Origin of the sequence: Tateyamaria sp. (genome assembly GCF_039940735.1) — a bacterium.
GTDB lineage: Bacteria > Pseudomonadota > Alphaproteobacteria > Rhodobacterales > Rhodobacteraceae > Tateyamaria.
The window spans coordinates 172,647-222,281 of the sequence record NZ_JBDVGB010000048.1 but is presented as its reverse complement, the minus strand read 5'-3'; the positions used below and the strand labels follow the sequence as shown (position 1 = coordinate 222,281).

Sequence of the window (49,635 nt, the reverse complement as noted above, 5' to 3'; positions counted from 1 at the left end):
TGATGAGCACTCTAAGCAAAACGCTCCTGTAGGGCATGTTCATCCGACGCTTACGGATTAAGCGCAACGTCACAAGCACGTTGCTTGTTGCTTTAGCCGATTATTGAGATTTTTTGATTATCGTCAGAGAGATACGGGAATTAAAGACCTTATTAGGTTTGGCAGTGACCTACTCTCCCACGCCTTAAGACGCAGTACCATCGGCGCAACAGCACTTAACTGCCGGGTTCGGGATGGGACCGGGTGTTTTGCTTGCGCTATGACCACCAAACCAAAAAAGATCTTTAATTTCCTCAACATGTTGTCCAAGTCGCGTACGACTTTCGTTTAAGCAGTGTATGCTTTTGATTTATCGTTCATCGCAAAACGTATGCAGTCTTGCTTTTACTGGATCAAATCAAGCCTATCGGGCAATTAGTACCAGTCAACTGAATGCATTACTGCACTTACATCTCTGGCCTATCGACGTGGTGGTCTACCACGGCCCTCAGGGATACCTTGTTTTGAGGGGGGCTTCCCGCTTAGATGCCTTCAGCGGTTATCCTGTCCGAACATAGCTACCCAGCACTGCCGTTGGCACGACAACTGGTCCACCAGTGGTTCGTTCACCCCGGTCCTCTCGTACTAGGGGCAACTCCTCTCAAGTATCCTACACCCACGGAAGATAGGGACCGAACTGTCTCACGACGTTCTAAACCCAGCTCACGTACCTCTTTAAACGGCGAACAGCCGTACCCTTGGGACCTGCTCCAGCCCCAGGATGTGATGAGCCGACATCGAGGTGCCAAACACTGCCGTCGATATGAGCTCTTGGGCAGTATCAGCCTGTTATCCCCGGCGTACCTTTTATCCGTTGAGCGATGGCCCTCCCACTTGGGACCACCGGATCACTATGGCCGTCTTTCGACTCTGCTCGACTTGTCAGTCTCGCAGTCAGGCTGGCTTCTGCCATTGCACTCAACGAGCGATTTCCGACCGCTCTGAGCCAACCTTCGCGCGCCTCCGTTACGATTTAGGAGGCGACCGCCCCAGTCAAACTACCCGCCACACAGGGTCCCGGATCCGGATAACGGACCGCGGTTAGACATCAAGCAAAGCAAGGGTGGTATCTCAAGGGAGGCTCCACAAAAACTAGCGTTTCTGCTTCAAAGCCCACCACCTATCCTGCACATGCTTGGCCTGATGCCAGTGTGAAGCTGTAGTAAAGGTGCACGGGGTCTTTCCGTCTAACCGCGGGTAACCGGCATCTTGACCGGTAATTCAATTTCGCTGAGTCTATGTTGGAGACAGCGGGGAAGTCGTTACGCCATTCGTGCAGGTCGGAACTTACCCGACAAGGAATTTCGCTACCTTAGGACCGTTATAGTTACGGCCGCCGTTTACCTGGGCTTCAATTCAGAGCTCTCACCCCTCCTTTTAACCTTCAGGCACCGGGCAGGCGTCAGACCCTATACGTCGTCTTGCGACTTCGCAGAGCCCTGTGTTTTTAATAAACAGTCGCCACCCCCTGGTTTGTGCCCCCAGCTCCCACTTGCGTAGGAACCGGGCCTCCTTCTCGCGAACTTACGGAGGTATTTTGCCGAGTTCCTTCAACATAGTTCTCTCAAGCGCCTTGGTATACTCTACCTGTCCACCTGTGTCGGTTTAGGGTACGATCTTATAGGAGGGCTATTTCCAGGAACCTCTAAGCAGCCCATTCAATCCGATAAGGATGAACTACCCTCGAGATCCGTCACCACTCCATGGCCCAGGAATATTAACCTGGTTCCCATCGACTACGCCTTTCGGCCTCGCCTTAGGGGTCGGCTTACCCTGCTCAGATTAGCTTTAAGCAGGAACCCTTGGACTTTCGGCGAGAGTGTCTCTCACACTCTTTGTCGCTACTCATGTCATCATTCTCACTAGTGATCTCTCCACCGGATCCCTCACAGGCCGGCTTCACAGAAAGCTCCATGTCTCCAATACCACCGAAGTGGTTAAGGAGACTTGGAACTATGTCACACTACGCTCTGCTACCATGCATTAAATGCATCCTAAGCTTCGGCTCATGGCTTGAGCCCCGTTACATCTTCGCCGCAGGACAACTTATTTAGACCAGTGAGCTGTTACGCTATCTTTAAAGGATGGCTGCTTCTAAGCCAACCTCCTGGTTGTTATGGTCGTCCCACCTGCTTTCCCACTTAGCCATGAATTAGGGGCCTTAGCTGTAGGTCAGGGTTGTTTCCCTCTCCACGACGGACGTTAGCATTCGCCGTGTGTCTGCCATCTAGTACTCCCGGGTATTCGGAGTTTGGTTAGGATCAGTAAGCCGGTGAGGCCCCATTACCCATCCAGTGCTCTACCCCCCGGGGTATTCGGATGACGCTCTACCTAAATAGATTTCGCAGAGAACCAGCTATCTCCGAGTTTGATTGGCCTTTCACCCCTAGGCACAACTCATCCCGACCTTTTTCAACAGGTGTGGGTTCGGACCTCCAGTTAGTGTTACCTAACCTTCATCCTGGTCATGCCTAGATCACTCGGTTTCGGGTCTGATCCACCTAACTCATTCGCCCTATTAAGACTCGCTTTCGCTGCGCCTACACCTAACGGCTTAAGCTTGCTAGATAGACCAAGTCGATGACCCATTATACAAAAGGTACGCTGTCAGGCCTCAAGGGCCCTCCAACTGTTTGTAGGCGTTCGGTTTCAGGAGCTGTTTCACTCCCCTCGTCGGGGTGCTTTTCACCTTTCCCTCACGGTACTGGTTCACTATCGGTCAGTAAGGAGTACTTAGCCTTCGAAGGTGGTCCTCCGATCTTCGAACAGGATTTCACGTGTCCCGCCCTACTTAATACGTCTGATCATGCTTCCTATACGGGACTGTCACCCGCTATGGTCAACCTTTCCAGGTTATTCTAGTCGCAATTACAGCTCGGCTGGTCCCCGTTCGCTCGCCGCTACTAGGGGAGTATCATATTGATTTCCTTTCCTCCGGGTACTTAGATGTTTCAGTTCCCCGGGTTTGCTCTTATAAACCTATGTATTCAGTCTATAAGTACCTGGTTCAGCGACATATTGAGTGCTTGCGCAACAATATGAAACTGTCAGGTGGGTTGCCCCATTCAGAAATCCATGGATCAAAGCTTATTCTCAGCTCCCCATGGCTTATCGCAGAGTATCACGTCTTTCATCGCCTCTTACTGCCAAGGCATTCACCAAACGCCCTTCTCGCGCTTGATTTGATCCAGAAAAAGAAAGACTTGCGTCTAACACGACCGCACAGCTGGTAACTAAATGCAGTCTTCTTCTGAGATCAAAAGCATACTTTACCCGCCAGCATGTTTGTATTCATGCTGACAAAATGAACAGTCACCATTGCTTACGTTCCGTGCGGGACCGTAAACGATGCTGCTCTGGTTAGTGTACTTGACTTGGACAACTCTGTCATTTTCAGAAGGGATACGTCAGACCAAACGAGGAAGCATTTGGAAAGTCGCCTTTTGCACCCGTCTTTCGCCTTGCGACTACTAAACTCGGTACAAAACCAACTGAGGTTCATGCCACACTCGGCTGAACCAAACAGTGTTGTTTGTCACTTTAAGATTACTCTTAAAGCAACTTTGTATCTCTCTATACGATGTCAAATCAGCTTGCGCTGATTATCGTCCGATTGGACGGTTAAGCACTAAATCAGTGCTTAACGATCTAATCGTCGATGCGGTGGAATTTGTCGCTCTCATTGCTTCTCCGAAGCAATTGCCACGACTACGCTTCTTACTTTGTAAGAAGCTTGGTGGAGCCTAGGAGGATCGAACTCCTGACCTCCTGAATGCAAATCAGGCGCTCTCCCAGCTGAGCTAAGGCCCCATTGTATTCCCGAAGGAATATGGTGGGTCGAGGAGGACTTGAACCTCCGACCTCACGCTTATCAGGCGTGCGCTCTAACCACCTGAGCTACCGACCCAGCTGATCTCGCGGCGCAAGATCGGCAATTTCTATGATCCGGGTGGATCATATTACTGAAGAGATATGAGGACGGCTCGGTCCAGAAGGGTCATCCGTAAAGATGCCCTGATGTTTGAGACGCTTTGTTTGCGTCTCTGCTAAGTGTTCCATGATGATTGCGAACAATCATGGCTAGGAACATCCTTAGAAAGGAGGTGATCCAGCCGCAGGTTCCCCTACGGCTACCTTGTTACGACTTCACCCCAGTCGCTGATCCTACCGTGGTCCGCTGCCTCCAAAAGGTTAGCGCACGGCCGTCGGGTAGAACCAACTCCCATGGTGTGACGGGCGGTGTGTACAAGGCCCGGGAACGTATTCACCGCAGCATGCTGTTCTGCGATTACTAGCGATTCCGACTTCATGGGGTCGAGTTGCAGACCCCAATCCGAACTGAGACAAGTTTTGGGGATTAACCCACTGTACTTGCCATTGTAGCACGTGTGTAGCCCAACCCGTAAGGGCCATGAGGACTTGACGTCATCCACACCTTCCTCCCGCTTATCACGGGCAGTTTCTTTAGAGTGCCCAGCCGAACTGCTGGCAACTAAAGATGTGGGTTGCGCTCGTTGCCGGACTTAACCGAACATCTCACGACACGAGCTGACGACAGCCATGCAGCACCTGTCACTGTGTCCCTAAGGAACGCTCGATCTCTCGAGTTGTCACAGGATGTCAAGGGTTGGTAAGGTTCTGCGCGTTGCTTCGAATTAAACCACATGCTCCACCGCTTGTGCGGGCCCCCGTCAATTCCTTTGAGTTTTAATCTTGCGACCGTACTCCCCAGGCGGAATGCTTAATCCGTTAGGTGTGTCACCGAATAGCATGCTATCCGACGACTGGCATTCATCGTTTACGGTGTGGACTACCAGGGTATCTAATCCTGTTTGCTCCCCACACTTTCGCACCTCAGCGTCAGTATCGAGCCAGTGAGCCGCCTTCGCCACTGGTGTTCCTCCGAATATCTACGAATTTCACCTCTACACTCGGAATTCCACTCACCTCTCTCGAACTCAAGACTACCAGTATGTAAGGCAGTTCCAGGGTTGAGCCCTGGGATTTCACCCTACACTTAATAGTCCGCCTACGTGCGCTTTACGCCCAGTAATTCCGAACAACGCTAACCCCCTCCGTATTACCGCGGCTGCTGGCACGGAGTTAGCCGGGGTTTCTTTACCAGGTACTGTCATTATCATCCCTGGCGAAAGAGCTTTACGACCCTAAGGCCTTCATCACTCACGCGGCATGGCTAGATCAGGCTTGCGCCCATTGTCTAAGATTCCCCACTGCTGCCTCCCGTAGGAGTCTGGGCCGTGTCTCAGTCCCAGTGTTGCTGATCATCCTCTAAAACCAGCTATAGATCGTAGACTTGGTAGGCCATTACCCCACCAACTATCTAATCTAACGCGGGCCAATCCATCTCCGATAAATCTTTCCCCCGAAGGGCGTATAAGGTATTACTCACCGTTTCCAGTGGCTATTCCTTAGAGAAGGGTATGTTCCCACGCGTTACTAACCCGTCCGCCGCTCACCCGAAGGTGCGCTCGACTTGCATGTGTTAGGCCTGCCGCCAGCGTTCGTTCTGAGCCAGGATCAAACTCTCAAGTTGAAATGATCTTACGATCATGTCCTTGACGTTCGAACCTCTGCACATCGACCTTAACCCTGCAAAGGATTAAGATCAGTCTTCTGTTTGTTGTGCTTCAGGTTTTCATAAGAAAACAAGAAACCGTCCAAACAGTGAAGCTGACACTAGATTATCGGGTTACCCCTACTAGCGCGATATGAAGAGGTTGATCCATCGAAATGAACCAAACCGCCCACATATCTCTTCAGTTTATTCTATTTTCAAAGAGCGTAGAGACAAAAATGACTGGATGCGCCCTAACTTCTTGGCGCGCCCCGCCTCTTAAACCTCAGATTTTAGTCTTTCACCTCGTCCCCGCCCTTCCGCGTCTCCGCTTCCGTTTGGTCCGTCTGGCGTCTGGCGTTGCTTGTCTGCGTCGCCGTTGAAGGGGGTTCTAGAGTTACTCCAAAGAACCCGCAAGACCTTTTTTCAAAAAACGTACTGCCATCGGGTGCGTTGCGGAAAATTTTGTCGCCCGGTCATATTTTATTGGGAAAATCTGCATTTTTTCTCCCTTTTCGTTACCAAGCTCATAACCAGTCCCTGTGTTTTTGTGGCCGCCCTGCTGTGGTCAATGGGATTCTGAGGCGAATCGTTGGCTTTTATTGCGATCGAAGGGGCGCTGAAGCGCCTTGGATTCAAATCTGATTCCCACACCCACACAACGAAGGCGTAGCAGCCAATGCGGTTAAGCGGTCTCATTTTGATCCAACCATTTGGACGAGCGCCTCCTGTTGATCATGATGCTTCTAATTGGATCCCGTGGATCTGCGTGCTTCAAGGTTTGACCAACTGTTTCATTAGCTCGTTTAGAGACGTTAGCTGAAGCGCCTCATGACCTGCCTCTCTTTGAGTTCATCAGTTCGGATCGGCTGTTGTAAGGTTTCGGTCTTTCTTTAACCGGTCAATAAATTCTCTAAACGTCAGGCCAGAGCGGCTTTTGTTGGAGCGGTCGCGAATAATGCAGTTCGCCATGCCGTGATCTGATTGGTAGCATAACAGACTGAGCAATCTTCAATCGGTTACAGTTGCCCGTTGATCTGTGTCTTGTCCGAGATCGTTGCGTCCACTGATACTTTGAGCGTCTGATCTGGCGTCGTCAGCGCGTTACAGAATCGACCTTTAGCGTTCTTGCAGCCCGGGGCACCGCACCTGAAATCTGCGCATCCCTCCAAAAGCTGCTTTGTGGTAGAGCTATGGCCGTTTTTCACCGGCAACCGCCATGCCTAGGCCCACATCGTTCTCAGAACGTTTGAAAGTTACTTCATCTAGTATGGATAGAAAGCTCGACTTGAACCGGCTTGGCGAAGCACTCAATGCGACATCCGCACTGCTATACGCAATCTAATCGCCAAAGTTGGCTTAAAACCGTGAGTGCCCAGGCAATTTTTCTCTCACCTACGTCCACAACCTGAACTCTTCAGATCACCCGCATTTGGAAAAACCGCAGGCCGCGCATGTCATGCACCCTTCGATCATGCGCAGTTCATAGGAACCGCAACTGGAACAAGCCTTACCCCGCGACGCGCCCATTTGGGCGACTTCTGCCTTGGGATCCGACTTTAACCCCATGCCTTCGCCCGCAATAAACCCTGTCGCGATCATGTGTTGTTCAATCACGCCCCCAATGGCCGCCAAAATCGACGGAATGTACTTGCCGCCCATCCATGCACCACCGCGCGGATCAAATACCGCCTTCAGTTCTTCGACCACAAATGACACGTCCCCGCCCCGACGGAACACCGCCGAGATCATGCGTGTCAGTGCCACTGTCCACGCAAAGTGCTCCATATTTTTGGAGTTGATAAATACTTCGAACGGGCGGCGATGCCCGCCAATCACGAGGTCATTGATAGTGATATAGATGGCGTGTTCGCTGTCAGGCCATTTGACCTTATAGGTGTTGCCTTCAAGCGCCTTCGGACGGTCCAAGGGTTCGGCCATATAGATCACGTCGCCATGCGGGTGCATCGGCTCATCGTCGCCGTTCGCAACCACTTCTGCGACGGGCTTGTCCTCAGACACCGTCAAGACGGAACCGGTCACCGCATTGGGTCGATACGTTGTGCAACCCTTACAACCCTGATCCCAAGCAGCCATGTAAACATCTTTAAAGTCATCAAACCCAATGTCCTCGGGGCAATTGATGGTCTTGGAAATCGAGGAATCCACCCACTTTTGCGCCGCCGCCTGCATCTTTACGTGATCCATGGGCGCAAGCGTTTGAGCATTCACAAAATGGTCTGGTAGTGGCGCATCGCCCTTTAGTTCTCGCCACAAAGCGACTGCATAATCGACCACCTCTTCTTCGGTGCGCGAGCCGTCTTTTTGCAACACCTTACGCGTATAAGCATAGGCAAAGACGGGCTCGATCCCCGAACTGACATTACCTGCATACAGCGAAATGGTTCCCGTTGGCGCAATTGAGGTCAGAAGCGCATTGCGAATTCCGTGTTCGGAAATGGCTGCGCGCACGTCCGCGTCCATTGCCTGCATTGCGCCGCTGGCAAGATACCCATCGGCGTCGAATAAAGGGAACGCCCCTTTTTCCTTCGCCAAGTCCACCGACGCCAGATATGCGGCGCGGGCGATCGCTTTCAACCAGCTTTCCGTTTGACGCGCCGCCTCGTCGGATCCATAGCGCAACCCAACCATCAAAAGCGCATCCGCAAGGCCCGTGACACCAAGGCCAATACGCCGTTTGGCGGCCGCTTCGCGCGCCTGCGCCTCTAGCGGGAAACGCGATGCATCAACCACATTGTCCATCATGCGCACAGCCGTTGCGACAAGGCCCGACAATTGTTCGACATCCAAAGCCGCCGCATCACCAAACGGGTCCGCCACCAACCGGGCCATATTGATCGACCCCAGCAAGCAGGCGCCATAGGGTGGCAAAGGCTGCTCTCCGCACGGGTTTGTGGCCGCAATCGTCTCGCAATAGTTCAGGTTGTTGGCAGCGTTGATGCGATCGATAAAGATCACGCCCGGTTCGGCGTAATCATAGGTCGACTTCATGATGCCATCCCAAAGTGCGCGTGCCCGAACAGTCTTGTAGACCGCGCCGTCGAACTGCAATTCCCACGGGTCATCCGCCTTCACAGCTTCCATAAAGGCATCCGTGATAAGGACCGATACATTGAACATACGCAAGCGTGCGGCGTCGGACTTAGCTGTGATGAAGTCCTCGATATCCGGGTGGTCACACCGCATGGTCGCCATCATCGCGCCGCGTCGTGACCCTGCCGACATGATTGTGCGACACATCGCATCCCACACATCCATAAAGGACAATGGCCCCGACGCATCCGCTGCCACGCCTTTAACGCCTGCACCTTTGGGCCGGATGGTCGAAAAATCGTACCCGATCCCGCCACCCTGCTGCATGGTCAACGCCGCTTCCTTCAACATCTCGAAAATGCCGCCCATGCTGTCGGGGATCGTGCCCATAACAAAGCAGTTGAACAACGTGACCGAGCGCGCCGTGCCCGCACCTGCCGTTATGCGCCCCGCGGGTAGGAATTTGAAATCCTCCAACGCGCCATAAAACTGGTCTTCCCAAGCCGACGGATCATCCTCGACCGAGGCCAAATCCCGCGCGATGCGGCGCCAACTGTCTTCGACCGAAGCATCGATGGGAGTGCCATCAGCTTCTTTAAAGCGGTATTTCATATCCCAGATTTGTTCGGCAATCGGCGCAGCAAAACGTGTCATAATTAGGAGTCCCTTTGGCGGGTGCCGATTCTCTCGGCCCCCTGGCAGGTGAAATATTTACGCCAAATACCCCCCAATTTCCAGCATAAACCACTATCCCTAGGGGCGTTTTGTTAGGAAGGCACAACATACAGCCCCTGCCCTGCGCCACCACACCTTGCAGTCGCGGCCACTTAGGCTACAATATTTGGTGTGGGGAAAAGGTGAGTCTGTGGATAATTTTATCAACCTAGTCAAACTTTCGGTCGGCACTGAAACCATCGACGACCTTGAAACGTGGCAAGCAACCAAGCGCGCGCAAGCCCCCGACGGCCTGCCCCGCCATGTCACCCGCATGTGGCCCAAACGCGAGGCCGAGATCCTTGCCGGCGGGTCAATCTATTGGGTGATCAAAGGCGTGCTAACGTGTCGCCAACGTATTCTGCGGCTCGACGAAGTGATCGGTGACGATGGAATTCGGCGCTGCGCCATCGTGTCCGATCCTGAACTGGTGCGCGTGCAAAGCGCGCTTAAACGCCCCTTCCAAGGCTGGCGGTACCTTAAACCAGCCGACACCCCGCCTGACCTGCCCAAAGGACGCGAAAGCGAAGAGCCCCTGCCCGTGGAATTGAATAGGGCGTTGGCAGAAATTGGGGTGCTTTAGGGAGTTGCGAGTCGGCTTTGAGCCCGAATCAACTCTGTCTTTGCTCAGCCAGTCGGGTTTCATACTGCTGGCTAACCTCAAACCAGTCGGCCAAGTCTGCGGAAAACCGGCGATCTTTATCTAATGAACCAGCAAGAGAAAGTTGCTCTTTAAGTCTCTGAATGTCCTCCTGCCAGTTAGTGTGGTCGATCAAGATTCCAGTCGGCCACTCGTGAAAAGTGAAGTTCAAGTCATTAATCAAAGAGGTAAGGTAGGCATGCCGGTATCGAACAGAGCTTGGTTCAAGTTCAAATGCGATCCGAAAAAAGTCGGTCGCAGAACGATGGTTCATCTGTTCCGATAAAGAACGCATTGTGACAAGGTTTTGCCAGTACTTTCCTAGGAGATAGCTAGCATCAGGCTCGTCACGGCCGAATTTAGCTTTCAGGACTGGAAAGACTATACTCTCGTAAATTTCGTGACGTATCCGGTTTGTACGATTTAGAGGCAATCGGTCCAAATTGTTCTGCGTCCAAACCGTTTTTGCGTCCAAGCTGGGAACGGCATCAATTATCGCCAAGAAAATTTGCTTTGCCTCTTTTTTAGCCCCAGTGCATCAAACTTCAGAAATTTATCAAGCAAGTCAGCAGTTCGAGGGATTCTACCGTTTGTCTGGGTCATTATAAGTTTCTATTTTCGTTGCTGGCCATGTGCAACGGCAGCTTTGTCCGGCTCAGCAGGCATCCACGCCTTAAACTTGCGTTGCGACGCGGAGAATGTCTCCTTCGAGCCCATCTCGACAAAATTGGCAGGGCTGCCATACACCCAAACTATGAAGTGGCTTTCTCTCGCACTCGGTATTGTATTCTTACTTATCAGCTGGCTGATTGTTCAAGTCGCGAAAGGATACGCCTTCGCTTATGGTGGTTTTGAAGAATGGAACGCCGAATTCATCAATCAATACAACGCTTGCTGCCTAATGACCGACTTAAAATCGGTGGCTCCCTTTGCTTTAGTTGGCGTTGTTTGTATCATTTTCGCCGTTTGGAAATTTTGGGGTGAACGATCAGAACGATCACCGAACTAGATGAAGCTGCCACAGCAGTTCAGTCCGCACATCCGCCATTGGCCTCTACTTAACAGACATCACCGCATGGCCTTTTAGCCCGCGAATTCACCTTAATACACCGCGCGGTGCATAGGTTATGCACACCATGTGTACAGGTTGCGGCTTCCCACTCTCCAACTTTCAAGGCGTCAACGCCGGAACCAGAACACGAGCGAGAAGACTGCTGCGTGAACGGTCCCTCTGATCTCAGCTCAACCGCTCCAAAAGCGCGCGCAAGATCAACCGATCTGCGTCATCCAATTCGGCACCTCGGCTGCGCCACAACGTCGCTTGGGACGCCAAAATAGGACCGTCAGACAGCACCTTTAGATGGTTGGCACGCAAGGTCTCTCCGCTGCTGGTAATGTCGGCAATCGCCTCTGCCGTTTCGTTTGCCACAGTACCTTCTGTCGCGCCCTGACTGTCGATCAGTTGATAATCCGCAACACCGGCATCGCGCAGGAACTCACGCACAAGCCTATGATATTTCGTCGCAATTCGCAGCCGAAATCCGTGACGTGCCCGGAATGCAGCCGCCACCGCGTCCAGATCATCGGTTAATGCCACGTCGATCCAAGCAACAGGGACGGCCAGAATCAAATCAGCGTGGCCAAACCCCATCTCGGAAATCGGTTCAACCTGTTGTTCCCAAAGCGGAAGCTTTTCGTGAATAAGGTCCGTGCCTGTGACGCCCAGATGAATGCGCCCCGCCGCCAATTCGCGCGGGATTTCCCCTGCGGACAATAATACCAGCGAAACGCCGTCCACCCCTTCGACTTCGCCCGCATATTCCCGGTCTGACCCAGTGCGCGTCAATGTGACACCGCGCGCGGCGAACCAATCAAAAGTCTTTTCCATAAGCCGCCCCTTGGACGGCACTCCTAGCTTGACGGTCATTGTGGGCCCTCCAAAAGAGCCATCACGTCGGGACGCAACACCGCCCCCACAGCCGGAATTTCAGCCCCGGTTCCAAGGCGACGCGTCAACGCATCATAGCGCCCGCCCGTGGCAACAGGGGGTAAATCAGGCCGGGAGTCCGCATAAAACCCAAAAACAAAACCATCATAGTATTCCATCGAAGTGCGCCCATAACTCGCTTCGAATTCCAAAGCGTCCACATCCACACCGCGTGCGACCAGCGCATCGGCGCGAGCCTGGACACGCGTGACCGCCTGACGGATCGCGGGCAAATCAACGGCTAGATCGCGCAACTGCGATACGGCAAATGGCATAGTTTCACGCACCGCAAGGAGGGCATCAAGCACATCCATTTCAACCGCGCTGATCGGGGCCTCTGCCGCGTCTTGGCGCAAGGCCTCTACGCGGGCATCGATCTCGGATTGACTGCGCAGCCCTGTCAGGGGCGCGTCCGTTTGCGCATCACCGGACAACAAAGCCGCACGACTGTCGGGTGTGGCGGATCGCCCGCCAAAACGATCCAAAAGCGCGCGAAACCGGCGTGGCCGCCAAATGTGGCGACGCAAGGCTGCACGGCGCTGCTCAGACGTGTTTAACCCTTCAACAGCAGCCATCAAAATGCCAATATCCCCCGTAGCCGCGCGCAAAGACAGTGGCGCAACGGACTGAGAAATAATCGCAAACACCTCTGCATCAGCAGCTGCAGGATCATGACGGTCAAACACCTCATAGCCAACTTGCAAGTATTCACTGGGCTTATCCAGATCGTCCTCTTGGCGGCGAAACACTTCGCCCGCATAGGTATAGCGCGCAGGTTCGGCGCCGTGCGCCATGTGCATCTGCACCACAGGCACTGTGAAATCCGGGCGCAACATCTGTTCGCCCCGCATCGCGTCGCTGGTGACATAGGCGCGCGCGCGAATGTCTTCGCCATAAAGATCCAGCAGCAAGTCAGCCGATTGCAGCACCGGCGGGTCTACGACTTCTGCACCGGCGGCCACAAAAACGTCGCGGATTGCCAGTGCTCGGGTTCGAAGATCACTCATCCGTTTAGAATCTCCTGCACCTTTGCCAACATATCAGCGCGGGGCACTTCGAATTGGCTGGGGCGGCCTTTCCATTCTTCCAGTGTGGCCGTTTCAGCGATTTTTGCACCCAAGATCAAATCTTTGATCTGTACAACGTCGCGGTCAAATTCATCTGTACCGGCGATGATGGCGATGGGCGAATTGCGTTTATCTGCGTATTTCAACTGGTTGCCAAAGTTTTTTGGGTTGCCAAAATACACCTCGGCCCTGATGCCAGCGCTGCGCAGCTCCGTCACCATTGTTTGATAGTCCGCCATCCGGTCGCGATCCATGACCGTGACAACAACAGGGCCGTGGTCTTGTGACCCGATGCGCCCGGTTGCGCGCAAGGCCGCCAACAACCGATCCACTCCGATGGACACGCCTGTTGCAGGCACTTCTTGCCCGGTAAAGCGTTTGACCAGATCGTCATAACGCCCGCCCCCGGCCACCGACCCAAAGTTGCGCGGACGACCCTTTTCATCTTTGATTTCAAAGGTCAGCTCGGCCTCGTAGACAGGGCCGGTATAGTAGCCAAGCCCACGCACGACAGACGGATCAATTTCGATGCGATCCGCACCGTACCCACCTGCATCAAGCAATGCGGCGATCTCTTCGAGTTCCGCCACGCCAGCCTCGCCCACGTCTGAGCCGCTTACCAATTCCCGCAGCCGCGCGACAGTCGCAACACCTGTGTCACGTTTAGCGTCCATAAAGCCCATAACGACATCAGCCTGCGCGTCACCCAAACCAGCGCCATCGGTAAAATCGCCACTGTCGTCTTTGCGCCCTGCACCCAATAAGGCGCGCACGCCATCTGGTCCCAACCGATCCAACTTGTCGATGGCACGTAGCACGATGCCGCGCTCCGCCTCTTTGTCGTCGCCCGCAAGGCCAGCAACTTCCATCACACCGTTCAGAACCTTGCGGTTGTTGATGCGGATCACATAATCACCACGGCTGATCCCAACCGCTTCCAGCGTGTCCGACAACATCGCACAAATTTCAGCATCCGCGCCCATTGACGCAGACCCAACTGTATCCGCATCACATTGATAAAACTGGCGAAACCGCCCCGGCCCCGGTTTTTCGTTGCGCCAAACAGGCCCCATCGTATAGCGGCGATAAGGGTTGGGCAGGTCATTGCGATGCTGCGCATAAACCCGCGCCAACGGCGCCGTCATGTCATAGCGCAACGCCAACCAATCGCCGTCTTCCTCTTGCCAAGCGAACACGCCTTCGTTTGGGCGATCCACATCCGGCAGAAACTTCCCCAATGCCTCGACCGTTTCAACAGCACTGCTTTCGAGCGCGTCAAACCCGTATCGATGATAGACCTCGCCGATTGCACGCAACATCGCGTTGCGTTCTGTGACATCTGAACCGAAATAATCGGCAAAGCCCTTAGGTGTCTGTGCCTTGGGGCGTGGGGTCTTTTTGGGTTTGGCCATGGTGCCGCTCCGGATGAGGTTTGCGCGCGTCGTATCGCAGGCAGGGTAAGGGGGCAAGGTGCGCAGCGCTTGCGTCAAGGCTGCATTTGCCCCACATGGAGAACATGAACAACCGTATCGACACCCTCGAAGAACAGATCGCCCACCTCACCCGCACGGTCGAGGACCTTTCAGACATCGTAGCAAGGCAGGAACGCGAATTGGCATTGGTCACCCGCCGTGCGCAGATGCTGATGGAACGCGAAGCCGAACGCGAAACTCAAGGTGGCGGCGGAGTCGTGGTCGGGGACGAACGGCCACCGCACTACTAAAAACGTATATTTGGCCGGGCTTTAAACCGTCGCTTAAGGCGTTTTCACAGCTGTCGCCAACAGCGCCCCATCATGCAGCAACATATCCGCCCAACGCGCATTTTCTTCAAAATGTTCGTAAACGCTGACAAAAACGGTCGTTTGGCTCAACCGTTCGATACGCTGCCCGCAAGGCGCGTCGCGCCCCACTTTGCACACGCTTTTTTTGACCTTTTCATAGGCCGTGTCCGTTGTTGAATACGGATATTCCTTGGCCGGCAAACCATATCGTAGTTGTTCGTGGAACTCTGGCGCGCCAAAAAGCGCAAGCGAGGCCGTGAATTGACGTGCACAATTGTCACTAAACCCAGTGACATAAAATGTGCGCGGGGCCGTGCTGTCCGGCGCGCTGTCATAAAGCGCATAGTCCGACCCTTTGCGCGCCGCTTGGTCGATGCGTTTGCCAAGCGCCGCGTGAGTGACGCCGCAGACACGGCCAATTTCGCCAAAGGGCAACGTTGTTCCCATTGTTACGTCTCGCAACAAAAGGCCCGCCGTCGGGGCAGCTGCCGCCTGTCCGAACAATCCGCGCCGTTTCTTTGGTTCGACCAATGCGTCGGGTTCAGCAAAGTCATTTTCTGTCGCCGCACCGCTTGGTTCCGTCAAGCTATTGGATGCAGCCCCGGGTATGTCATCCGGCGAAAGACTTGCAAGCTGAACCTCAACCGATGGTGCATTTTCGCCCCCATCAGGGGTCGCGTCGAAAACAATGTCTTTGTCTTCGCCGACACCAATTGCATCGTTACTGTCGACGGTTACATCCTTATTGTCGACGCCCAATGCGACGTTCTGCGGCGCAACATCAGCCGCGTCTTGTGCTTCTGCTGCGCGGCGCAACCACCCTAAAACACCTTTCGACTTTGCTTCGGGCGCTTTGGCGCTTGCGAGAACAACAGGTGTTTCTTCTGGCACAACGATGTCGTTTTCAACCGCTACAGTAGCGTCTGATGGGCTTACAACGCCCTCAGTTTCTGTGGCGTCCGCAACAACATCCTCAGTCCGGTCCGCAACATCTTCCGTAGTGTCAGCGACATCGATCGCGACATCGCCCAAAACGCCATCTTCCAGCGCATCAGAAACCAGAACTTCCGGTATTTCTTCATCAGGGGTATCCACCTGAGGCACATTCGCTTCAGGTTCAGACGGCTTGCGAAATAACCCCGAAAGAATGCTGTCCTCGCGATCCAGTTCTTGTTGCGTCGGCAACGCAGCCGAAGCGTCGGCATCGGGCAATTTAACCCCATCAGACACGCGTTCCACCCCAGCCAACGGATCACCGCAGGCCGTCAGCATCATCAATGCCGGAATAGTCGTCCAGAATGCGCGCATGGTGTAATCGGTCCCTTCCAGACCAGACTCTTACCGCCAGATTGGCAACCCGTCCAGACAGAGCAGCACAAACACGCCTAGATGTCCTGAACCTCGACGACACCGGACAGCGATTTGATCGCCCCCTTGATCTGTGGCGTGACGGGAAACTCAGCGCCCAAATCCATCTCGACTTCGCCAGGCAGGCTATCGTCCATGAGGCACAAAGTGACAGGGCCGCGCGCGGCACTTTTGGTGGCTTGGATCGCACCTTCGAGAACCGTCGCGACCGACGCCAAAGCCCCCACTTCGTCCACAAAGATGCGCATTCCCATACTGCCCACATCCGCCACAACCGTGTCGATTGGCGCGACGGAACGGCCAAGCAATTTCAACTGATCCGCCTCCATCGTGGCTTCTGCGGTGACGATAACTTTTTCGCCCGTAATCAGATAATCTTGCGCTTTTTCAAGGCTATCCGAAAACAGCGTGACCTCAAAGGCGCCCGTGGTGTCCGACAACTGACAAAAGGCAAAGCGGTTGCCGCGTGCCGATTTGCGCACCTGCAATCCTGCGACAACACCAGCCAGTTTCGCATTCAGGGGGCCGCCTTCGGCCTTGGCTGTGACCTCGTCCAAAGTCAAAACGCCTTTGCGTTTCAGCGCGCCCATATAGTCATCCAGCGGATGGCCAGACAGGTAGAACCCAACCGCTTTGAATTCCTCGCCCAACCGTTCGGCGGGCATCCAATCATCCACAGGAAACAAACGCGGTTCGGGCAGGTCATCGCCCGCCTCCCCGAACAGCGACACCTGATTGGAATTTTTCTGGTCATGGATCGCAGCCGAATACCCGCTAAGGGCATCCAGCGCGTCAAACACCCGGCGTCGGTTTGTATCAAGTTGATCAAAGGCCCCGGCGCGGGCCAGCATTTCAAGAGGGCGCTTGCCGACACGTTTCAAATCAACGCGCCGCGCAAAGTCGAACAGGTTGACAAAGGGCTTGTCTTGCCGCCCCTCGACGACCAGTTTCATCGCCTCGACCCCAACGTTTTTAAGCGCGCCTAGGGCATAAACCAACGCCCCCTCAACCACCTTAAACGTCGCATCTGACCGGTTCACGCAAGGTGGCACCCAAGGCAATTCCAACGCTTTGCGGACTTCTTCGAAATAGATCGCCAACTTGTCCGTCAGGTGGATATCACAGTTCATCACACCGGCCATGAATTCGACCGGGTGGTTCGCTTTTAACCATGCGGTTTGATAGCTGACGACAGCATACGCCGCCGCATGGGATTTGTTGAAACCATAGTTGGCAAACTTATCAAGAAGGTTCCAAACCTCCATCGCTTTGTCTTTATCGACACCGTTTTCGCCTGCCCCTTTCAGGAACTTGGGGCGTTCAACATCCATCGCCTCTTGCAGCTTTTTACCCATCGCACGGCGCAACAAGTCAGCGCCCCCGAGGGAATAGCCCGCCATTTCTTGCGCGATCTGCATAACCTGTTCTTGGTAAACGATAATCCCTTGAGTTTCGTCAAGAATATGATCGATCGTCGGGTGCAGCAATTCGCGCTCAGACTTGCCGTTCTTGACCTCGCAGAACTTGGGAATGTTTTCCATCGGGCCGGGACGATACAGGGCCACAAGGGCGATGATGTCTTCGATACAGTCCGGCTTCATCCGCTTTAGGGCATCCATCATGCCCGAGCTTTCCACCTGAAACACCGCCACCGTCTTGGCCGAGGCATAAAGCTTGTAAGACGCATCATCGTCCAGCGGGATGCCGCCGATATCGTTGGTCATACCATCCGCAGGCGTATAGAGATCAACACCAGCCGCATCCGTATGCAAAGACCGCCCAGACCCCAAAATCTGCTCAACGGCATTCTGAATCACGGTGAGGGTTTTGAGGCCCAAAAAGTCGAATTTGACCAGCCCGGCCTGTTCGACCCATTTCATGTTGAATTGGGTCGCAGGCATATCGGAACGCGGATCTTGATACAGCGGCACAAGCGCGTCCAAAGGTCGATCGCCAATCACCACACCCGCCGCGTGGGTGGATGCATTGCGTAACAGCCCTTCGACCTGTTGGCCGTACTTCAACAGGCGTGCAACGACCTCTTCGTTGCGCGCCTCTTCGCGCAAGCGGGGCTCATCCGCGAGCGCTTTTTCGATGCTGACAGGTTTGACGCCCTCAACCGGGATCAACTTGGACAGCCGATCCACCTGCCCGTATGGCATCTGCAAAACGCGCCCAATATCGCGCACCGCGGCCTTGGACAGAAGTGCACCAAAGGTGATGATTTGCCCGACTTTGTCGCGCCCATATTTCTGCTGCACGTAGCGGATGACTTCTTCGCGCCGATCCATGCAAAAATCGATGTCGAAATCGGGCATGCTGACCCGTTCGGGGTTCAAAAACCGTTCAAACAGCAACGCATAGCGCAATGGATCAAGGTCAGTGACCGTCAGCGCATAGGCCACCAACGACCCAGCGCCCGACCCACGACCCGGCCCCACGGGGATATTTTCGTCCTTGGCCCATTTGATAAAATCGGCAACGATCAGGAAGTAGCCGGGAAAGCCCATGCCTTCGATGATATCCAGCTCAAAATCCAGCCGTTTTTGGTATTCCTCGACCGACGTCGCGTGCGGAATAACCTTAAGCCGCTCGACCAAGCCCGCGTTGGCTTGCTTGCGCAATTCTTCGACTTCGTCGTCGGCAAACTTGGGCAGGATCGGGTCACGCCGATAGGCCATAAAGGCACAGCGCTGCGCGATTTCCACAGTGTTTTCAATCGCCTCTGGCAAATCAGCAAACAGCGCGACCATTTCGGTCTGCGACTTAAAGTAATGTTGCGGCGTCAAGCGGCGGCGTGTTTCTTGCTGATCCACATAGGCGCCCTCGGCAATGCAAATCAACGCATCATGGCTTTCGTACATCGCGGTCTTTGGGAAATAGACATCGTTGGTCGCAACCAACGGCAGGTCCATCGCATAGGCCATTTCGACAAACCCACGTTCGGTCAACCGTTCGGCCTCGGGGGCGCCATCTTCTCCCGGATGTCGCTGCAATTCAACATACAAGCGGTCGCCAAATGCCTGCGCCAGCTGCGTCATCAGCGCCTCGGCCGCGGGGCGTTGACTGGTTTGTAACAGCATCCCCACAGGCCCGTTCGGCCCACCCGACAGGCAAATCAAGTCCTTGGAATGACGTTCCAGTTCCTCGACTGTGACAAAGGGCAGCTCTGATCCGTCGCGCAAATACAAGCACGAATTGAGCTTCATCAGGTTCTCGTATCCTGCCTCGGACTGCGCCAACAGCACAAGCGATGCAGGATCGCGTGGACGTTCGCCGGGACGTGTCGCAACATATTGCAGATCAACCTGACAGCCGATGATGGGCTGCACCCCAGCCCCCGCCATACTTACGGAAAATTCCAGCGCCGCAAACATGTTGTTGGTGTCGGTCAGCGCGATGGCTGGCATACCCGCACCCCGCACCACATCAGGCAGCTTTTTGAGGCGCATGGCCCCTTCAAGCAGCGAATATTCGGAATGGGTGCGCAGGTGAATGAATCGGGGTGCATCTGTCATAGCCGTCAGACTAGAACCCATCGCTCCCTATATCCAGTGGTGCTGCAAAGTTATGCACACCAAATCGAGTTAGAACCGCACCGGCGGAATTTCTCTTGCCAAAACCACCTATGCACGCGTAGCTTCAATCCCGATACGCCTGCGCCCCGCCTCTACACCGCATCGAGGTCGCGCCACGTTTGGGCAAATTATTGGTACGGCGGCAGGTCACGACAACATGCGCACGCGTTTTTTCCTAAACGGAAAACCCGTCACTGCCGACACCACCCCTACAACAACCCTGCTAGACTGGCTGCGCGAAGATCAACGCCTGACCGGAACCAAAGAGGGCTGTAACGAGGGCGACTGTGGTGCGTGTTCCGTGATCGTCACGGATGACAGCGGCGCGCGTGCTTTGAATGCTTGCATCTTGCTTATCCCCCAGCTTGAAGGACAAGCCGTGCGCACGGTCGAAGGCATCACGGCCCCAGATGGCACCCTTCATCCCGTTCAAACGGCGATGATCGATCACCACGGCAGCCAATGCGGTTTTTGCACGCCGGGTTTTATCACCACGATGGCTTGTGCACATCTGAACGGTGCCACGGATCACGACACGCAGCTGGCAGGGAACCTTTGCCGCTGTACCGGTTATGCCCCGATTATTCGCGCCGCCAAAGCGGCTGAAACCGCATCGGTTCCAACGCACATGAAAGATGACGCGCGGGCACTCAAAGCAAGCGACGCCGTCTTTTTGGATGCAAATGAAACGCCTGACGCGCAAAACGAGGCAAACGCCCCAACGTCCCTGGAAACACTTGCGACGTGGCTGGACGAAAACCCAGACGGAACCCTGATTGCCGGGGCTACGGATGTCGGTCTTTGGATCACCAAAGATCTTCGCACCCTCGGGCCGGTTGTTTTTCTCAACCGCATTCCAGCGCTGGCAGGTGTCATCGTCACTGACGCCGAAATCCGCATTGGCGCGGCAACAAGGCTGTCAGACCTGCATGATGCCATCGCCCCGCACCACCCCAGCTTTGCCGAATTGATTCGCCGCTACGGTTCGACCCAAGTGCGCAATGCGGCCACCATCGGCGGCAACATCGCCAACGGTTCACCCATCGGGGATGGGTCTCCGGCGCTTATTGCGCTTGGGGCAACTTTGCATCTGCGTTCTGTCGACGGGCCGCGCAGCCTGCCTTTGGAGGATTTCTTTGTCGCGTACGGCAAACAAGATCGTGCCCAAAACGAATTCATTGAAGCGATCACCATCCCAAGGCAAAGTGACGCGTTGCGATGCTACAAGCTGTCGAAACGGTTTGATCAAGATATTTCCGCAGTCTGCGGCTGCTTCTGGATCGAAATTTCGCAAAGCATAGTCACCCATGCACGCATCGCCTTTGGTGGGATGGCAGGAACCCCGAAACGCGCCACAAAAGCCGAAGCTGCCCTGCATGGCCAACCCTGGACCGAAGCCACAGTCGCCGCCGCGATGAGCGCATTGGCGCAGGATTTCACCCCAATGTCGGACATGCGCGCATCTGCCGGTTACCGCATGGAAGCCGCGCAAAACATGCTGCTGCGCGCATGGCTTGAGGATCAAGGGCAAAACACGGACGTGTTGAAGGTGGCCCCATGAGCGTTTCAAAACCCCTGCCCCATGACACAGCCCACCTGCACGTCACAGGGCGCGCGCGGTATGTGGATGACATGCCCACACCGACAGGCACTTTACACATCGCGTTTGGGCTTTCGGACAAAGCCAGCGGAGAAATTACCGGCATCGATCTGAATGCGGTAGAGAATGCTCCGGGTGTTGTTGCTGTTCTTACGGCGCGTGATCTGCCGTTTGCGAATGACGTCTCACCCTCGAACCACGACGAGCCACTTTTGGCGGACGGCCACGTGCACCACATGGGCCAACCCATTTTTGCCGTCATCGCAGACAGCCATCTTCAAGCGCGTTTCGCTGCGCGGCAGGGCAAGATCGACATCGCCGAAGCTACCCCAATTTTCACGATCGAAGACGCGCTGGCCGCAAATTCAAGATTTGAAGATGGCCCGCGCATTTACTCTCAAGGGGACGCGGCGGGCGCATTGGACGTGGCTGAAAATACCGCCAGCGGCAAGTTCCACATCGGGGGCCAAGAACACTTTTACCTCGAAGGCCAAGCCGCACTTGCACAGCCCGGCGAGGATGGCGACATGCACGTCATTTCCTCCACCCAACACCCGACGGAAATCCAGCACAAAGTGGCCGAAGCCATCGGCCAACCCATGCATAGCGTGCGGGTCGAAACCCGGCGCATGGGCGGCGGTTTTGGCGGAAAAGAAAGCCAAGGCAACGCGCTTGCGGTGGCCTGTGCAATCGCGGCGCGGCTGACGGGGCGACCCTGCAAGATGCGATATGACCGTGATGATGATATGATCATCACTGGAAAGCGCCACGATTTCCGCATCGATTATGATGTCGGGTTTGATGACGAGGGTCTAATCACAGCACTAGACGTGCGCCATTTCACCCGCTGCGGCTGGGCAATGGATTTGTCCCTACCCGTCGCGGATCGGGCAATGCTGCATGCGGACAACGCCTATTGGTTGCCGAATGTACGCATCGAAAGCCACCGACTGCGCACCAACATGCAATCTGCCACAGCATTTCGTGGATTTGGCGGGCCGCAAGGCATGTTGGGTATGGAACGGATCATTGACCATGTCGCGGCCGAGCTGGGGCTTGATCCGCAGGTGGTGCGCCAAAGAAATTTTTATGCCTCCGGCGGGCATATTTCTGGAACAATGAAAGCGCAGACGACGCCCTATGGCCAACCGGTTGCCGATTTTGTTCTAGATGATTTGGTCGATCGCCTGTGCGAGACCTCAGGTTACCACGCCCGCCGCACGGCGGTTGAGGTTTGGAATGCCGCCAACCCTGTTTTGAAAAAGGGCATCGCCCTCACGCCTGTGAAATTCGGGATCAGCTTTACCCTAACCCACCTTAATCAAGCTGGCGCGCTGGTACATGTTTATTCCGATGGTTCCATTCATCTGAACCACGGCGGAACCGAGATGGGGCAAGGCCTGTTCCAAAAAGTCGCGCAAGTCGCGGCCAGTCGGTTTGGTGTCACGATGGACGTGATCAAGATCACGGCCACAGACACCGCCAAAGTGCCCAACACATCCGCCACCGCCGCATCGTCTGGCAGCGATCTGAATGGTATGGCCGTCAAGATCGCATGCGATACGATTCGCGATCGATTGACCCAGCACCTTGCCACGCTTCATCATTGTTCACCCGATGCAGTCACGTTTGAAGGCAACCGCGTACAGGCCGGCACCGCCAGCTACAGTTTTGCAGAGGTCGCGGCTTTGGCTCATCAAGCGCGTATTAGCTTGTCCTCGACCGGCTTTTATAAAACCCCTGACATCGAATGGGATCGTATAAAGGGCCACGGCCGCCCGTTTTTCTATTTTGCCTATGGCGCCGCTGTGACCGAAGTCGTCATCGACACGCTCACCGGCGAAAATCGTATCCTGCGCGCGGATGTGTTGCACGATGCGGGCGCTTCGCTGAACCCTGCGCTTGATATCGGGCAGGTCGAGGGCGGTTATGTCCAAGGTGCCGGCTGGCTTACGACCGAAGAACTAGTCTGGGACAATACCGGATATTTGCGCACCCACGCGCCATCGACCTACAAAATCCCCGCCTGCGCAGACCGGCCCGACATCTTTAACGTTGCCCTATGGGATGGCGAAAACCACGCCGACACCATCTATAAATCCAAAGCCGTGGGCGAGCCTCCTTTCATGCTGGGGATATCGGCCTTTCTTGCATTGAACGACGCAGTGTCAGCCTGCGGAACCGCCTATCCTGACCTACATGCCCCCGCCACGCCCGAGGCTCTGATGGCTGCGATCCATAGGGCGCGCAATGTTTGATCGCGCGGCCCTTTTGGCAGCCTGCGCGGCGCATGGACGGGTGGCCCGCGTGGTGATCACAGCCGTGCAAGGATCCGCCCCCCGCGAAATCGGGGCATCCATGTGCGTATGGGAAACAGGCCAGTCCGGAACCATCGGCGGCGGCGCACTCGAATATGAACTGGCGCAAAATGCGCGCCGCGTGACACAGGACGCAACAAGTCGCCACGCGCTAGGGCCCGATTTGGGTCAATGCTGCGGCGGCGCGGTCGAGGTCATAACCGAAATCTATGATCTGGCACGGGTCAAGGCATTGCCCGAGCATCTGATCGCTCGCGGCCCTTCCCCGACACCGTTGACCATCGAGCGCATCCTAAAAGAATTTCGAAATCAGGGGATTACACCGCATCCTCAAAAGATCGATGGCTGGTTCATCGAACCCGTCAGCCCACCCGATCGCACCTTGTGGATTTGGGGGGCGGGCCATGTGGGGCGCGCGCTGGTGGATGTGCTGCACAAAGTACCGGGGCTTGCCTTAACATGGGTGGATACCGCACGGGACCGTTTTCCAGAATATATACCGGATGGCGTCACAGCAATTCCCACACCTGATCCAACGCGGTTGGCTCTCCATACGCCTACGGACGCCGATCACTTGATCTTGACGTATTCTCACGAGATTGACCTTGCTTTGTGCCACGCCTTAATAACCCATGGCTTTCAAAGCTGCGGCCTTATTGGGTCGGCTACCAAATGGGCGCGGTTTCGCAAAAGACTAACCGGATTAGGCCACACAAGCGACGAAGTCACACGCATCACCTGCCCGATTGGCGATCCATCCATTGGCAAACAACCACATATGATTGCGATTGGCGTCGCGCATCGGTTGCTTCAAACACAGAGCATTTTGCAAACCTCTGCAAAGGTACACGCATGACGATTCCACTTCTTTCGCTTTCAGGGCTGACCAAGGCCTATCCGGGCGTAATCGCCAATGAAGACGTGACGCTGGACATCCAAACCGGCGAAATCCACGCACTTCTTGGGGAAAACGGCGCGGGTAAATCCACGTTGGTTAAGATGATTTATGGGTTGGTCAAACCGGATGCCGGGGTGATGCAAATGCACGGAAACGCATTTGCACCCACCGACCCGCGTGCGGCGCGCAGCGCAGGTGTTGGCATGGTGTTCCAACATTTTTCCCTATTTGATGCGTTAAGCGTCGCGGAAAATATCGCTTTGGGGATGGAGGCGCCTCCGCCGATGAGCACATTGGCGGCACGGATCCAAGAAGTGTCTGAAACCTACGGTCTGCCATTATCGCCGGATCGTACGGTTGGGGATCTGTCTGCAGGCGAACGTCAACGGGTCGAAATCATTCGTTGTCTACTGCAAGATCCGAAACTGCTGATTATGGATGAACCCACCAGCGTGCTGACGCCGCAAGAGGTCGAAATTCTGTTCCAAACCTTGCGAAAGCTTAGCGCGGAAGGTACCGCTATCCTGTATATTTCGCACAAATTGGAAGAAATCCGCAGCCTTTGCGACGCTGCCACCATTTTGCGCGGCGGCAAAGTGGTGGCCAAATGTGTGCCGCGCGACACCTCAGCGCGAGATATGGCAGAGCTGATGGTCGGCACGACGCTGGCCACCCCCAAAAGTGCAGCGCACGCCACGGGCGATGTGATGTTGTCTGTGACCGCGTTGTCGGCCGCGTCGCCTTCTGCATTCGGCATGGCGCTCAAGGATGTCTCATTTCAGGTGCAAGCAGGCGAAGTGCTGGGCATCGGCGGGGTAGCGGGCAACGGCCAAGACGAATTGCTTGGGGTGTTATCCGGCGAATTGCCCTGCCGACTCGGTATGGTGTCCTTGCAGGGTCGCGATTTGGCTGGGGTTGGCCCCGAAGCGCGGCGCGGTCTTGGTGTGCTTGCCGCGCCCGAAGAACGATTGGGGCACGCTGCCGCCCCAGATATGTCATTGACCGAAAATGCCATGCTGACAGGGGCAACCCGCGAGGGCTTGTCCCGAGGTGGCATGCTCAATTGGCTCAAAGCGCGCAGTTTTGCCGAGCGCATTATCGCCGAATTTGACGTGCGCACGCCGGGGCCGAACAATGCCGCGCGATCTTTGTCAGGTGGGAACCTGCAAAAGTTCGTCATTGGGCGCGAAGTCTTGCAACGCCCTGATGTTTTGGTCGTGAACCAACCGACTTGGGGCGTCGATGCCGCCGCAGCCGCCGACATCCGCCAAGCTTTGCTTGATTTGGCCGCGGGCGGGGCCGCCTTGGTTGTAATATCTCAGGATCTAGATGAATTGATGGAAATTTCGGACCGCTTTGCGGCACTGAACGAGGGGCGGTTGAGTGAACCTAAGCCGACATCTGGTTTGGATGTCGAACAGATTGGTTTGATGCTGGGCGGGGCGCACGGCATGGAGGTTGCACATGTTTGATCGTTCGGGAGCCTCCGGCGGGAGTTTATTTGGCAAGATGAAGCAGGGGATGCGCCCATGATCCATCTTGAGAAACGTCCACAGCCGTCACAAGCGATGTCTTGGGCCACGCCACTATTGGCGGTCCTGGCGACGATGTTCTTTGGAGGCCTGTTGTTTGCCGCACTCGGCAAAGACCCGGTTGAAGCCATTTTAACCATTTTCTGGGAGCCTCTTTTTGGCGAGTTTTCCTTTTTTTACCGCCCACAATTGTTGATCAAAGGTGCACCCCTTGTTCTGATCGCCATAGGCCTTGCCTTGGGCTTTAAGGCCGGCATTTGGAACATCGGGGCCGAAGGGCAATATATCGTCGGCGCAATCTGTGGCGCGGGAGCCGGGCTGGCGTTTTACCCCACTGAAAGCGTTATCATCTTTCCCATTATGATCCTTGCGGGCGCCTTTGGCGGTTGGGCATGGGCCATGATACCGGGGATTTTAAAAGTAAAATTCGGGACAAACGAGATTTTGGTGTCTTTGATGCTGGTCTATGTGGCCGAGCAACTTTTGGCGTCTATGTCCCTTGGATTGCTCAAGAACCCGGAGGGTTTTGGTTTTCCCGGGTCACGCAACCTACAACAATATGCGTCAGCGCATAACGCCGAATTGGTTGCAAATACGGGTATGCACTGGGGGGTGGTCGCCGCATTGATCGCCGTGATCTTTGCTTATGTTTTGCTGACCCGCCACCGCCTTGGCTTTGCGATCCGCGTGACAGGTGAAGCCCCGCGTGCCGCCAAATTCGGCGGCGTGAACCCGGCACGCCTGATCCTGTTCTGTCTTGGCGCTTCGGGCTTGCTTGCCGGTCTTGCAGGCATGTTCGAAGTGGCTGGTCCTGCCGGACAAATTAGCATCGACTTCAATGTTGGTTACGGCTTTACCGCTATTATTGTTGCCTTCTTGGGCCGCCTTAATCCACTTGGCATTGTGGTCGCAGGCCTGTTGATGGCGTTGACGTATATCGGCGGAGATATCGCGCAATCGCAGCTGGGTTTGCCCGCAGCTGCCATTCAAGTGTTTCAGGGGATGCTATTGTTCTTCCTTCTCGCGCTGGATGTGCTGACAAACTACCGATTGCGATTTGGCACAGGAGAAGCCGCATGACAGCACTGGTCGCCGCATTCCTGTCCACACAATGGTTTTGTACAAGTCCGCTTGCGTTGCCGATTGATCCGCTGATGATTCCCGTCTCGCCGGTGACTTTGACACTCACTGCCGGTGACGACGGATCATTTCACGCCATTGGTGAGATGCGCGCCGACATCGATGCGCGCCCTGTGCGCTGGAGCGGATCTTGGTCGGTATTTGATGCACAACTGGCCATGATCGGCCCTTGGGAAACGGAACTAAACACAGTCGAAGTGCGCGGATTTTCCAACGTAGTGAGGGCCGATGTTCTATTGATGACCCTGCGCGAGGGCGACCACAAAGGGTTAAGCCTGCGCTGCCTGCAACATCAGGAGCGCGCGGAATGAACCGGCACGCCACCACACCGCGATTGATGGGCACAGCTATGGGCCTTTTGGCGCAGAATGCCATGTCCAAAAAGGACAGCGATCTTGTCCGTTGTCAGTATAAGGATCTCTAATGGACCTCTCTGCCATCAACCCCATTCTATTGATCGCCGCCATGATTGCGGCCTCTACCCCCATCTTGCTGGCGGCCATCGGCGAATTGGTGGTCGAACGCGCAGGCGTGCTGAACCTCGGAGTTGAGGGGATGATGATTACAGGCGCTGTCTGCGGTTTCATCATCACCGTAAATACGGGGTCACCCGCTGTGGGGTTCGTTGCAGCGGCGATCGGAGGCGCGGTACTTAGCCTGCTTTTCGCCTTTCTCACACAAGTCGCGTTGGCGAACCAAGTCGCGTCGGGCCTTGCGCTGACGCTCTTTGGTCTTGGGCTGTCAGCGTTAATGGGGCAATCCTATGTGGGCATCAAACCGCCTCGGATGGATTCCACCCCGTTGGGGCCTCTGGCAGAAATTCCGGTCATTGGACCCATCATATTTGGCCATGATCTTATCGTGTACCTGGGCCTCGCCATCGTCGCGGCCACTTGGGCCACTTTGAAATTCACCCGCGCCGGTCTAGTGCTGCGCGCTGTCGGCGAGAACCACGACGCAGCGCACGCGCTGGGGTACAAGGTCAAACGTATCCGAACCCTCGCCATCATGTTCGGCGGGGCCTGCGCAGGTTTGGGCGGGGCTTACATCTCTCTTATCCGCGTGCCCCAATGGACCGAAGGCATGACGGCAGGCGTGGGCTGGATCGCACTCGCCCTAGTGGTATTCGCAAGTTGGAAGCCATGGCGCGTCCTGCTGGGTGCCTATCTTTTTGGCGGAATCACCCAATTACAACTGAACCTTCAAGGCGCAGGCGTTGCCATTCCTGTCGAGTATTTGGCAATGTCGCCCTACATCGTGACAATCATCGTTTTGGTGATTCTGTCGAGTGACAAATCCCGCGCTCCGGGCTCACTGGGGCGCACCTTTCATGCCTCGGGATAAGAGGCTAACACCAACTCGCCCCTTTTGGGGCGATCCAATGGGGGAAACCTAATGAAATTTACCACAATGATGGCAACTGCCGCCATCGCACTGGGCCTTGCCGGCGCTGCATTCGCAGACGGGCACGAAAAGACCAAAGTAGGCTTTGTCTATGTCGGCCCTATCGGTGACGGCGGCTGGACACACGAGCATGACAAAGGTCGCCTTGCGGTCGAAGCAGAATTTGGCGATGCGGTTGAAACCGTGTTTGTTGAGAACGTGGCCGAGGGCCCGGATTCCGAACGTGTGATGACACAGATGGCGCTCGACGGTGCCGATCTGATCTTTACCACGTCCTTTGGTTACATGGATCCGACCAACAACGTTGCGGCCAAATTCCCTGATGTGAAATTCGAACACGCCACGGGCTTCAAACGCCTGCACCCCAACGTGTCGACCTATTCCGCACGCTTCTATGAAGGGCGCGCGATCCAAGGTCATATCGCGGGCAACATGACGGAATCCAACATCATCGGCTATATCGGCTCGTTCCCGATCCCCGAAGTGATCCGCGGCATCAACTCTGCCTATATCCACGCCAAAAAAGTCAACCCTGACGTCGAATTCAAAATCATCTGGGTTTACACATGGTTCGACCCTGCGAAAGAGGCAGACGCAGCCAAAGTGCTGATCGAACAAGGCGCGGATGTTGTGTTGCAACACACCGATTCCACCGCTCCACAAGCCGCAGCCCAAGAGGCTGGCAATGTCGTGACCTTCGGACAAGCGTCTGACATGGGCCAATACGGACCCTTCCCGCGCGTGTCATCGATCATTGACGACTGGGCACCCTATTACATCCAGCGCACACGCGCCGTTATGGATGGCACATGGGAGCAGAAAGACACATGGGACGGTATCGGCCCTGGCATGGTAGGCATCGGTGAAATCTCTGACGCCGTACCGGCTAACGTCAAAGCCGAAGCGCTCGCATTGAAGGCCGCGCTGGCCGACGGTTCGTACCACGCGTTCACCGGTCCGTTGAAGAAACAAGACGGCTCGCCGTTTTTGGCGGAAGGCGAAACAGCTGACGACGGTACGCTTGCAGGCATGAACTTTTATGTCGAAGGCATCGAAGGCGACATCCCACAATAAGCGCAGACGTTCCAAAGATCAGGCCCCGCCACCCGGCGGGGCCTTTTTTGTTGCACCACGACACCCGGAATTGATCGTAAAACTGACACATTCCCTCGTTAACGTCACTACGATGTATTTGCGATTTGTCTATGCACGCCCCGTCGAAGGCATCAAATCCCGCGAAGGGTTTTTTCAGGCTGCCCGCGAAATAGAAGACAACCCTTTATCCGATGGTGTGGCGCATCATCGAATAGATGATCTTAGGGATTGGTTTAACGACAATCTTGAACACCCCGAACGATTTTCCCGCAGCAGTCCCAAAGCCCTACACCACAAAACCACAAAAGGTTTGAGCTGGTTCAAACCCACAGCCACAAAGCACATTGCAAAGGCTTTTGAATTAAAGAGTGTATTAGATGAATGTGGCTATACAATTGATGTTTTAAAGGAATGTCGTGTGGGTTACCTCCTTTACGAAGATGAACACCAAGTAGTTGCAGAACCATTCTCCGATACCGCAAAATAATATGGCGGATATGCGGAGCTGACACATGTTAGACCGGTTCAGCCGAAGCCTTGAATGTCCACACGTCACCCCTACCCCGGAAATATCCGCGCCATCTGCGCATCAAACGAAGCCCACGTCATCGTCGCCTTATTCCCCGCATAGCCATGATAATGCGACTTGCCCGTATCATTGGGCAAACCGGCCCAAATCTTGGCCAGATTGTTCATAAACGCCTGCCGCTCCATCTCTCCGCTGCGAAAGCGACGCAAACCAGCCTCTTGCAGCAAAACATCAGCCAGTTGATCCTGCACACGCGGGGTGAACCGGGCATCCAGGCTGACCCCCAAACTGCTCACAAGACGTCGTAGTGTCGGCGGAATGAATTGGTACCGTCCAATCGCATGAGGTTGCCCCGGCGTGTCGTCAATCCATTGATAAATCTCGCGGATCGTCAAACTTGTCGGTTCGCCCGACGGTTTGATACGTGCCCCATATTGTACCGCGTCATAGCCTTTTGATCCCGCCTCGGCTTGCGCAATCAAAGTACGTAACTGCGCCACAGGACCATCCCGTTGCAAAGGCGCGACAGACACGTGGACTACCACAGGCATAGGTGCAAACAAGCTTTTGCCTTCCACACCATTGAACAGGCTGGCGGATGTTCCCGGCCTTGCCTCTTGAGGTGGAAACAACGGCGCGCGGTCCGTCAGCAGGCTCACCCGCTGTACCATTGGCAAAGCTTCACCCCATGCAAACGCCGCTTGCACACATAATCCAACGCAGGCCAAAAGACCCCACATCCGCTCCATTGCAACCTCATTCTGAAATCATCGCGTGACGTCAGATGTGGCAGGCAAGTGTTGACAATTCGTGGCCTGCATTCCTTTCATACGTCATAAAATCGTTCAAATGCGTCCTATCTCACCCCCGGTTGCACCCGATTAAAGCCGGTTGAACGCTGCATTACTCACGCATCCGGCTCCATTAACCGTTGCGCGAACGCTGCCCCCGTGACACGCTTTTGACTATGATTACGTCTGTAAATAACACCCCGCTTTCGCGCCTGACCTTCGGAACAATGCAATTCGGAGGGCGGGCTGACGCCGCCCAAAGCCGCACCATGTATGAAGCGGCGCGTGCGGCCGGTATCACCCACTTTGACACCGCCTATGTCTATAATGGGGGTGCCTCCGAAACTCTGCTTGGGCAAATGGTCAAAGAAGAACGCGACAGCCTTATCATTGCCACCAAAGCCGCGTTTGAAGGTGGATCAACCCGCGCCAATATCCTGCAAGGCTTTGCCACATCGCAACAGCGTCTGGGCCTTGATATGGTCGATGTCCTGTATTTGCATCGCTATGACGATGCCACGCCGTTGCAAGAAACCTTCGGCGCGCTCGCCACGCTCAAAAACGCTGGAAAAATTCGTCACATCGCTGTTTCAAACTTTTCTGCATGGCAAGTGATGAAAGCCCAATCCATCGCCGCCAGTTTCGACATCGCCATCGAAATGGTGCAGCCGATGCACAGCCTCGTCAAACGTCAGGCCGAGGTCGAGATCTTTCCAATGTGCGTCGATCAAGATATTGAAATCGTCCCATATTCCCCATTGGGCGGCGGGATTTTGACTGGTAAATACGCGCGCGGCGAAACGGGGCGCTTGACCGAAGACCCCATGTACGCGGCCCGCTATAATGTTGAGTGGATGCACGAAACCGCACGCAATCTTAGCGCGCTTGCCTCGGATCTTGGCACAAGCCCGGCGACGCTTGCCATAGCTTGGGCTATGGCCCATCCATCGCGCCCACGGCCCATCGTTTCAGCCCGTTCGGTGGAACAATTGACCCCTTCGTTGGCCGCACTTAGTTTTGACATGACACCCGACCTTTACGCGCAAATCACCGCTCTTAGCATCACGCCGCCCCCCGCCACCGATCGGATAGAAGAGGCATGAGCGACATCATCGTCATCGGCGGCGGCATCGCGGGTGTCTCTGCTGCGGCACGGTTGTCGGAACACGCACACGTTACGCTCATCGAAGGCGAAAGCGCACTTGGATATCACGCCTCGGGCCGCTCGGCCGCGCTGTTTGAAAAGAACTACGGCCTGCCATCGGTGATCGCATTGAACTACGCGAGCGAGGCCTACCACCAACCCTACTTGTCCCCACGCGGCTTTATGTTGGTTGGACGCGCAGGCGAGGACGCAGGTTTTGAAACCGATGCCAAAATGCTGAAGTGTCCCGAAGTTTCCGTATCAGAGGCCCGTGCGCATATTCCGATCCTAAACGACACAATCACGCGCGCTGCCTATCATCCAGAGGCCTATGACATCGACACAGACCGCATGGTTCACGACTTCGCAAAGGTTGTGCGTAAAAACGGCGGGCACGTGCGTTCAGGGAAACCCGTTACGGCCATATCATATGACAACGGCTGGACCGTCCGTAGCGGAGAAGAGATGTTGAGTTCGGCCATTCTGATAAACGCAGCTGGCGCATGGGCTGATCAGATCGCCGTGATGGCTGGGATAACCCCAATGGGCATCACGCCTTACCGGCGCTCCATGGCACGCATCCCTGCGCCGGGCGGGAATGATGTGACAAACTGGCCAATCTTCTTTGGAGTCGGCGAAACCTGGTACGCCAAACCGGACGCAGGCGCGCTGCTGGTCTCTCCTGCCGAGGAAGACGCAGTAACAGCCCACGACGCATGGGCCGACGACATGGTGTTGGCTGAAGGGCTCGATCGGTTCGCCCAACATGTCACACAGCCCGTCACACGGGTGTTGTCTTCATGGGCAGGCCTGCGCAGCTTCGCCCCTGATCGCACATTGGTTTTGGGGCAAGACCCTGAAAACCAATCCTTTGTTTGGTGCGCAGGTCAAGGCGGCTATGGGTTCCAAACCGCCCCAGCGGCCAGCCAATTGCTTGCCGACCTCACCTTGGGCCGAACGCCTGAGATGGACGCAACAACAGTTAAAAGCCTCTCTCCCAACCGTTTTCATAAAGGTTCATCATGTTAATCCGCACGCTTTCTCTTTTGCTCCTGTTGGCCGCCTGTGGCTCGGCTCCGGCGCCCACTTCATTCGATGGCCCTATCGTCATCGGGGACAGTGATCCTGTGCGGTTTAGTGGTCGCCAACCCACCGCATTTCCCGTGCGCGGCATGGATGCCGCCCGCTTCCAAACCTTCGTCGATTGGCCACGCGCCAAAGCGGCCGGCATCGAATTCGTTTTCCTCAAAGCAACCGAAGGCGGCGATCTTAAAGACCCCAAATTCGAAGACCATTGGAAAGGCGCCGGACAGGCTGACATCAAGCGCGGCGCTTATCACTTCTACTATTTCTGCACCGCTCCCGAAGTCCAAGCACGGTTTTTCATCCAGAACGCCCCGCGCACACGCGGCAGCCTGCCGCCAGTGCTCGATATGGAATGGAACCCGTTTTCCCCAACCTGTAAACGCCGTCCAGACGGCGCAACGGTGCGCGCGGAAATGCAAAGATGGATGGACATCGTGACCGCGCATTATGGGCAAAAACCCATCATCTACACCACGCCACGCTTTTACAAAGAAAACGGGCTAAGCGCGTTTAGAAATGTGGATTTCTGGCTGCGGACCACCGCAAAAACCCCGGCCGAGGCCTTTCCCGGACAAACCTGGCGCTTCTGGCAATACACCGCAACAGGAACACTCCCGAACACGCCGGGTGCAATCGACATCAACGCATTCAACGGCTCACCTGCCGCATGGGAAAGCTGGCTCGAACGGCGCACCTTACGCTGACATCAAAGCCGGTGGGCGGGCGCTTTTGCGAAGCAAACAGACCCGTCCACCGACACCCTTACACATCCTTGCGGATGGCCTCGTTCTTGGGGTCATAAGGGCTATCCACAACGACTTCCGCATCCCATAGCTTGTCAAACATTTTGACCTGCAATTTCGTACCGGGCACCGCTAAATCCGGGCTGACATAGCCCATCCCGATCGACGTCCCAAAGGCCACCGAATAGCCCCCCGACGTCAAACGCCCGACACGGCGCTCCCCATGATAAAGCACCTCTCGCCCCCACGGATCAGCATCCTGAGGGCCATCGATTAACAGCGTTACGCATTTGGAACGTATCCCAATTTCTTCCATTGCGGCTTTGCCATAAAAATCCTTGGACAGGTTAACAAAGCGTGGCAAGTCCGCCTCAAGCGGCGTTGCATCACGCCCCAACTCCGTCCCAAAGGCACGGTAGCTCTTTTCTTGGCGCAACCAGTTTTGCGCACGCGCCCCAACCAGTTTCAATCCATGCGGCTCGCCCGCCGCAACCAGTTGATCCCAAAGGTAATTCTGCATCTCAATCGGGTGGTGCAACTCCCATCCCAACTCTCCGGTATAGGCCACACGAATTGCGCGCACAGGGCACATACCCAGCTCAATGTTGCGCATGGTCAACCATGGAAATCGTTTGTTGGATAGGGCCGTGCCCGGATCGGGATCGTTGATCAACGTCTGTAAAACGTCCCGTGACTTAGGCCCCGCAATGGCAAAAACACCCCATTGCGTTGTTTCCTCCGCCGCGTTGATACGGCCGAATGTCGGCTCCATATCTTCGATTGCTTTGTAAAGGTAATCTTGATCATAGGCCGTCCAAGCCCCCGCAGATACAAGATAATAATCGTTCTCAGCCAACCGCACGATGGTATATTCCGTCCGCGTCGTCCCCGTCGCTGTCAGCGCATAGGTAAGATTGATCCGGCCGACCGACGGCAGCTTGTTGGTCGTGAACCAGTCCAAAAATGCCGTGGCACCAGGCCCCGAAATCCGATGTTTGGTAAAGGCAGTCGCATCGATCAAACCAACGCCTTCACGGATCGCACGCGCCTCATCTACCGCGTGCTGCCACCATGCCCCACGCCGAAATGACCGCGCGTCATGATCAAACGCATCTGGGGCATCGACGGGCCCATAATAATTGGGCCGTTCCCACCCGTTCACAAACCCAAACTGCGCACCCTGCGCTGCTTGGCGGTCATAAGCGGGCGACGTACGCAAAGGCCGGCAGGCCGGACGCTCTTCATCTGGGTGGTGCAGGATGTAAACGTGATCGTAACATTCCTCGTTCTTGCGCGCTGCGAACTCGGTTGTCATCCAATCGCCATAGCGCTTGGAATCAAGCGAAGCCATGTCGATCTCGGCCTCACCCTCGACCATCATTTGCGCCAAATAATACCCTGTGCCACCGGCAGCCGTGATGCCAAAGGAAAAGCCTTCTGCCAGCCACATATTGCGCAACCCCGGCGCGGGGCCGACCAAAGGATTGCCATCTGGCGTATAACAAATCGGGCCATTGAAATCGTCCTTAAGACCGCTGTCCTCGCAAGACGGTATCCGATGGATCATCGCCATATACTGTTCTTCGATCCGTTCTAGATCGAGCTGGAACAGATCAGCGCGAAAACTGTCCGGCACCCCATGTTCAAAACGTGCCGGTGCATCTTTTTCATAGACACCCAAAATCCAACCACCGCGTTCTTCACGCACATAAGACTGCGCATCGGCATCACGGATCACAGGGTGTTCGGCATGATCTTTGCGGAACTCAACCAATGCAGGGTCTTGTTCCATCACGATAAACTGGTGTTCAACCGGGATTGCGGGCATTTTAATGCCCAACATCTTGGCCGTCCGCTGCGCATGGTTGCCCGACGCCGTTACAACATGCTCAGCGATAATAACGACCTGCTCGTCGGATGGCACCAGGTTGCCACCTTTTTCGACCATCTTGGTGGCCGTAACCTCCCAAGCCTGCCCATTCCAATGAAACGCATCCGCCTGCCACTTGCGTTCGATCATCACGCCACGTTGACGCGCGCCCTTGGCCATCGCCATGGTGACGTCAGCCGGATTTATGTACCCATCAGTCTGATGATACAGCGCGCCCTTCAAATCCTCAGTCCGGATCAACGGCCACTTTTCCTTGATCTGCGCGGGCGTCAAAAACTCATACGGAACACCGCACGTTTCAGCGGTCGAGGCATAAAGCATATACTCGTCCATCCGCGCGTCGGTCTGCGCCATACGCAAGTTGCCGACAACTGCGAACCCGGCATTCAACCCCGTCTCTTCTTCCAATGTCTTATAGAACTTGATCGAATAGTCATGGATGTGGGTCGTCGCAAAAGACATGTTGAAATAGGGCAATAACCCAGCCGCGTGCCAAGTAGACCCCGAAGTCAGCTCATCCCGCTCCAACAACATAACATCGTCCCAGCCGGCCCGCGCCAAATGATAGGCAATCGATGTACCAACAGCACCGCCCCCAACAACCAAAGCTTTGACTTGCGTTTTCACGTCGCGACTCCCTCAACTACTCTCTGGCACCCTTCTAGAAAACCAACGCCACAAGCGCGCAAGCAAGCCGACCGCTCAACATCCAAAAACGACGCATTCTTTGGGTTCAAAATACCTTCGGGGTTTTCAAAGGGGGCAACGCCCCCTTTGAGCCTGCGCGGCAAGCGCATATAAAGTCGTGTCGCCGCAAGGCGCCTTTTGGGTCAGCGCTTAAATATCTTACCCGGGTTCATAATATTCAGCGGGTCAAAAGCGCCTTTAATGGCCCCCATAAACTCAACTGCTGCGCCCAGTTCCTTAACCAGATAAGGCACCTTGCCTTGCCCAATCCCATGTTCGCCCGTGCAGGTCCCTTCCATACGGATCGCCTCATCTGCCAAAAACGCAGTAAACGTCTCAGCACGTGCGACTTCATCGGCACTTTCGACGTCGATCAAAACCAAGGAATGAAAATTTCCGTCCCCCACATGACCCACAATTGGGGCCAAAAGCCCTAATTCAGCAGCTTTGGTTTGCGCACCTGTCACAGCCTCTGCCAGCCGCGAAATAGGCACACAAACATCCGTGGAAATCCCCTGCGCACCGGGGCGCAGCTGCAAAGTAGCCCAATACAGATCATGACGCGCTTTCCACAATTTGTTGCGCTCTTCCACAGACCCCGTTGTGGCAAAATCAAATCCACCGGCATCTTCGGCAATTGATCCAAACATCTCTGCTTGTTCGACTACCGCATTGTCCGAACCATGAAATTCCAATAGCAACAATGGCGTTTCCGGCAGGTCCAAACCAGCATAGGCATTGGCCGCACGCACATTCAATTCATCCATCAATTCGATTCGGGCCACCGGAATACCATATTGAATTGTCGTCATAACCGCCTGACAGGCCGCATCAATTGACGGAAATGACATGCGTGCAGCGCGGATCGCCTCGGGAATCCCCTGCAGCTTCAGCGTCACTTCCGTAATGACGCCCAGCGTCCCTTCCGAGCCCACCAGCAACCGGGTCAGGTCATAGCCCGCTGAAGTCTTCTTGGCCCGTTGCGCCGTGCGGATCACGCGACCGTCGGCCATAACGGCCTCAAGCGCCAAGACATTGTCTTTCATCGTTCCGTAGCGCACTGCATTGGTGCCAGACGCACGGGTCGAGGCCATGCCGCCAAGCGATGCATTTGCGCCGGGATCAATTGGAAAGAACAAGCCCCGATCTCGCAAATAGGTGTTCAGCTGCTCGCGCGTTACGCCCGGTTGCACCACACAATCCAAATCTTCGGCATGGACGGCCAAAATTTGGTCCATCGCGCTCATATCAATAGAAACCCCACCTGCAGGCGCATTCACATGCCCCTCAAGCGATGTGCCCGTGCCGTAGGGAATGACCGGCACGCGGTGGGTGGCGCATACTTTAATGATGTCTGAAACTTCGGAGGTCGATGCAGGAAACACAACCGCATCCGGGGCCTGCCCGCGAATATAGGTGGTCGTATGCGCATGCTGATCACGCATCGCTTGGCCTGTGTGAAAGCGATCACCGAATTGTTGCTTTAACACCCCAAGGGCCGTCGCAATCCCGTCTTCATTGCGTTCTAGATCAATGGCTTGAACCATGGTTTTCTCCTTCTTCCGGCTAAGGTCTAATCCCCCAGCGCAATCCCTTCACGACGTGGGTCCGCCCCCCCTTGCAAGCCGTCACCTATGGCAATGGCGTGCAAACCCGAATTCAAATCGCGCACATTCACCTCATAACCCATCGCCTCTAATGCCGGGGCAAGTTCGCCAGCAGCTGTATCTTCTTCGACATCAAATGTACCAAAACGGTTGACGGCGTGGGGCAAGGTGACAGCCTGTTGCACGTCCATGCCCCAATCCAAATATGCAATGATCGACTTGGCAACATAGCCAATGATCCGACTACCGCCGGGACTGCCAATCGCCAAAACCGGTGCATCGTCCTTCATGACGATGGTTGGCGCCATAGATGACCGCGGCCGTTTACCCGGTGCAATCGCATTGGCAATCGGCACGCCATCCACATGCGTTCGAAAGCTGAAATCAGTGAGTTCATTATTCAACAAGAACCCATGCACCATGAGCCGCGAGCCGAACGCGTTTTCGATGGTCGTCGTCATCGACGCCACATTGCCATAGCTGTCCACAATCGAAATATGCGACGTCGAGGGCAATTCGATGCTTTGATCATCTGCAAAATTCAAACTGTGGTCGAAAGCAGGGGCACCGGGCGCGACCTTTTCCAGCGCTGTATCGCGGTCTAACAAGGCAGCGCGCGTCGCCAAATAGGCTGGATCAAGCAGACCCGCAGTCGGCATGGGCACAAAATCCTCATCCGCCATGAACCGACCTCGATCCGCAAAAGCTAGGCGCGATGCATCGCCAATCAACCGCCAGCTTTCTGGGTTTTCGGCACCAAGAGAAGCAAGATCAGCCCCCTCCAACACCCCCAAAATCTGCCCAACGGTCAAAGCCCCCGACGAAGGTGGGCCCATACCGCAGACGTCATGTGCACGATACGATACGCACACCGGCGCACGTTCTTTTATCTGATAGGCGGCCAGATCAAGTTCTGACAACACGCCTGGATTGGCCGCGAAATCCTGCACGGTGGCCACAATGTCATGTGCGATCTGCCCAGTATAGAACGCATTAGCCCCACCCACAGCCAAACTGCGCAGCGTCTTTGCGTAGTCCACGTTTTTTAGCACCGCCCCAACCTGCAACGGTGCGCCACCGGGCAGAAAATAATCTGCTGTCCTCGGATAGGTCGCCAACCGCTCGGCATCGCGCTCGATCAAGCCGGCCAGCCGAGGAGACACCTCAAACCCTTCTGAGGCCAGATCGATGGCCGCATCAAACAGACCGGCCCAAGGCTGGTTGCCCCAACGGGCGTGCACTTCAGCCAGCAATGCAGGGGTGCCCGGTGTACCAACAGACCGCCCCCCGACGACCGCATCGAAAAAGCCCATTGGCTCGCCTGCGTCGTTCAAAAACAAAGTCGGCGTCGCCGCCAAAGGCGCGGTTTCGCGCCCGTCTAGGGTGGTCAATTGGCCCGATGCGGCATCATACCAAACAAGAAACGCGCCGCCGCCAAGCCCAGAGGATTGTGGTTCGACAAGACCCAAAACTGTTTGCACCGCCACCAGCGCATCCGCAGCCGTGCCACCTTCGGCCAACACATCCACGCCCGCTTGCACCGCCAACGGATTTGCCGCAGCGACCATGTAGGTTTGAGCTGAAACAGGGCTTCCCGCTGCCTTAGCGGCTTGAGCGGCGGCAAAACGTTCAGAACTGGCTTCAGCATGCGCTGAAATGGCCCCTTCGGGTTGAACGGAATCTGAACTTTGCTGCGCACATACAGCGCTGGCACTCAGAATGACGACAGTAGGCAAGATAAAACGCATTTCACTCTCCTTTGGGCGGGGCAAGAGTTTTGAGAAAAACTCTTGGACGGAAAACGTATCGTTTTCCGGTCCCTCACAGCATTGAGGGCACAACTTGATCCGGCGGGCGATGCCCGTCTGCGAAGGTTTTAATATTAATGATGACTTTTTCGCCCATCTCAACCCGGCTTTCGCGTGTTGCCGACCCCATATGCGGCAACAACACCACATTGGGCAATTCGCGCAACTGCGGGTTCACCTCTGTCCCGTGTTCATACACATCTAGCCCTGCCCCTGCGATTTCGCCCGCACGCAGCATCCGGGTTAACGCGTTTTCATCTATCACTTCACCGCGCGAGGTATTCACAATCACGGCGTCAGGTTTCATCAACTTCAGTCGCCGCGCATTCATCAGATGAAACGTCGTTGGCGTATGCGGACAGTTGATACTGAGCACGTCCACACGTGCAACCATCTGATCAAGGCTTTCCCACCACGTCGCATTCAGCTCGTCTTCGACCTCGGTTCGTAGTCGACGGCGATTATGATAATGCACCTGCATACCAAAAGCCGCTGCACGGCGCGCCACAGCACGTCCAATCCGCCCCATACCAAGAATGCCCAGACGCCGCCCGGCAATCCGTCCACCCAAAAATGCTGTAGGCGACCAACCGTCCCATTGCCCCGCCTGCATCGCCGCCAATCCTTCAGGTAGGCGGCGCGTGACGGCCAAAATCAGACCCATCGACATGTCGGCAGTATCTTCGGTCAACACCCCGGGGGTGTTCGACACCAAAATCCCACGCTGCCGTGCCGTTGCGACGTCAATGTTGTCCACACCGGCACCGTAATTGGCGATCAGTTTCAACCGATCCCCGGCTTGTCCAATCATCGCGGCATCAATCGTATCCGTGATCGTAGGGACCAAAACATCGGCCGTTTTCATCGCTTCAACGATTTCATTCCGGCTCATTGCAGCATCATTGTCGCGCAGTGTGACGTCAAAAAGTTCGCTCAGCCGCGCCTCGACTGCCGCAGGCAACCGTCGCGTTACGACAACACTTACACGATCCTTTGACATCTATGCCCTCCCCGGCCTTGGCGTTTGCGCCATTTAAAGGCATGGTGGCGGATGTGAGCACGGGGCACAAGAACCTCGGCCATATCAAGAGGCGCGAGATGAGTAAAACTTCCCCCATGGCGGTCTTTGGCCGTACAATTGCAACGTTGTGCTTAATATTTGGCTTGGCCCTGCCTGCGTTGGCAAAAGATGTTGGTCCAATCACCAACCTGCCATTGCCCCGCTATGTGTCGCTGAAAGCGGCCGAAGGCAACGTGCGCCGCGGCCCATCGCTGACCCATCGCATCGACTGGGTGTTCACCCGCCGCGACATGCCCTTGCAGATTACAGCAGAACACGGCCATTGGCGCCGTGTCGAAGATCGCGACGGGTTGGGCGGTTGGGTTCATTATTCCCTTTTGTCCGGCACCCGCACCGTTCTCATCGAACAAGACATGCTGACCATTCGCACCCGCCCCGACACGGACGCACCGATTGCCGCAGCCCTTGAGGTCGGCGTCATCGCGCGCCTTGGCGAATGCGACGTTGAATGGTGCCGCATCACGTCCGCCGGGTACAAAGGTTGGGCCCCAAAGGCGCGCATGTGGGGCGTCGCACTGGATGAAGTGCGCGACTAAAGCCTTAGGTCCCACAGATTTCCGATATGTAGCGTGATTAACTGCTCGAATCGCGCGTAGTCATATACGCACCATATCTGACTGAATGATGCGTAGCTGGCATGCCTGCGCCCCTACTTGCCCACGACCGACCTCGCGCAGATGATCGACGCCATCAGTTTGAGGGGGCATCGACATGGACCTAAAAAAGAAGGGCGTGGTCGTCTGAAACCTGCCGGGCAGTTTTTGCGCCCGCCGTCCTTAGCACTTACCCCGTTCAATTTTTCTGCTTCGTTGATCGTCGTCTGGCGACATCCGAACTTACTGGCACTTTGGGTCGACGAAAATAGGATGCATGTGTGCAAGCACCTTTCCAGCCGTAACATGGTCGAGGCTGGTCATTCTGGCCTATTAAGTTACTCTTGCACGCAATTGTTTCCTGCCATTGGACACCACGCATGCAAGTTATTTCCTATTCCACCTTTGGGCCTGCCGCTGACGTTCTTCACCTTAAAGAGATGCCAACACCGCCCCCCGAAGCGGGCGAAGTTGTGGTGCGCCTTGCCTTTTCCGGAGTGAACCCTTCGGACGTTAAGGCCCGCGCAGGCGCACGGCCCGGCGTGACCAAACCCGCCTTTGACACCATCATTCCCCACAGCGACGGCGCGGGCGTGATCGAGGCCGTGGGCGCAGGCATTTCGCCTGATCGCATTGGCACCCGTGTTTGGGTCTGGAACGGTCAATGGCAGCGCGCCTTTGGCACCGCCGCGACCCATATCTGCCTGCCTGCCGAACAGGCCGTCCCCCTGCCGGGCGCGGTGTCGCTGGAAACCGGCGCGATCCTTGGTATCCCTGGTCTGACAGCCTGCCACGCCGTCTTTGGCGGCGGTGACGTCACGGGCAAGACGGTGCTTGTGCAAGGTGGCGCGGGCACTGTTGGATTGCTCGCCGTGCAACTGGCTAAATGGGGCGGTGCGCGGGTGATCGCCACGGCGCGCGGTGATGGGATCAACGCGGCGCAAAAGGCCGGGGCGGACGCCGTGCTTGATTACACGCAAGCCGACCTTGGTGCGGCCATTTTAGCAGCCAATGGCGACACCCCGGTGGACCGGATCATCGAAGTCGAATTCGGGATCAATGCCGCCGTCGATGCAGAGGTGATCGCGGCTAATGGCACCATTGCCGCCTATGGGTCGGCCAAGGACATGACCCCGGTCATGCCTTTCGGGCCAATGTTGTTCAAAGCGGTGACCATCGACGTCATCCTGATCTATCTGCTGCCTGCCGCCGAACGCGCACAAGCCGTCACGCGGCTGCGCGACGCATTGCAGGCCGGGGCGCTGACATGCCCTGTGGATCGGGTCTTTGCTCTTGAGGACTGCGCCGCAGCCCACGCCGCAGTAGAAGCGGGCACCCGCGCGGGCGCTGTTCTTGTGGATGTGTCCCAATGATCCGTACCTTGTTTCTTATCTTTGTGCTGTGCACCACCTCGGCTTTTGCCCAAACAACCGATCAGCCGCAGGGTACAATCGAGGTTGAAGACAGCGCCAGCCAAGACACCGCCATCGCCGTGCGTATTCGCGCGATCCTTGGCGAACTTGACGGATTTGAAGACGTCACTGTCGCGGTGTCATCTGGCATCGTGACACTGCGTGGCACGACCATCGACACAACCCAAGCGGCCCGGCTGAATGACATCGTCGCGCGTGTGGCTGGCGTCGTTGCCATTGAAAACGAAGTGACCGAAACCACCGATGTGGTTGCGCGTTTGAACCCTGCTGTGGAACGGTTTCAAACGCGGATTACCCAAGCCATCGCCTTGCTGCCGTTGATGGCCGTCGCGGTGCTGTCTTTTGTGATGGTCCTGTTTGCAGGCATCTTGATCGCACGCTTGCGGTATCCTTGGGATCGAATCGCGCCCAACGCGTTTATCGCCAACCTTTACCGGCAAATCGTACGCATGGTGTTCTTTGTAAGCGGGTTGGTCATCGCCTTGGACATCCTTGGTGCGACGGCCTTGCTGGGCACCATTCTGGGCGCTGCGGGGATCGTCGGCCTTGCCATCGGTTTTGCTGTGCGTGACACGGTCGAAAATTTCATCGCCTCGATCATGCTGTCGATCCGCCAACCCTTTCGCCCCAATGACATCGTCGAAATCGAAGGTGATACCGGAAAGGTCATCCGCCTAACCAGTCGTGCGACAATCTTGCTGAGCTTTGAAGGCAACCACATCCGCATCCCCAATTCCACCGTCTTCAAAAGCCGAATCGTGAATTATTCCACCAACAACCAACGCCGCTTTGACTTTGAAATCGGCGTCGCATCGGACGCAGATCTGGATCTGGTCCGTGCGCTCGCGGATGACGTGGTCGCTGGGTTGCCCTTTGTTCTAAAGGACCCAGCCCCGATGGCATGGGTCGATCGGATCGGCGATGGGTCGGTCTTGTTGCAGGTGACGGGCTGGATCGATCAGCAAGACACCTCGTTGGCCTTGGCCAAAGGCGAGGCCATCCGCATGGTCAAAGCAGCGATAGAAGCAAAAAACATTGAAATCCCAGACACCACGTACCGCATTCAAATGATCGGCGCGGTCCCAAGCTTTGAGGCCGTAAACCCCGCGCCCAAAGTGCCAGAAACACCCAAAGAACCACCCGTCGTCGCCACCGATGTCGAAGACACATCCAAAGCCGCTTTGGACCGTATCGCGGCGGCAGAACGCAACGACCCGGAAACCCCTGACCTGCTCAGCGGCGACGGCTTAAAAGAATGACACGATTTTTTCCCAAAAGGGGCTTGCGTGCTGGTCATTGGCAGACTAATTAGCGCGACACGTTGGGACGTAGATCAATTGGTAGATCAACTGTTTTTGGTACAGTAGGTTGTAGGTTCGAGTCCTACCGTCCCAGCCAAAACCTCCTGAAGACTTCGGTGTTGATATCCAAGCGGTCTGGGCTGTTGCGTCACTTCTTTCAAACGCGCGAAGCCTTACCTCGACGGTGCGCCCACAAGGTCTGCCGTCAAAACCTCATTATGAAGGTCAAAACACTCTGATCCGAAACCGCTCGCGACCTAAATTGCCGCAGCATGAGCGTTCTTCTCGGTTGTGAAGCCATCGACTTCTTTGGCGATGATCCGCGCCAATGGATGCGTTTCCTTACGCATAACCAAACCCGTTTCGCTTAACGTAAAGACATCGGGATACCGTTTCATAAGGTTGATCGCAGAACTTTGAATTGTGTCGGCACTTTCTGGAAACGCGCGCTGCAATTCTTGAGTGGGAAAGCAGAAACGGCACATGAGTGCCTCGACCATCGCGGAAACCAACGCATCGTTTTGCGTCATTTCATAGCCTTTGTGACCCGCAAACCCAGATGTTGATATCCGGTCTTGATAGGCGGATGTGGCGACTGCGTTTTGCACATATCCATCCTGAAACCGCGAGATCGCAGATGCGCCTAGCCCGATCAGCGTCTGGCATTGATCATCTGTGTACCCTTGGAAATTGCGGCGTAACTTGCCGGCCTCTTGTGCTTTGAACAGGCTGTCTGATGGCTTGGCGAAGTGATCGATACCGATGGCTGAAAAGCCGGAGCCTTGCAAAGGCTGCGACGCAATACATGCAAGATCAAAGCGTTGTCTCGTGTCAGGTAGCGTTGTTGATTTAATCATGACTTGTCGTTTGGACATCCATGGAACATGGGCATAGCCGTAGATCGCCAACCTATCGGAATCCAAAGCGACAACATGGTTCAAAGTTGCCTGAAAACTGTCTTTGCTTTGATAAGGCAGCCCATATAGCAAATCGAGGTTGATCGCTTTTACGCCGTTTTCACGCAGAAAAGTGACGACCGTTTGCGTCTGTTCAAGGCTTTGCAGTCGACCGATGGCATTTTGTACAGCGGGCGCAAAATCTTGGACACCGATGCTTGCACGGTTCATGCCAAAATCGATTAAAGTTTGTAACAGGTCCGGTGCCGCTTCGGTTGGGTCGATCTCAACCGAAAACTCGAAGTCTGGCGTTATTGGGAACACACCAAAGACGTCTAAAAGCAAAGCTTGCATCGTTTCAGGTGACATTACGCGATAACCCAGTGGTGGTACGGCCACAACGCGGTGGGTTCGCGATTAAAGTCATCCAATACGTTCAGCGTCCTGATCGACCTGCCATCCGCTAACTGATCCGCCATAAAATCCATCGACCATGTCTCATTGGGCCGATCAAGCACCGCCAAAGGCTCAGGCTTGTCCCGCTTCAAGCGTTTCTTAGGTTTGGTTGGCAGGTTCAATTCCAGTTCGCAGTAGATCCGATAGACCCGTTTGTGGTTCCAGCCATAGCCCTGAACGTTGCGCAGATACAAAAAGCACAACCCAAATCCCCAGGATCGCTTGTTTGCTGTCAGACGTTCTAGCCAGTCGGCGATCTCTTCGTTCTCGTCGCTCAGTGCGGGGCTGTATCTGTAGCAGGTTTCGCTGATCTCAACCGCACGGCACGCCAACGCTATACTGATTACCGTGTCGCACGACCGTATTCATGGCCATCTCTCGCCTTCGAGACGGCCTTAACGCTTTTTTCCAAGCGCCTCCTTCAGCAGATCGTTCTGCATACTCATCTCAGCATACATGGGCTTCAGGCGACGGTTCTCTTCCGCCATATCCTTAATCTCAGAAATCAAAGATGCACCCATGCCACCAAATTTAGCGCGCCACTTGTAGAAACTCGCGCTGCTCATCCCGTGTTCGCGGCACAGTTCAGACACCGGTACCCCGCCTTCAGCCTGCTTCAACACCGCCATGATCTGCGCGTCGCTGTATCGCCCGTTCTTCATCATAAATCTCCTCAGATATCTTGCCGAGAAAATTCTACTTTTGAACACCACTAATTTTAGGGGGGATTACCTTGTCATCTTGACCAACAGCTTCAAAGACCTTCCTCTGGTTCTTAGAATTTCGCGCCTGATACGTCATTTGTCGAAACAGAACTTAGGCATTGCAGCGCTTTACAATTGTATCGCAATCCCCATCGCGCTTGCTGGATTTGCGACGCCATTGGCGGCCGCATTGGCAATGTCCGCATCGTCGATCACTGTCCTGCTCAATTCCCAACGTGTGAGGTACGTCAAATGAATGTCCTTATTGTTTTAATTCCGGTGTCGCTTTTTTAGGCTTGGTTGGGCTGTTGGCGTTCGTTTGGACGGTGCGCAGCGATCAATATGACGATGACAAAGGCAACGCCACACGGATTTTATTGGATGACTGACCTGTTTCTGATGTGCAGGGTGAAAAGCGTCTGAAAGAACCGATTGCACCGTGATAAATGAGTGAAGAGACTGCGCCTCCAACACTTGCCCAAACTCGATTGTCCCGAGTAACGCCATCTTGGCACACAATGAGCGATCGGGCAAACGTTCGGGCGGGAAAATGAGTCGCGATGCATGCCACCGGTTGCATCGCTCTATCGACATTCCTGTTGGCCAAAATGCTGGGGGCTCGGATCATCGCCATCGACGTTATGGCGAATTTATTGAACTCGGCTACTACGGCGCAGAATTGGGCGCCCTTTCGAGGCAACCCAAGAAACGCAGGGATCAATCCAATTTGAAACCTTGCGCACGCACGAAACGCCCAAAGTCGTTCCGTTCGGGTTCGCCATATTGCCGGGCTTTGTCTTCGGACCATGAATAGGTATCGCTGTGGCCTAAACTGTCCGTCAGGCGTTGCTTTTCATAGGGCTGCGTCAATGCGCGGTCCGCGTCATAATCCGCAACCTCATCTAACAAGGATGCTTCATTGTACCTGTCGACATGGCAGGTGACTTTAAGCGGTAGCCGCTTGGATACTTCAGGCGCTTGGGCGGGATATCCGACGGCAAGTCCCGCAAATGGAAAAACATAGTTTGGAAGGCCCAGTAGCTTTGAAACGGCGTCAGCTTCGTTGCGCACCGCGCTGATCGGACAACACCGCAACCCAATGGAATCAGCGGCCGTCACAAAAGCCCCTAAGGCGATGGCTGCGTCCCCAACCGCGTTGAAAAACGCATCAAGGTGATCATTCGCAAACGGGATTTCCTTCCAATCATGCAACAACCTTTGGCGGCGGTTGTTGCCACAAAACACAAGGATCGTGGGCGCACCTGCAACCCAAGCTTGACCAGCAACCAGATCAACAAGACGCTGTTTCACGTCGGGTGCCTGAAGTGCGATGATGTCACGTTGTTGCAAATCGCTTTTCGTGGGTGACGCGAGGGCCGTTGCGCATAGCATTTCTAGGACCGGTTGCGGCACCGGCTTATCCAAAAATTTCCGGCAAGACGCATGCGCTGCCATTGAGCAGATCAGATCAGATGTCGGCGTTTCATCCGCAATCCGTGGCGCGTCGCCAAATCGCGCATTCAAGAGTGATTGAAGGTCTGGCCCAGTTCCGCGCGTCATCTGATTTCCTTGTCCATCATGTAAGTTTTCCTACCAAAAACATAAAGTAAAATTCGCATCCATAAAGCCTGACTTTCTGATATTAATTTCTTCAAATCGTGCATCCTCAGAAAGCAATGAGCAAGAATGACGTCAGACATTTTGAAAGTAACGGTTGAACGCAGCGCAGGTGCGCAGGGTGCATTCGACGTACCGGCCCATGAAAGCCAGACCGTTTTGGATGTGGTGTCATGGATCCAACAGAATGCCGACCCCACTTTAAGCTATCGATTTTCATGTCGTGTCGGAATGTGCGGCAGTTGCGCAATGATGGTCAACGGGGTGCCCCGCTGGACGTGCCGCACACATATCTCAAAGGTGCGAAACGGCAACGAAGTGTCGATCGCCCCTTTGCGCAACCTACCGGTTATCAAAGACCTTGCTGTCGATATGGACCCGTTTTTTGACAAATGGGTCGCGGCAGAAGGTGTGCACCACGGCGCCCTAACCCGCGACGACCCCATCGCCCCCATCATTGAAACCACCCCCGCACGCGCAGAGGCAAACGCAGGCATCGAATGCATAAACTGTTCCGTCTGTTACGCCGCTTGCGACACGGTTGCGGGCAATCCTGACTACCTAGGGCCCGCAGCACTTCAAAGGGCTTGGACCTTGCTCAATGATGCAAAAGACGAAGGTCGAGTGGCGATTTTAGACGCCGTTTCCGACAAGGGCGGGTGTCACAATTGCCATTCCATGGGGTCGTGCACCACCTACTGCCCCAATGATTTGGACCCGATGTCAGCAATTGCCGGGCTCAAACGCGAAACGGCAAAGTCATTCTTTCGGAGGGGGCGCTGATGCTAAACATGCGTCTTTATATGGCCCAACGTTTAAGCGCGCTGCTGATGGCTCCATTGGTTTTGGGGCATTTGGCGGTGATGATCTATGCAGTCCAAGACGGGTTAAGCGCCGCCGAAATTCTAGGACGCACCCAAGGGTCCGTTTTGTGGTTTGTGTTTTACGGCACCTTCGTCGTTGCCGTGGCGGTCCACGGCGCGATTGGCCTGCGCGCCATCGCTTATGAATGGGGCGGGCTCAAGGGGGCCGCCCTTGAGCTGTTTATGTGGGGTGTTGGGCTTGCTTTGTTCGCCCTTGGGACGCGGGCCGTTTGGGCCGTGACCTTTGCGTCAGGGCTAGGCGCATGAAAACGGCCCAAGGGATCACATCGCGCGCGCACCCCCTGTGGCTGGCCTATATCCTGCACAGGCTGTCGGGGCTTGGCCTTGCGTTGTTTTTGCCGTTGCACTTTTGGGTGCTCGCACTTGCAATGACGGATCCCGGCCGACTGAACGGGTTCTTGGCACTGACGGACACAGGGATGGTCAAGCTGGCCGAGTTTGGTCTGGTCTTTTTACTGGCGGTGCACATGTTTGGCGGCCTGCGCCTTATGGCGCTAGAGTGGCTTCCTTGGACGCCGCCCCAAAAAACGCTGGCCGCTGTGGCGACCGCCGCGTCGTTCCTGATTGCGTGCCTCTTTTTTCTGAAGGCGAT

Annotated in this window: 36 protein-coding genes, 3 tRNA genes, 3 rRNA genes and 2 pseudogenes (1 of these 44 cut by a window edge); 23 read left to right on the top strand and 21 right to left on the bottom strand. The window is 55.4% G+C overall.

What is annotated here, in order from left to right; all coding sequences use genetic code 11:
• Positions 1–156: 156 nt before the first annotated feature.
• The 6 genes from rrf to ABJF76_RS10025 form a co-directional block, all read right to left on the bottom strand.
• A 5S ribosomal RNA gene (rrf, locus tag ABJF76_RS10050) occupies positions 157–271 on the bottom strand.
• Positions 272–393: 122 nt separating this feature from the next.
• A 23S ribosomal RNA gene (locus ABJF76_RS10045) occupies positions 394–3,222 on the bottom strand.
• A gap of 551 nt (positions 3,223–3,773) precedes the next feature.
• Positions 3,774–3,849: transfer RNA gene (locus tag ABJF76_RS10040), tRNA-Ala, on the bottom strand.
• A gap of 20 nt (positions 3,850–3,869) precedes the next feature.
• A tRNA-Ile gene (locus ABJF76_RS10035) sits at positions 3,870–3,946 on the bottom strand.
• A gap of 189 nt (positions 3,947–4,135) precedes the next feature.
• A 16S ribosomal RNA gene (locus ABJF76_RS10030) occupies positions 4,136–5,593 on the bottom strand.
• Together the 16S, 23S and 5S rRNA genes with 2 tRNA genes alongside form the textbook arrangement of a ribosomal RNA operon.
• Positions 5,594–7,036: 1,443 nt before the next feature.
• Entirely contained in the window at positions 7,037–9,322 is a 2,286-nt protein-coding gene (locus tag ABJF76_RS10025; protein ID WP_413822298.1) for an adenosylcobalamin-dependent ribonucleoside-diphosphate reductase, read from the bottom strand.
• 211 nt (positions 9,323–9,533) lie between these two features.
• Here ABJF76_RS10025 and ABJF76_RS10020 point away from each other — a divergent pair, with 211 nt between their 5' ends.
• Entirely contained in the window at positions 9,534–9,965 is a 432-nt protein-coding gene (locus tag ABJF76_RS10020) for a DUF1489 family protein (RefSeq protein ID WP_413822297.1), read from the top strand.
• Between the two features lie 28 nt (positions 9,966–9,993).
• Here ABJF76_RS10020 and ABJF76_RS10015 read toward each other — a convergent pair whose 3' ends face one another.
• Complete coding sequence (locus ABJF76_RS10015; RefSeq protein WP_413822296.1) at positions 9,994–10,524, bottom strand: hypothetical protein; 531 nt, start codon at positions 10,522–10,524, stop codon at positions 9,994–9,996.
• 252 nt (positions 10,525–10,776) lie between these two features.
• Here ABJF76_RS10015 and ABJF76_RS10010 point away from each other — a divergent pair, with 252 nt between their 5' ends.
• The gene (locus ABJF76_RS10010; RefSeq protein ID WP_413822295.1) at positions 10,777–11,031 is read left to right on the top strand and encodes a hypothetical protein; all 255 of its coding nucleotides are present in this window, start codon (positions 10,777–10,779) and stop codon (positions 11,029–11,031) included.
• 228 nt (positions 11,032–11,259) lie between these two features.
• On the opposite strand, the gene hisG is transcribed toward ABJF76_RS10010, so the two are convergent.
• Genes hisG through hisS form a run of 3 tightly spaced genes read right to left on the bottom strand, consistent with a single transcriptional unit; the run spans position 11,260 to position 14,488 of the window.
• Positions 11,260–11,949, bottom strand: coding sequence for an ATP phosphoribosyltransferase (gene hisG / locus ABJF76_RS10005; RefSeq protein WP_413822294.1), 690 nt, complete (start codon positions 11,947–11,949; stop codon positions 11,260–11,262).
• Positions 11,946–13,016, bottom strand: a complete 1,071-nt coding sequence (locus tag ABJF76_RS10000; RefSeq protein WP_413822293.1) for an ATP phosphoribosyltransferase regulatory subunit — start codon at positions 13,014–13,016, stop codon at positions 11,946–11,948. The genes hisG and ABJF76_RS10000 overlap by 4 nt, the downstream gene beginning before the upstream one ends.
• Positions 13,013–14,488 (bottom strand): histidine--tRNA ligase, encoded by a 1,476-nt coding sequence (hisS, locus tag ABJF76_RS09995; protein ID WP_413822292.1) that lies wholly within the window; start codon positions 14,486–14,488, stop codon positions 13,013–13,015. Before hisS ends, ABJF76_RS10000 begins: the two co-directional genes overlap by 4 nt.
• A gap of 104 nt (positions 14,489–14,592) precedes the next feature.
• On the opposite strand from hisS, the gene ABJF76_RS09990 reads away from it, so the two are divergent.
• Positions 14,593–14,799 carry a SlyX family protein gene (locus ABJF76_RS09990; protein WP_413822291.1) on the top strand — a complete coding sequence of 69 codons (207 nt, stop codon included), beginning with the start codon at positions 14,593–14,595 and terminating at the stop codon, positions 14,797–14,799.
• A 33-nt stretch (positions 14,800–14,832) separates the two neighbouring features.
• Here ABJF76_RS09990 and ABJF76_RS09985 read toward each other — a convergent pair whose 3' ends face one another.
• Together ABJF76_RS09985 and dnaE are read right to left on the bottom strand one after the other, a co-directional pair.
• Positions 14,833–16,167 (bottom strand): hypothetical protein, encoded by a 1,335-nt coding sequence (locus ABJF76_RS09985; RefSeq protein WP_413822290.1) that lies wholly within the window; start codon positions 16,165–16,167, stop codon positions 14,833–14,835.
• A gap of 77 nt (positions 16,168–16,244) precedes the next feature.
• On the bottom strand, positions 16,245–19,745 hold the full coding sequence (dnaE, locus tag ABJF76_RS09980) for a DNA polymerase III subunit alpha (RefSeq protein ID WP_413822289.1): 3,501 nt from the start codon (positions 19,743–19,745) through the stop codon (positions 16,245–16,247).
• Between the two features lie 217 nt (positions 19,746–19,962).
• Here dnaE and xdhA point away from each other — a divergent pair, with 217 nt between their 5' ends.
• The 9 genes from xdhA to ABJF76_RS09935 all read left to right on the top strand — a co-directional run bounded on the left by xdhA (position 19,963) and on the right by ABJF76_RS09935 (position 30,279).
• A complete protein-coding gene (xdhA, locus tag ABJF76_RS09975) occupies positions 19,963–21,366 on the top strand; it encodes a xanthine dehydrogenase small subunit (protein WP_413822288.1) in 1,404 nt (467 codons plus the stop codon).
• A complete protein-coding gene (gene xdhB, locus ABJF76_RS09970; RefSeq protein ID WP_413822287.1) occupies positions 21,363–23,663 on the top strand; it encodes a xanthine dehydrogenase molybdopterin binding subunit in 2,301 nt (766 codons plus the stop codon). Before xdhA ends, xdhB begins: the two co-directional genes overlap by 4 nt.
• The gene (gene xdhC, locus ABJF76_RS09965) at positions 23,656–24,579 is read left to right on the top strand and encodes a xanthine dehydrogenase accessory protein XdhC (RefSeq protein ID WP_413822286.1); all 924 of its coding nucleotides are present in this window, start codon (positions 23,656–23,658) and stop codon (positions 24,577–24,579) included. Before xdhB ends, xdhC begins: the two co-directional genes overlap by 8 nt.
• Positions 24,576–26,093: an ABC transporter ATP-binding protein gene (locus ABJF76_RS09960; protein WP_413822285.1), complete on the top strand. Its 1,518-nt coding sequence runs from the start codon at positions 24,576–24,578 to the stop codon at positions 26,091–26,093. The genes xdhC and ABJF76_RS09960 overlap by 4 nt, the downstream gene beginning before the upstream one ends.
• Before the next feature lie 57 nt (positions 26,094–26,150).
• Positions 26,151–27,233 (top strand): ABC transporter permease, encoded by a 1,083-nt coding sequence (locus ABJF76_RS09955; RefSeq protein ID WP_413822284.1) that lies wholly within the window; start codon positions 26,151–26,153, stop codon positions 27,231–27,233.
• Positions 27,230–27,604, top strand: a complete 375-nt coding sequence (locus ABJF76_RS09950) for a hypothetical protein (RefSeq protein ID WP_413822283.1) — start codon at positions 27,230–27,232, stop codon at positions 27,602–27,604. Before ABJF76_RS09955 ends, ABJF76_RS09950 begins: the two co-directional genes overlap by 4 nt.
• A 112-nt stretch (positions 27,605–27,716) precedes the next feature.
• Positions 27,717–28,637, top strand: coding sequence for an ABC transporter permease (locus ABJF76_RS09945; RefSeq protein WP_413822282.1), 921 nt, complete (start codon positions 27,717–27,719; stop codon positions 28,635–28,637).
• 51 nt (positions 28,638–28,688) lie between these two features.
• Positions 28,689–29,771: a BMP family ABC transporter substrate-binding protein gene (locus ABJF76_RS09940; RefSeq protein WP_413822281.1), complete on the top strand. Its 1,083-nt coding sequence runs from the start codon at positions 28,689–28,691 to the stop codon at positions 29,769–29,771.
• Positions 29,737–30,279: a hypothetical protein gene (locus ABJF76_RS09935; protein ID WP_413822280.1), complete on the top strand. Its 543-nt coding sequence runs from the start codon at positions 29,737–29,739 to the stop codon at positions 30,277–30,279. Before ABJF76_RS09940 ends, ABJF76_RS09935 begins: the two co-directional genes overlap by 35 nt.
• A 71-nt stretch (positions 30,280–30,350) precedes the next feature.
• Here ABJF76_RS09935 and ABJF76_RS09930 read toward each other — a convergent pair whose 3' ends face one another.
• The gene (locus ABJF76_RS09930; RefSeq protein ID WP_413822279.1) at positions 30,351–31,070 is read right to left on the bottom strand and encodes a hypothetical protein; all 720 of its coding nucleotides are present in this window, start codon (positions 31,068–31,070) and stop codon (positions 30,351–30,353) included.
• Positions 31,071–31,288: 218 nt separating this feature from the next.
• Here ABJF76_RS09930 and ABJF76_RS09925 point away from each other — a divergent pair, with 218 nt between their 5' ends.
• The 3 genes from ABJF76_RS09925 (at position 31,289) to ABJF76_RS09915 (ending at position 34,046) form a co-directional block, all read left to right on the top strand.
• The gene (locus tag ABJF76_RS09925; protein ID WP_413822278.1) at positions 31,289–32,215 is read left to right on the top strand and encodes an aldo/keto reductase; all 927 of its coding nucleotides are present in this window, start codon (positions 31,289–31,291) and stop codon (positions 32,213–32,215) included.
• Positions 32,212–33,285, top strand: a complete 1,074-nt coding sequence (locus ABJF76_RS09920; protein WP_413822277.1) for an NAD(P)/FAD-dependent oxidoreductase — start codon at positions 32,212–32,214, stop codon at positions 33,283–33,285. The genes ABJF76_RS09925 and ABJF76_RS09920 overlap by 4 nt, the downstream gene beginning before the upstream one ends.
• Positions 33,286–33,428: 143 nt before the next feature.
• On the top strand, positions 33,429–34,046 hold the full coding sequence (locus ABJF76_RS09915) for a glycoside hydrolase family 25 protein (RefSeq protein ID WP_413822276.1): 618 nt from the start codon (positions 33,429–33,431) through the stop codon (positions 34,044–34,046).
• A gap of 58 nt (positions 34,047–34,104) precedes the next feature.
• Here ABJF76_RS09915 and ABJF76_RS09910 read toward each other — a convergent pair whose 3' ends face one another.
• The 4 genes from ABJF76_RS09910 to ABJF76_RS09895 all read right to left on the bottom strand — a co-directional run bounded on the left by ABJF76_RS09910 (position 34,105) and on the right by ABJF76_RS09895 (position 41,078).
• Entirely contained in the window at positions 34,105–36,603 is a 2,499-nt protein-coding gene (locus ABJF76_RS09910) for a GcvT family protein (RefSeq protein WP_413822275.1), read from the bottom strand.
• A gap of 203 nt (positions 36,604–36,806) precedes the next feature.
• A complete protein-coding gene (locus ABJF76_RS09905) occupies positions 36,807–38,210 on the bottom strand; it encodes an FAD-binding oxidoreductase (protein ID WP_413822274.1) in 1,404 nt (467 codons plus the stop codon).
• Between the two features lie 26 nt (positions 38,211–38,236).
• Positions 38,237–40,018: a gamma-glutamyltransferase gene (gene ggt, locus ABJF76_RS09900; protein ID WP_413822273.1), complete on the bottom strand. Its 1,782-nt coding sequence runs from the start codon at positions 40,016–40,018 to the stop codon at positions 38,237–38,239.
• A 73-nt stretch (positions 40,019–40,091) separates the two neighbouring features.
• Positions 40,092–41,078: a 2-hydroxyacid dehydrogenase gene (locus tag ABJF76_RS09895; protein ID WP_413822272.1), complete on the bottom strand. Its 987-nt coding sequence runs from the start codon at positions 41,076–41,078 to the stop codon at positions 40,092–40,094.
• Positions 41,079–41,176: 98 nt separating this feature from the next.
• On the opposite strand from ABJF76_RS09895, the gene ABJF76_RS09890 reads away from it, so the two are divergent.
• The 4 genes from ABJF76_RS09890 (at position 41,177) to ABJF76_RS09875 (ending at position 44,583) form a co-directional block, all read left to right on the top strand.
• Positions 41,177–41,695 carry an SH3 domain-containing protein gene (locus ABJF76_RS09890; protein WP_413822271.1) on the top strand — a complete coding sequence of 173 codons (519 nt, stop codon included), beginning with the start codon at positions 41,177–41,179 and terminating at the stop codon, positions 41,693–41,695.
• A gap of 437 nt (positions 41,696–42,132) precedes the next feature.
• Entirely contained in the window at positions 42,133–43,125 is a 993-nt protein-coding gene (locus ABJF76_RS09885; RefSeq protein WP_413822270.1) for an NADPH:quinone reductase, read from the top strand.
• Positions 43,122–44,444 carry a mechanosensitive ion channel domain-containing protein gene (locus ABJF76_RS09880; RefSeq protein ID WP_413822269.1) on the top strand — a complete coding sequence of 441 codons (1,323 nt, stop codon included), beginning with the start codon at positions 43,122–43,124 and terminating at the stop codon, positions 44,442–44,444. Before ABJF76_RS09885 ends, ABJF76_RS09880 begins: the two co-directional genes overlap by 4 nt.
• Positions 44,445–44,507: 63 nt before the next feature.
• A tRNA-Gln gene (locus tag ABJF76_RS09875) sits at positions 44,508–44,583 on the top strand.
• 160 nt (positions 44,584–44,743) lie between these two features.
• Here the strand turns inward: ABJF76_RS09875 and ABJF76_RS09870 are convergent.
• The 3 genes and pseudogenes from ABJF76_RS09870 to ABJF76_RS09860 form a co-directional block, all read right to left on the bottom strand.
• Positions 44,744–45,751 carry a radical SAM protein gene (locus ABJF76_RS09870; RefSeq protein ID WP_413822268.1) on the bottom strand — a complete coding sequence of 336 codons (1,008 nt, stop codon included), beginning with the start codon at positions 45,749–45,751 and terminating at the stop codon, positions 44,744–44,746.
• 41 nt (positions 45,752–45,792) lie between these two features.
• Positions 45,793–46,500: pseudogene (locus ABJF76_RS09865) on the bottom strand (transposase); the annotation flags it as partial.
• A gap of 171 nt (positions 46,501–46,671) precedes the next feature.
• Positions 46,672–46,794, bottom strand: a complete 123-nt coding sequence (locus ABJF76_RS09860) for a hypothetical protein (RefSeq protein WP_413822267.1) — start codon at positions 46,792–46,794, stop codon at positions 46,672–46,674.
• Between ABJF76_RS09860 and ccoS the strand changes: the two are divergent.
• Positions 46,795–46,931 (top strand): annotated as a pseudogene (ccoS, locus tag ABJF76_RS09855) (cbb3-type cytochrome oxidase assembly protein CcoS).
• Positions 46,932–47,259: 328 nt separating this feature from the next.
• On the opposite strand, the gene ABJF76_RS09850 reads toward ccoS, so the two are convergent.
• Positions 47,260–48,102 (bottom strand): nitroreductase family protein, encoded by an 843-nt coding sequence (locus tag ABJF76_RS09850; protein WP_413822266.1) that lies wholly within the window; start codon positions 48,100–48,102, stop codon positions 47,260–47,262.
• A 126-nt stretch (positions 48,103–48,228) separates the two neighbouring features.
• Here ABJF76_RS09850 and ABJF76_RS09845 point away from each other — a divergent pair, with 126 nt between their 5' ends.
• The 3 genes in view from ABJF76_RS09845 to ABJF76_RS09835 are tightly spaced (each overlapping or abutting the next) and all read left to right on the top strand, a layout consistent with a single transcriptional unit that may run on beyond the window.
• A complete protein-coding gene (locus ABJF76_RS09845) occupies positions 48,229–48,942 on the top strand; it encodes a succinate dehydrogenase/fumarate reductase iron-sulfur subunit (protein WP_413822265.1) in 714 nt (237 codons plus the stop codon).
• On the top strand, positions 48,942–49,289 hold the full coding sequence (locus ABJF76_RS09840; protein WP_413822264.1) for a succinate dehydrogenase: 348 nt from the start codon (positions 48,942–48,944) through the stop codon (positions 49,287–49,289). Before ABJF76_RS09845 ends, ABJF76_RS09840 begins: the two co-directional genes overlap by 1 nt.
• Positions 49,286–49,635 carry the 5' portion of a succinate dehydrogenase gene (locus ABJF76_RS09835; RefSeq protein WP_413822263.1) on the top strand. 4 nt of this gene lie beyond the right edge of the window, so the window shows 350 of its 354 coding nt (coding positions 1–350); it begins with the start codon at positions 49,286–49,288; its stop codon lies beyond the right edge, outside the window. Before ABJF76_RS09840 ends, ABJF76_RS09835 begins: the two co-directional genes overlap by 4 nt.

Bases quoted from the DNA above. Each gene is read 5' to 3' on its own strand.
- ABJF76_RS09890 (WP_413822271.1), top strand. From the start codon at position 41,177: ATGAGTAAAACTTCCCCCATGGCGGTCTTTGGCCGTACAATTGCAACG.
- dnaE (WP_413822289.1), bottom strand. From the start codon at position 19,745: ATGACAGATGCACCCCGATTCATTCACCTGCGCACCCATTCCGAATAT.
- ABJF76_RS09895 (WP_413822272.1), bottom strand. From the start codon at position 41,078: ATGTCAAAGGATCGTGTAAGTGTTGTCGTAACGCGACGGTTGCCTGCG.
- ABJF76_RS09845 (WP_413822265.1), top strand. From the start codon at position 48,229: ATGACGTCAGACATTTTGAAAGTAACGGTTGAACGCAGCGCAGGTGCG.
- ABJF76_RS09840 (WP_413822264.1), top strand. From the start codon at position 48,942: ATGCTAAACATGCGTCTTTATATGGCCCAACGTTTAAGCGCGCTGCTG.
- ABJF76_RS09990 (WP_413822291.1), top strand. From the start codon at position 14,593: ATGAACAACCGTATCGACACCCTCGAAGAACAGATCGCCCACCTCACC.
- ABJF76_RS10000 (WP_413822293.1), bottom strand. From the start codon at position 13,016: ATGAGTGATCTTCGAACCCGAGCACTGGCAATCCGCGACGTTTTTGTG.
- ABJF76_RS09950 (WP_413822283.1), top strand. From the start codon at position 27,230: ATGACAGCACTGGTCGCCGCATTCCTGTCCACACAATGGTTTTGTACA.
- xdhB (WP_413822287.1), top strand. From the start codon at position 21,363: ATGAGCGTTTCAAAACCCCTGCCCCATGACACAGCCCACCTGCACGTC.
- ABJF76_RS09985 (WP_413822290.1), bottom strand. From the start codon at position 16,167: ATGCGCGCATTCTGGACGACTATTCCGGCATTGATGATGCTGACGGCC.
- ABJF76_RS09915 (WP_413822276.1), top strand. From the start codon at position 33,429: ATGGATGCCGCCCGCTTCCAAACCTTCGTCGATTGGCCACGCGCCAAA.
- ABJF76_RS10025 (WP_413822298.1), bottom strand. From the start codon at position 9,322: ATGACACGTTTTGCTGCGCCGATTGCCGAACAAATCTGGGATATGAAA.
- ABJF76_RS09940 (WP_413822281.1), top strand. From the start codon at position 28,689: ATGAAATTTACCACAATGATGGCAACTGCCGCCATCGCACTGGGCCTT.
- ABJF76_RS09870 (WP_413822268.1), bottom strand. From the start codon at position 45,751: ATGTCACCTGAAACGATGCAAGCTTTGCTTTTAGACGTCTTTGGTGTG.
- ABJF76_RS09925 (WP_413822278.1), top strand. From the start codon at position 31,289: ATGATTACGTCTGTAAATAACACCCCGCTTTCGCGCCTGACCTTCGGA.
- hisS (WP_413822292.1), bottom strand. From the start codon at position 14,488: ATGGCCAAACCCAAAAAGACCCCACGCCCCAAGGCACAGACACCTAAG.
- ABJF76_RS09930 (WP_413822279.1), bottom strand. From the start codon at position 31,070: ATGGAGCGGATGTGGGGTCTTTTGGCCTGCGTTGGATTATGTGTGCAA.
- hisG (WP_413822294.1), bottom strand. From the start codon at position 11,949: ATGACCGTCAAGCTAGGAGTGCCGTCCAAGGGGCGGCTTATGGAAAAG.
- ABJF76_RS09905 (WP_413822274.1), bottom strand. From the start codon at position 38,210: ATGGTTCAAGCCATTGATCTAGAACGCAATGAAGACGGGATTGCGACG.
- xdhA (WP_413822288.1), top strand. From the start codon at position 19,963: ATGCGCACGCGTTTTTTCCTAAACGGAAAACCCGTCACTGCCGACACC.
- ABJF76_RS09920 (WP_413822277.1), top strand. From the start codon at position 32,212: ATGAGCGACATCATCGTCATCGGCGGCGGCATCGCGGGTGTCTCTGCT.
- ABJF76_RS09850 (WP_413822266.1), bottom strand. From the start codon at position 48,102: ATGACGCGCGGAACTGGGCCAGACCTTCAATCACTCTTGAATGCGCGA.
- ABJF76_RS09880 (WP_413822269.1), top strand. From the start codon at position 43,122: ATGATCCGTACCTTGTTTCTTATCTTTGTGCTGTGCACCACCTCGGCT.
- ggt (WP_413822273.1), bottom strand. From the start codon at position 40,018: ATGCGTTTTATCTTGCCTACTGTCGTCATTCTGAGTGCCAGCGCTGTA.
- ABJF76_RS09955 (WP_413822284.1), top strand. From the start codon at position 26,151: ATGATCCATCTTGAGAAACGTCCACAGCCGTCACAAGCGATGTCTTGG.
- ABJF76_RS09935 (WP_413822280.1), top strand. From the start codon at position 29,737: ATGTCGAAGGCATCGAAGGCGACATCCCACAATAAGCGCAGACGTTCC.
- ABJF76_RS10010 (WP_413822295.1), top strand. From the start codon at position 10,777: ATGAAGTGGCTTTCTCTCGCACTCGGTATTGTATTCTTACTTATCAGC.
- xdhC (WP_413822286.1), top strand. From the start codon at position 23,656: ATGTTTGATCGCGCGGCCCTTTTGGCAGCCTGCGCGGCGCATGGACGG.
- ABJF76_RS09885 (WP_413822270.1), top strand. From the start codon at position 42,133: ATGCAAGTTATTTCCTATTCCACCTTTGGGCCTGCCGCTGACGTTCTT.
- ABJF76_RS09945 (WP_413822282.1), top strand. From the start codon at position 27,717: ATGGACCTCTCTGCCATCAACCCCATTCTATTGATCGCCGCCATGATT.
- ABJF76_RS09960 (WP_413822285.1), top strand. From the start codon at position 24,576: ATGACGATTCCACTTCTTTCGCTTTCAGGGCTGACCAAGGCCTATCCG.